This is a genomic window from Amycolatopsis sp. NPDC023774 (assembly GCF_040639695.1).
Classification (GTDB): Bacteria; Actinomycetota; Actinomycetes; order Mycobacteriales; family Pseudonocardiaceae; genus Amycolatopsis.
This window is the reverse complement of record NZ_JBFAAJ010000040.1, coordinates 1-54,391: the sequence shown is the minus strand read 5'-3', so window position 1 is coordinate 54,391 and position 54,391 is coordinate 1. Positions and strand designations below refer to the sequence as shown.

57 protein-coding genes and 4 pseudogenes are annotated in these 54,391 nt (G+C 66.6%); 40 read left to right on the top strand and 21 right to left on the bottom strand.

The window, feature by feature from the left end:
* Window positions 1-376: 376 nt before the first annotated feature.
* Together AB0F91_RS41975 and AB0F91_RS41970 are read right to left on the bottom strand one after the other, a co-directional pair.
* Window positions 377-826 carry a nitroreductase family deazaflavin-dependent oxidoreductase gene (locus AB0F91_RS41975; RefSeq protein WP_360607218.1) on the bottom strand — a complete coding sequence of 150 codons (450 nt, stop codon included), beginning with the start codon at window positions 824-826 and terminating at the stop codon, window positions 377-379.
* Window positions 827-1,345: 519 nt separating this feature from the next.
* The gene (locus tag AB0F91_RS41970; RefSeq protein WP_360607216.1) at window positions 1,346-1,717 is read right to left on the bottom strand and encodes a hypothetical protein; all 372 of its coding nucleotides are present in this window, start codon (window positions 1,715-1,717) and stop codon (window positions 1,346-1,348) included.
* On the opposite strand from AB0F91_RS41970, the gene AB0F91_RS41965 reads away from it, so the two are divergent.
* Window positions 1,706-2,038, top strand: a complete 333-nt coding sequence (locus tag AB0F91_RS41965) for a DUF418 domain-containing protein (protein WP_360607214.1) — start codon at window positions 1,706-1,708, stop codon at window positions 2,036-2,038. The genes AB0F91_RS41970 and AB0F91_RS41965 overlap by 12 nt on opposite strands.
* 1,309 nt (window positions 2,039-3,347) lie before the next feature.
* On the opposite strand, the gene AB0F91_RS41960 is transcribed toward AB0F91_RS41965, so the two are convergent.
* Complete coding sequence (locus tag AB0F91_RS41960) at window positions 3,348-3,905, bottom strand: alpha/beta fold hydrolase (protein ID WP_360607212.1); 558 nt, start codon at window positions 3,903-3,905, stop codon at window positions 3,348-3,350.
* 973 nt (window positions 3,906-4,878) lie between these two features.
* Here AB0F91_RS41960 and AB0F91_RS41955 point away from each other — a divergent pair.
* The 10 genes and pseudogenes from AB0F91_RS41955 (at window position 4,879) to AB0F91_RS41910 (ending at window position 13,515) form a co-directional block, all read left to right on the top strand.
* Window positions 4,879-5,538 (top strand): TetR family transcriptional regulator, encoded by a 660-nt coding sequence (locus AB0F91_RS41955; RefSeq protein ID WP_360607210.1) that lies wholly within the window; start codon window positions 4,879-4,881, stop codon window positions 5,536-5,538.
* 782 nt (window positions 5,539-6,320) lie between these two features.
* A pseudogene (locus tag AB0F91_RS41950) lies at window positions 6,321-6,428 on the top strand (thioredoxin-disulfide reductase); the annotation flags it as partial.
* 786 nt (window positions 6,429-7,214) lie between these two features.
* A pseudogene (locus AB0F91_RS41945) lies at window positions 7,215-7,547 on the top strand (FAD-binding protein); the annotation flags it as partial.
* 749 nt (window positions 7,548-8,296) lie between these two features.
* Entirely contained in the window at window positions 8,297-8,467 is a 171-nt protein-coding gene (locus AB0F91_RS41940; RefSeq protein ID WP_360607208.1) for a BBE domain-containing protein, read from the top strand.
* Between the two features lie 203 nt (window positions 8,468-8,670).
* Window positions 8,671-9,405, top strand: coding sequence for an ABC transporter ATP-binding protein (locus tag AB0F91_RS41935; RefSeq protein ID WP_360607206.1), 735 nt, complete (start codon window positions 8,671-8,673; stop codon window positions 9,403-9,405).
* Window positions 9,406-9,407: 2 nt separating this feature from the next.
* On the top strand, window positions 9,408-10,121 hold the full coding sequence (locus tag AB0F91_RS41930) for an ABC transporter ATP-binding protein (protein ID WP_360607204.1): 714 nt from the start codon (window positions 9,408-9,410) through the stop codon (window positions 10,119-10,121).
* Window positions 10,114-10,977 carry a branched-chain amino acid ABC transporter permease gene (locus AB0F91_RS41925; protein ID WP_360607202.1) on the top strand — a complete coding sequence of 288 codons (864 nt, stop codon included), beginning with the start codon at window positions 10,114-10,116 and terminating at the stop codon, window positions 10,975-10,977. Before AB0F91_RS41930 ends, AB0F91_RS41925 begins: the two co-directional genes overlap by 8 nt.
* Window positions 10,974-11,960: a branched-chain amino acid ABC transporter permease gene (locus AB0F91_RS41920; RefSeq protein WP_360607200.1), complete on the top strand. Its 987-nt coding sequence runs from the start codon at window positions 10,974-10,976 to the stop codon at window positions 11,958-11,960. Before AB0F91_RS41925 ends, AB0F91_RS41920 begins: the two co-directional genes overlap by 4 nt.
* Window position 11,961: 1 nt before the next feature.
* Entirely contained in the window at window positions 11,962-13,122 is a 1,161-nt protein-coding gene (locus AB0F91_RS41915; protein WP_360607198.1) for an ABC transporter substrate-binding protein, read from the top strand.
* 180 nt (window positions 13,123-13,302) lie between these two features.
* Window positions 13,303-13,515, top strand: coding sequence for a hypothetical protein (locus tag AB0F91_RS41910; protein WP_360607196.1), 213 nt, complete (start codon window positions 13,303-13,305; stop codon window positions 13,513-13,515).
* Between the two features lie 41 nt (window positions 13,516-13,556).
* Here AB0F91_RS41910 and AB0F91_RS41905 read toward each other — a convergent pair whose 3' ends face one another.
* The 6 genes from AB0F91_RS41905 to AB0F91_RS41880 form a co-directional block, all read right to left on the bottom strand.
* Window positions 13,557-15,857, bottom strand: coding sequence for a penicillin acylase family protein (locus AB0F91_RS41905; protein ID WP_360607194.1), 2,301 nt, complete (start codon window positions 15,855-15,857; stop codon window positions 13,557-13,559).
* 165 nt (window positions 15,858-16,022) lie between these two features.
* Window positions 16,023-16,301 carry a hypothetical protein gene (locus tag AB0F91_RS41900; protein ID WP_360607192.1) on the bottom strand — a complete coding sequence of 93 codons (279 nt, stop codon included), beginning with the start codon at window positions 16,299-16,301 and terminating at the stop codon, window positions 16,023-16,025.
* A gap of 640 nt (window positions 16,302-16,941) precedes the next feature.
* The gene (locus AB0F91_RS41895) at window positions 16,942-17,763 is read right to left on the bottom strand and encodes an isocitrate lyase/phosphoenolpyruvate mutase family protein (protein WP_360607190.1); all 822 of its coding nucleotides are present in this window, start codon (window positions 17,761-17,763) and stop codon (window positions 16,942-16,944) included.
* A 51-nt stretch (window positions 17,764-17,814) separates the two neighbouring features.
* A complete protein-coding gene (locus AB0F91_RS41890) occupies window positions 17,815-18,222 on the bottom strand; it encodes a hypothetical protein (RefSeq protein ID WP_360607188.1) in 408 nt (135 codons plus the stop codon).
* Between the two features lie 445 nt (window positions 18,223-18,667).
* Window positions 18,668-18,859 (bottom strand): hypothetical protein, encoded by a 192-nt coding sequence (locus tag AB0F91_RS41885; protein ID WP_360607186.1) that lies wholly within the window; start codon window positions 18,857-18,859, stop codon window positions 18,668-18,670.
* 185 nt (window positions 18,860-19,044) lie between these two features.
* A complete protein-coding gene (locus tag AB0F91_RS41880) occupies window positions 19,045-19,215 on the bottom strand; it encodes a hypothetical protein (RefSeq protein WP_360607184.1) in 171 nt (56 codons plus the stop codon).
* An 847-nt stretch (window positions 19,216-20,062) separates the two neighbouring features.
* On the opposite strand from AB0F91_RS41880, the gene AB0F91_RS41875 reads away from it, so the two are divergent.
* The 5 genes from AB0F91_RS41875 to ctaD all read left to right on the top strand — a co-directional run bounded on the left by AB0F91_RS41875 (window position 20,063) and on the right by ctaD (window position 26,482).
* The gene (locus AB0F91_RS41875; RefSeq protein ID WP_360607182.1) at window positions 20,063-21,094 is read left to right on the top strand and encodes an alpha/beta hydrolase; all 1,032 of its coding nucleotides are present in this window, start codon (window positions 20,063-20,065) and stop codon (window positions 21,092-21,094) included.
* Window positions 21,095-21,788: 694 nt separating this feature from the next.
* Complete coding sequence (locus AB0F91_RS41870; protein WP_360607180.1) at window positions 21,789-23,087, top strand: MFS transporter; 1,299 nt, start codon at window positions 21,789-21,791, stop codon at window positions 23,085-23,087.
* A 110-nt stretch (window positions 23,088-23,197) separates the two neighbouring features.
* Entirely contained in the window at window positions 23,198-23,998 is an 801-nt protein-coding gene (locus AB0F91_RS41865; protein WP_360607178.1) for a CGNR zinc finger domain-containing protein, read from the top strand.
* 105 nt (window positions 23,999-24,103) lie between these two features.
* Window positions 24,104-24,430 carry a thioredoxin gene (gene trxA / locus AB0F91_RS41860; RefSeq protein ID WP_360607176.1) on the top strand — a complete coding sequence of 109 codons (327 nt, stop codon included), beginning with the start codon at window positions 24,104-24,106 and terminating at the stop codon, window positions 24,428-24,430.
* Between the two features lie 279 nt (window positions 24,431-24,709).
* The gene (gene ctaD, locus AB0F91_RS41855; RefSeq protein ID WP_360607174.1) at window positions 24,710-26,482 is read left to right on the top strand and encodes a cytochrome c oxidase subunit I; all 1,773 of its coding nucleotides are present in this window, start codon (window positions 24,710-24,712) and stop codon (window positions 26,480-26,482) included.
* A 46-nt stretch (window positions 26,483-26,528) separates the two neighbouring features.
* Here the strand turns inward: ctaD and AB0F91_RS41850 are convergent, their stop codons facing one another.
* From AB0F91_RS41850 to nhaA, 3 genes are all read right to left on the bottom strand, one after another.
* A complete protein-coding gene (locus AB0F91_RS41850; protein WP_360607172.1) occupies window positions 26,529-27,155 on the bottom strand; it encodes a TetR family transcriptional regulator in 627 nt (208 codons plus the stop codon).
* Between the two features lie 77 nt (window positions 27,156-27,232).
* Window positions 27,233-27,823 (bottom strand): uracil-DNA glycosylase family protein, encoded by a 591-nt coding sequence (locus AB0F91_RS41845; RefSeq protein ID WP_360607170.1) that lies wholly within the window; start codon window positions 27,821-27,823, stop codon window positions 27,233-27,235.
* A gap of 116 nt (window positions 27,824-27,939) precedes the next feature.
* Complete coding sequence (nhaA, locus tag AB0F91_RS41840) at window positions 27,940-29,400, bottom strand: Na+/H+ antiporter NhaA (protein WP_360607168.1); 1,461 nt, start codon at window positions 29,398-29,400, stop codon at window positions 27,940-27,942.
* 83 nt (window positions 29,401-29,483) lie between these two features.
* Here nhaA and AB0F91_RS41835 point away from each other — a divergent pair, with 83 nt between their 5' ends.
* The 10 genes and pseudogenes from AB0F91_RS41835 to AB0F91_RS41790 all read left to right on the top strand — a co-directional run.
* Window positions 29,484-29,987: a thioredoxin domain-containing protein gene (locus tag AB0F91_RS41835; protein WP_360607166.1), complete on the top strand. Its 504-nt coding sequence runs from the start codon at window positions 29,484-29,486 to the stop codon at window positions 29,985-29,987.
* A 402-nt stretch (window positions 29,988-30,389) separates the two neighbouring features.
* Window positions 30,390-30,899, top strand: coding sequence for a hypothetical protein (locus AB0F91_RS41830; RefSeq protein ID WP_360607164.1), 510 nt, complete (start codon window positions 30,390-30,392; stop codon window positions 30,897-30,899).
* Window positions 30,900-31,013: 114 nt separating this feature from the next.
* A complete protein-coding gene (locus tag AB0F91_RS41825; RefSeq protein ID WP_360607162.1) occupies window positions 31,014-31,355 on the top strand; it encodes a GNAT family N-acetyltransferase in 342 nt (113 codons plus the stop codon).
* Between the two features lie 60 nt (window positions 31,356-31,415).
* The gene (locus AB0F91_RS41820; protein ID WP_360607160.1) at window positions 31,416-32,033 is read left to right on the top strand and encodes a GNAT family N-acetyltransferase; all 618 of its coding nucleotides are present in this window, start codon (window positions 31,416-31,418) and stop codon (window positions 32,031-32,033) included.
* Between the two features lie 48 nt (window positions 32,034-32,081).
* Window positions 32,082-32,948, top strand: coding sequence for an aldo/keto reductase (locus tag AB0F91_RS41815; protein ID WP_360607158.1), 867 nt, complete (start codon window positions 32,082-32,084; stop codon window positions 32,946-32,948).
* Between the two features lie 77 nt (window positions 32,949-33,025).
* Window positions 33,026-34,492 carry an MFS transporter gene (locus tag AB0F91_RS41810; protein ID WP_360607156.1) on the top strand — a complete coding sequence of 489 codons (1,467 nt, stop codon included), beginning with the start codon at window positions 33,026-33,028 and terminating at the stop codon, window positions 34,490-34,492.
* A gap of 66 nt (window positions 34,493-34,558) precedes the next feature.
* Window positions 34,559-35,038 carry a hypothetical protein gene (locus AB0F91_RS41805; protein ID WP_360607154.1) on the top strand — a complete coding sequence of 160 codons (480 nt, stop codon included), beginning with the start codon at window positions 34,559-34,561 and terminating at the stop codon, window positions 35,036-35,038.
* Window positions 35,039-35,150: 112 nt separating this feature from the next.
* Window positions 35,151-35,354: a hypothetical protein gene (locus AB0F91_RS41800; RefSeq protein ID WP_360607222.1), complete on the top strand. Its 204-nt coding sequence runs from the start codon at window positions 35,151-35,153 to the stop codon at window positions 35,352-35,354.
* 100 nt (window positions 35,355-35,454) lie between these two features.
* The gene (locus AB0F91_RS41795) at window positions 35,455-35,685 is read left to right on the top strand and encodes a hypothetical protein (protein WP_360607220.1); all 231 of its coding nucleotides are present in this window, start codon (window positions 35,455-35,457) and stop codon (window positions 35,683-35,685) included.
* Between the two features lie 149 nt (window positions 35,686-35,834).
* Window positions 35,835-35,897, top strand: a pseudogene (locus tag AB0F91_RS41790) (BBE domain-containing protein); the annotation flags it as partial.
* A gap of 111 nt (window positions 35,898-36,008) precedes the next feature.
* Here AB0F91_RS41790 and AB0F91_RS41785 read toward each other — a convergent pair.
* The 5 genes and pseudogenes from AB0F91_RS41785 to AB0F91_RS41765 form a co-directional block, all read right to left on the bottom strand.
* A pseudogene (locus AB0F91_RS41785) lies at window positions 36,009-36,239 on the bottom strand (WhiB family transcriptional regulator); the annotation flags it as partial.
* Window positions 36,240-36,276: 37 nt separating this feature from the next.
* A complete protein-coding gene (locus AB0F91_RS41780; RefSeq protein WP_360607152.1) occupies window positions 36,277-36,585 on the bottom strand; it encodes a DUF427 domain-containing protein in 309 nt (102 codons plus the stop codon).
* A gap of 204 nt (window positions 36,586-36,789) precedes the next feature.
* Window positions 36,790-37,119, bottom strand: a complete 330-nt coding sequence (locus AB0F91_RS41775) for a hypothetical protein (RefSeq protein WP_360607150.1) — start codon at window positions 37,117-37,119, stop codon at window positions 36,790-36,792.
* Window positions 37,120-37,165: 46 nt separating this feature from the next.
* Window positions 37,166-38,269 (bottom strand): transaldolase, encoded by a 1,104-nt coding sequence (gene tal, locus AB0F91_RS41770; RefSeq protein WP_360607148.1) that lies wholly within the window; start codon window positions 38,267-38,269, stop codon window positions 37,166-37,168.
* Window positions 38,266-39,873 (bottom strand): cytochrome bc complex cytochrome b subunit, encoded by a 1,608-nt coding sequence (locus AB0F91_RS41765; RefSeq protein WP_360607144.1) that lies wholly within the window; start codon window positions 39,871-39,873, stop codon window positions 38,266-38,268. Before AB0F91_RS41765 ends, tal begins: the two co-directional genes overlap by 4 nt.
* Before the next feature lie 399 nt (window positions 39,874-40,272).
* Between AB0F91_RS41765 and AB0F91_RS41760 the strand changes: the two genes are divergently transcribed.
* The 8 genes from AB0F91_RS41760 to AB0F91_RS41725 all read left to right on the top strand — a co-directional run bounded on the left by AB0F91_RS41760 (window position 40,273) and on the right by AB0F91_RS41725 (window position 44,887).
* Window positions 40,273-40,593 carry a hypothetical protein gene (locus AB0F91_RS41760; protein WP_360607142.1) on the top strand — a complete coding sequence of 107 codons (321 nt, stop codon included), beginning with the start codon at window positions 40,273-40,275 and terminating at the stop codon, window positions 40,591-40,593.
* A 412-nt stretch (window positions 40,594-41,005) separates the two neighbouring features.
* Window positions 41,006-41,653 (top strand): sigma-70 family RNA polymerase sigma factor, encoded by a 648-nt coding sequence (locus AB0F91_RS41755; protein ID WP_360607140.1) that lies wholly within the window; start codon window positions 41,006-41,008, stop codon window positions 41,651-41,653.
* Window positions 41,654-41,787: 134 nt separating this feature from the next.
* Window positions 41,788-42,222: a DUF5709 domain-containing protein gene (locus AB0F91_RS41750; protein ID WP_220242465.1), complete on the top strand. Its 435-nt coding sequence runs from the start codon at window positions 41,788-41,790 to the stop codon at window positions 42,220-42,222.
* A 46-nt stretch (window positions 42,223-42,268) separates the two neighbouring features.
* The gene (locus tag AB0F91_RS41745; RefSeq protein ID WP_360607138.1) at window positions 42,269-42,877 is read left to right on the top strand and encodes a sulfite oxidase-like oxidoreductase; all 609 of its coding nucleotides are present in this window, start codon (window positions 42,269-42,271) and stop codon (window positions 42,875-42,877) included.
* Entirely contained in the window at window positions 42,877-43,575 is a 699-nt protein-coding gene (locus AB0F91_RS41740) for an FAD-binding oxidoreductase (protein WP_360607136.1), read from the top strand. The genes AB0F91_RS41745 and AB0F91_RS41740 overlap by 1 nt, the downstream gene beginning before the upstream one ends.
* A 138-nt stretch (window positions 43,576-43,713) precedes the next feature.
* Entirely contained in the window at window positions 43,714-44,013 is a 300-nt protein-coding gene (locus AB0F91_RS41735) for an AAA family ATPase (RefSeq protein ID WP_360607134.1), read from the top strand.
* A 38-nt stretch (window positions 44,014-44,051) separates the two neighbouring features.
* Window positions 44,052-44,609 (top strand): hypothetical protein, encoded by a 558-nt coding sequence (locus AB0F91_RS41730; RefSeq protein ID WP_360607132.1) that lies wholly within the window; start codon window positions 44,052-44,054, stop codon window positions 44,607-44,609.
* Window positions 44,610-44,617: 8 nt separating this feature from the next.
* Window positions 44,618-44,887 (top strand): helix-turn-helix transcriptional regulator, encoded by a 270-nt coding sequence (locus AB0F91_RS41725; protein ID WP_360607130.1) that lies wholly within the window; start codon window positions 44,618-44,620, stop codon window positions 44,885-44,887.
* A gap of 131 nt (window positions 44,888-45,018) precedes the next feature.
* Here the strand turns inward: AB0F91_RS41725 and AB0F91_RS41720 are convergent, their stop codons facing one another.
* Window positions 45,019-45,963, bottom strand: coding sequence for an NADP-dependent oxidoreductase (locus tag AB0F91_RS41720; protein ID WP_360607128.1), 945 nt, complete (start codon window positions 45,961-45,963; stop codon window positions 45,019-45,021).
* Between the two features lie 223 nt (window positions 45,964-46,186).
* Between AB0F91_RS41720 and AB0F91_RS41715 the strand changes: the two genes are divergently transcribed.
* Window positions 46,187-46,804: a TetR family transcriptional regulator C-terminal domain-containing protein gene (locus AB0F91_RS41715; RefSeq protein ID WP_360607126.1), complete on the top strand. Its 618-nt coding sequence runs from the start codon at window positions 46,187-46,189 to the stop codon at window positions 46,802-46,804.
* A gap of 77 nt (window positions 46,805-46,881) precedes the next feature.
* On the opposite strand, the gene AB0F91_RS41710 is transcribed toward AB0F91_RS41715, so the two are convergent.
* Together AB0F91_RS41710 and AB0F91_RS41705 are read right to left on the bottom strand one after the other, a co-directional pair.
* Entirely contained in the window at window positions 46,882-47,232 is a 351-nt protein-coding gene (locus tag AB0F91_RS41710; protein WP_360607124.1) for an aldehyde dehydrogenase family protein, read from the bottom strand.
* A 156-nt stretch (window positions 47,233-47,388) separates the two neighbouring features.
* Window positions 47,389-47,589, bottom strand: a complete 201-nt coding sequence (locus tag AB0F91_RS41705; RefSeq protein WP_360607122.1) for a hypothetical protein — start codon at window positions 47,587-47,589, stop codon at window positions 47,389-47,391.
* Window positions 47,590-47,939: 350 nt separating this feature from the next.
* Between AB0F91_RS41705 and AB0F91_RS41700 the strand changes: the two genes are divergently transcribed.
* From AB0F91_RS41700 to AB0F91_RS41685, 4 genes are all read left to right on the top strand, one after another.
* Window positions 47,940-48,323 carry an MmcQ/YjbR family DNA-binding protein gene (locus AB0F91_RS41700; RefSeq protein ID WP_360607120.1) on the top strand — a complete coding sequence of 128 codons (384 nt, stop codon included), beginning with the start codon at window positions 47,940-47,942 and terminating at the stop codon, window positions 48,321-48,323.
* A gap of 493 nt (window positions 48,324-48,816) precedes the next feature.
* Window positions 48,817-49,506, top strand: a complete 690-nt coding sequence (locus AB0F91_RS41695) for a hypothetical protein (RefSeq protein WP_360607118.1) — start codon at window positions 48,817-48,819, stop codon at window positions 49,504-49,506.
* A 163-nt stretch (window positions 49,507-49,669) separates the two neighbouring features.
* Window positions 49,670-51,028: an FAD-dependent oxidoreductase gene (locus AB0F91_RS41690; protein ID WP_360607116.1), complete on the top strand. Its 1,359-nt coding sequence runs from the start codon at window positions 49,670-49,672 to the stop codon at window positions 51,026-51,028.
* A gap of 131 nt (window positions 51,029-51,159) precedes the next feature.
* Window positions 51,160-52,530 (top strand): NAD(P)/FAD-dependent oxidoreductase, encoded by a 1,371-nt coding sequence (locus tag AB0F91_RS41685; protein WP_360607114.1) that lies wholly within the window; start codon window positions 51,160-51,162, stop codon window positions 52,528-52,530.
* 64 nt (window positions 52,531-52,594) lie between these two features.
* On the opposite strand, the gene AB0F91_RS41680 is transcribed toward AB0F91_RS41685, so the two are convergent.
* Complete coding sequence (locus AB0F91_RS41680; RefSeq protein WP_360607112.1) at window positions 52,595-53,341, bottom strand: SDR family oxidoreductase; 747 nt, start codon at window positions 53,339-53,341, stop codon at window positions 52,595-52,597.
* Window positions 53,342-53,632: 291 nt separating this feature from the next.
* Between AB0F91_RS41680 and AB0F91_RS41675 the strand changes: the two genes are divergently transcribed.
* Window positions 53,633-54,301 (top strand): hypothetical protein, encoded by a 669-nt coding sequence (locus tag AB0F91_RS41675; RefSeq protein ID WP_360607110.1) that lies wholly within the window; start codon window positions 53,633-53,635, stop codon window positions 54,299-54,301.
* Window positions 54,302-54,391 lie beyond the last annotated feature (90 nt).

The following is a 54,391-nucleotide window of genomic DNA, read 5'->3' as shown; positions in this document are numbered from 1 at the left end:
CAAAGCCAGCCACTTCCTCGCCTTCCTCACCCTCGGAGCCGCCCTGACCTGCTACAAGAAACTCCGAAAACTCACCACATGAGACGCGCTCTAAGTGCTCTCCAGGAACTCGCGCAGCACCTGGTCGGAGTGGACGGCCGTAAAACCGCCGAGGAGGTCAGCCCGCGCGGACTTCCGGAGGCATGAGCAGGGTGTCGCGGGTCGCGCCCCAGCACGCCTCCGCAACGCCGGCCGCCGGCGGTCGCTTCACGCCAAGGTCGAGCCTCGGTGCCCGCGAGTCGACCGCTCCAACGAAGTTCGCACAAACCAAACGAGGACAATCTCTGGAAGGATCCGTCACGGCGACTGTTCCGGAAATCACCGTGCGGAGACTTGGTCAGCTGCCGTCAATCGGTTCCAGGACAAACACGGGGATCTCCCGGTCGGTCTTGCTCTGATACTCCGCGTACGACGGATACACCGCGACCGCTCGCTCCCACCACTCGGCCTTCTCCGCTCCGGTGACCTCACGTGCCCGCATGTCCCGCCGGACCGGGCCGTCCTGGAGTTCAACGTGGGGGTCGGCCTTGACATTGAAATACCACACCGGATGCTTCGGCGCGCCACCCTGCGAGGCAACCGCCATGTACGTCCCCTCGTGCGCCACCCGCATCAGCGGCGTCTTGCGGATTTTTCCACTTTTCGCGCCCCGTGTCGTCAGGATGATGACCGGCAACCCGACGTCGGGCGAGACGGTCCCCTTCGTCCCACCGGAACTCTCATACAACTCCACCTGATCACGCACATACTTCACCGGGCTCGGCTCGTACTCGCCCTCGAGAGGCACCGTTCCATCCCTTCGCCGTCGTCACACAACTTCAGACCCTGGGTAACAGCGGCAGCGGAACGCCTTGTCCTTACCGGCCTTGGCGCAACATCGTGCTCCCGGCCCTGTCTCGGCGCAGAGTAGGCACTCCCTTCCGTGGTGGACGAGTTCTACCCCGCGATTTCTGCCCCGCGATGCCGGACGTGACCCTTCTCGCCTGTCCTGGTATTGGGCTTCGCGCCGCCGGAAACGAGCATCTGGATGCATCGCCGGATAACCAGGGACGGGACGTGGAACAACGTGCTGCGGCGCCTGCTGACCGCCGCGATTCGACTGTGAGAATGATCAGGTGCCGCCCGATGCTCGGGGTCTGGCCCGCGATACGACCGGCGCTCTTCCTGCAGATACTTGATGTCTAAGGGCGGCGGGCGTGCACGGCCACTAGGCCGAGCGAGGCGAACCACCGCCCGGGCTGCGTCAGCTTGTCCTTCCAGCGCTCGATCGTCTTCGCGTCCAGGATGTGCCCGCCCGCGCGCTCGTTCAGCTGGTCGAACGTGAGCGCCAGCCATTCCGTCCCGAGTGAACCGCCTCGGCGTACGGGAGTTCGCACTCGACGCCGATTTCGGTCAGCCCGCGCGAAACCACCAGTCGCGGCAGTTTCCGGCCGAAGTCGACGTCGGCGACGGTCGCGAGGACGTCGCACCAGGCGCGCATCGCGAGGGCGTGGTCGGTGTCCTCGTCGATCGCGCCGACGGAGAACGTGTCGCCCTCCTCCAGCAGGAGCCAGCGACCCGGGCGCAGCGCCGCGACGAGCCGGTCGAGCACGACCTCGCGCTCGGGCAGGTGGTTGAGCAGCAGCCGCGCGTACTTCTTTGCGTGCCAATCTGGCTGATCCAGCTGGTGTTCAGTCACGTGGTGGTGCGGACGCTGTTCGTGGCCACGGCCGTCGGCACGGTCGCGTTGTGGGCCTGGACGTTGCCGCTGACCGACGGGAACCTGGCACACGTGCTCGAGGGGAACCTCGCCCTCGTGCCGGCCGTCGCGTACCTGAGCGGTCTGGTGCTGCTGCTGCTGCGCTCGGCCCGGCTGCGCGCGGCGCTGCTGCCGTTGCAGCGCTACGGCCGCATGGCGCTCACCAGCTACCTGACCCACGCGATCCTCGGTCTCGTCGTGGTGGGAGCGCTCATTTCCGCGTGGCCGATCCCCAGCTCGGTGCGAAAGGGCCGTAGGTGAAGCGGGACAGCCGCACGGCAGGCGTCGTTCGTCGGTCAGGAGGCCGGCGCGCAGGGCCCAGCAGCCCAGCACCGTGTGGCCGAACGACTGGACAGCGACCGCCGACGCCAGCCACGACATCTGGCCAATGCCGGCCCCCGCGTAGTGGTCCGTCAACGCGACCGCGGTAGTGCCAAGGTCGCCACCGAACCCGACTACCAGGCCGATGGTGAGCAGAACCCTGCGGAGCTCGGAACAACAGCGCGAGCAGGGCACCGTTGATCGCGTAGGAAGTGAGTACGTCCGGCGCGTGCAGCAGAAACGCGTTGGCCAGGCGGAACACGAGAAGGATGGCCATCCGGCGCAGATACGGCGCCCAGAACTTCCCGCGCCGAGACATGTTCCCGAACTGGATCGCCGCACTCACTTCGAAAAGGAAGGCCAACATGAGGTGGAACTTGTCGAGCACCAGCAGGTCCACGAGCCGGCCGGACCACGTGTCCACCGCTGAGGTCTCGGGTGCGGGATGGTGGCCGGGGCTGGTCTTCGTGTAGTACTCGCCGATGTTGACCAGTAGGATCGTCATCACGGAGATCGCGCGGATGTTGTCAATCGATTCGATCCGCCGACGGATCACCGGGGTCGCGAGCCCCCCGGGTTGGCGAAGTCGTATTCACGGATATTTCCCTTTAGAGTGCCCGGTTTGGCGTGCCGGGGCCAGCATGCAACTGTCCTTAATGGGCAGACATCATGCTCAGGGAAATGCGGGGTTGTACATTCGGCTGCCCTGGCGCAATCCATGTGCATATTGGCATCGATGTGGCTGGCGTGCAGGAAATTCAGGGCACGTTCGCGAAGGAATCGATATTCTCCGCGGCGGCGGGCACGGTTGACCGGGCGAGGACCGCGGAGAGGTTTGGCCAGCTTGAATGAAGCTGGGGAACGCGGGTTCTGCCGCGAGCCCGTACCGAGTCGAACGAGCACGCTACCGCGACGGAGCACGCAGCCGTGACCGCGAAATTATGGTGACCGCTCCTTCAACGACACCCTCGTGGCCGGGCTTGCCGGATCGGACTCGATGCATGCTGCGCCCGCGTTTGGTCTGCGGCGGAATATGTCACGCAACGTCGTCTACGACAACGGCTCGCCTGGCTGTGGTACGGCAACGTGCGTTGGCACCCCCGTTGAGGTGAATACGTCCTTGCGGATGAGGTCCGCGATCTTCTTCGGTTGCTCCATCTGCACCCAGTGCCCGGCGTGCTCGACGCGATGGAAGGTCACGTCTGGTCGCACTGCGTGAAATTGGCTTCGGTGATTGGCCGGGAGGACCTCACGTAGAATATTCGCGATGGGCTTCGGCGGATCTCATCAGGCGCGTCGAAGTCGAAGCCACGGCGTCGCGCAAGAGCGCGGCACCGACTTCGGGATCAGTGTCTTTGACGGCTTGCTCGACCTCTTCGGCGATCGTTGCCTCGGCCTCGTCGCCGAGATTGGCACGAAGAAGGCCGTTCACAGTCTTGTGAAAGCCGTCGCGATCGAGTGAGCTCGCCAGGCGATCTGCCCAGTCTTTGACGGCGTCACTGACAATGAGCGAGGAATCGAGCAGGAAGGCAGCCTCGATCTCCTGCACCTCGTTCGTCATGCGCAATGCTGTCGTTCCGCCCGCGCTGTGGCCGACAAGTGCTACGCGTGCCAGCGAGAGATCTTCAATGAGCCGACGGAGCTCCTCGATCTGTGCCGTCATGCCACGAGCGCCTTCCCCTGCAGGCGAGGAGCCGTGTCCGAGGAGGTCGACCGAGACGACGTGTGAGTCGCGACTCAGCTCGTCTGCCAGAGCGGCGTTTTGTGCCCGCCGTCCGCCGAGGCCGTGCACGAGGACGATCGTCATTTCTGTCTCGGGTCCTTGCGCGGTGAAGCTCAACAGAGTCCGTCGTGCCACCGAGAACTGCTCCGTTCAATGTTCATCTGTTAGGAGGTTCTTGGCGAGCTTGTACCGCTGATCTGCGTTGTCCGAGGCCTGTCCTAGACGCTTCGCAAGCACGCCCGTCCCCATGGTCGGCGTGGTCAGTGAGCTCATGCAATGTTCGAGGCAGCGATCGGCCGCGTCTTACCCCCACGGATGGACCCAAAAGAGTGGCTGCCACCACACCCGACGAGCCGAACCGGTTTACGCGTCGCAACTCGTCTCGGCCGTCGACGCACCTATCTCGACCAGACGTGTGCTGCTCACTGTCCGTGTGCCCTTCCGAGCGCTCACCAAGTGGCCCGCCTGAGCTGTACGACATATCGCAGGGTCGGGGATCGCCATTGTTGGCATGACGGACCGCGCCGGGCTTGGCGTCGAGCCGGCACGAGTTCGCCATCGGCACTACGACACGGGTCGCGGCTCAGAGCATCGATCTGTGGTGCGAGCCGGCGCATGGCTCGCCCCAATCACAGGCCGCGGCTTGCTGCCGTCTCCTGCCATCGTCACTTCGATTGGCGTAAAGGCATCGGTCTTCTTTCAGGGTCGGCGAAAACTTGCCCCGAAGTTCCCTTGAGCCTCTGCTTCTGCTTCAAACCGGTGCGTTGGCGTCAGCCGGCGGTAAGAACCGATCGTCGGCTGACGCTGACAACAAGGTGAGCATAGAGGAGAGGGTCGTAGTTGGCTTCTTCGTCGCGATCGGCCGCGACCCAGGCGCCGTTCTGGAGCACGGCCGGGTCGAGATCGACGAGGGCGGCTGTTCGAGTTGGAATTTGGCTTGCCTGCTCATGCCCGAAGCCGAGAGCTCAGGTATTTGTTAGTAAGGCTGGTCGACGCCCATGGGGAAGCCGGAGTCAATGGCCGGACCACACGCGAGCAAGCAGGAGCGCCCCGTCGTATGACGAACTCCGCCGGCGAACCAGAACGTACTGGCCCTGTCGGCCGCCCTCGTGACACGGCCTTGGACGAGGCAATCATCCTCGCGACCCGCAGGCGGCTGGTCAAGGACGGCTTCTCCAAGATGACCATCAAAGACATCGTGTCCGATGCCAAGGTCGGCCGCTCCACGCTGCGTCGACGGTGGCGAAACAAGTTCGACCTGGTTGTGGACGCCCTCGACTACGGTTTTCGCAAGCAAGGTGACTTGTACACCGTTGATCTGAACGCCCTCGAACCACGCGACGCGCTCGTAGAAGCCGTCCGCCATGTCGACCCCGCTCGCTACAGCCCCGACGCCATGGTGCTGATGGGAAACTTCGCCGCCGAGGCCATCCGCACGCCGGAGCTGATGGAGATCTTGCGCGAGCACGCGGTCCGGCCCCGCGTGGGATTCATCGAGAGCGCGTTGACACAGCTGCAGGGGCGTCGTGCGGTCCGAGCCGGTATCGACGTCCACACCATCTCGACGTTGTGCTTTGGAGCGTACTTCGCGAACTACTACCGCGGCGAGAGGTACAAAGACATCCCTCAAGACGTAGTGGCTGTGCTGTGGCCAACGATCGCTGCTCGCACAACCATGAACCGGCGGTCGACCTCGCCGATGCGACGTGGCAGGTAATCAGGCGCGGTGAAGAATTTTCGTTCTCTGCGACTTTCCTGACGGACCTTCAGCCATTGCATACGGAAAATGAGGTGTCGCGAGGGGGTGTGTCTGCTGGTGCTGCGAGGCAGGGGCGCCGGTTGGGCAGATCGATGAGATCCGGTTTGTCAGCTGGGGGTTGGGTGCGGCGGTTGACTTGGGCGGGGGTCTGTGTCCTCGAGCCAGCCGGCTTCGGACAGGTGGTAGCCCGCTTGGAACCGGTAACGCGCCGAGGAACCGGTACGTCAGCATCATCCGGCGGTAAGAACCGATCGTCGACTGACGCCAGTATGAAGCCGGGCAACAGAGGTAGGAGCGTATGGTCGAGTCAACAGTGCGGCTGATCGAAAGGCCGAGTGGGCGTGGTCGATCCGCTCCGCAGGACTTGGACCTCAGAGATAATACCCCGTCTGCCACGATGATTGCGAAGGCTGCGATTGCGCGTTCGTTCGACGCGTTCGAGTCACGCCGCTGCGAGCATGCTCTCGGAACCCATGCAACGACGCGCGACCGAGACTCTGTGCTGTCGCGATTGAAGACGGAGGCTCCTCGACGGTTCTTCTGGTTGAAGAATCTGGTCGCGACGTTGCGTTGGGTGCTGTGAGGCGCCGCGAACGCGCGGCAGGAAACATTCGTCGACGGTGATCGACCGACCGGCAGAGGAGCGCGGCAACGGAGTGCCTCGGAACCGCGCTCTGGAGCGTGAGGGCGCACATCACCGCGATGGCCGGCTGATGCACACTACGAGCGGAGGTTCACGAGTGGCTGCCGAGGAAATCAGGAACCTGTTCATCGTTGGATCGGACCACCGCGGTTACACGGCCGCGGTGCACAGGACGCGCGGGCGGCTTGAACCGTTGGTCCTTGAGGTCGGCGCGGAACCTCTGCTCGCTACCCAGGACGGGACCGGACTCGACGGGTGCGGCGTGGCCACCGGTAGCGTCGACAGTGAGTTGCTCACCGGCGAAGTCGACGGCCGAGGGGGCGGCGCCAAGATCGGTGAGCAGGCGTCTCGCCGCCAGTCCGCGGCGCTGGTGTTCGAACTAATCGGCGGTTACGTCGAGGACGATGTCGACCGGGTCACGCAGGTCATTCGTCAGGTTGGCACAAGCGGGCGGGTGGGTGAGGTGCTCGCCGAGGCGACCCGGTTCACCGCTTACCTCGCCGCCGAGGCTCGGGCCGCGGGCGTCCGACTTAGGGCCGAGCAGATCCGCAAAGGGGTGCTGTCGCGGCTGGGGGCGACGGTGCCACCGCACCATGAGCTCGCAGTGTCGACTGCGTTGGACGCGCTCTTCGAGGGGCGGTTCTACGCGGCGACCACCGCGTTCGGCGACGGTTCGGCAGGAGACCTGATCGCGCTACACGCTTTGACCGCGTTCACCGCGGTGCTCGGCCTCCACGTGTCCGCAGCCGGCGAATTCACGTCTGCCAACCTGGTGGCCTTCGCGTCGGTCATGCGCCCCCGTGACTGACTGCTCACTGCCGGTGGTGCCCGATGTGAATCGTGAGAATCGTTGACGAGAATCCGGTCGCGATGGTCATCATCAGCCATCCTTCGCAGCGAAGTCATCGGTGCGGTTCTCGTCCCGGGGCAGCCTCGCTATGCGGACGAATGCCGGCAGTACAACTTGTTGGCCACCCTGGAGCCCGAGGTTGTGGTCAGCGCGGCCCGCGCGGCGGATGTCGCGGCCGCGGTCAGGTTCGCCGGGGCCCGGGGATTGCCTGTTGCGGTGAAGAACTCGGGCCATCAGATGATTTCCTCTGCGCGTAGCGCTGTGCTCGTCACGACGCGACAGATGAAAGGCATCTCGATCGACGTAGCGCGCCGAAAGGCTCGCGTGGCAGCCGGTGTGATCTGGCAGGAGGTCATCGACGAGGCGGCGCGGCACGGTCTGGCTCCGCTGAGCGGTTCAGCGCCGGACGTGGGGGTGACCGGGTACACGCTGGGCGGCGGGCAAAGCCCCGTCCTCGGCCGGAGCCTGGGCTACGCGGCCGACCACGTGCTTTCCCTCGACGTAGTGACGGCCGGCGGGCAGCTGCGCACGGTGACTGCCGATACCGAACCCGACCTGTTCTGGGCGCTGCGTGGTTGCAAGGGCAATTTCGGGGTGGTCACGGCGCTGGAGTTCGAGCTGTTCCCCGTCACCCGTTTCTACAAGGGCTCCCTGTATTTCGCGGGCGCGCACCTGGCCGAAATCCTGCACGCTTGGCGCGTGTGGGTCACCGGCTTGCCCGTCGAGGCGACCTCGTCGATCGCCGCGCAGCGATTGCCCCTGCTTCCCGAGCTGCCGGAGCCGCTGAGGGGAGCGAACGTGGTCCACCTCCGTTACGCGCACCTCGGGTCCGAACAGGACGCCGAGCGTCTGCTCGCCCCGATGCGCGCTGTCGCACCGGCGATCCTCGACGCGATGTCAGAGCTGCCCTACACGGCTTCGCGGCGGATTCACAACGACCCCGAAGACCCGATGCCGTACTGGGACAGGACGACCTCACTGCGGGAGTTGTCCGCCGAGGCTGTCGAGGCCTTTGTGGGGGTCCTCGGTCCTGAGTCTGGTTCGCAACTGGTCAATGTCGAAATCCGGCACCTGGGGGGTGCCTTCGATCGGGAGCCGGCCGTCGCCAACAGCGTCTCCACGCGGGGTGTGCCGTTCGTCGTGTTCGGCTTCGGCGTCGGCGCGCCCGACCAGGCCGAACTGATGCGCGGCAGCCTGGGCGCGGTGATCGACGCGCTGGCCCCGTGGTCAGCGGAGCGCCGGATGGCCAACTTCCTTTCGCCAGACGAGGCCACCAGTCCGGCCGAAATGGAAAGGCGTTCGGTCCCGAACGCTACGCCCGCTTGGTCGAGATCAAAAAGGCCCACGACCCGGCCAACGTGTTCCGGTTGAACCACAACATCCCGGCCGCCTGACCAAGGTGTTGGTCGACGTACCACCGGTGGGCATCCAGGGAGACGAGAGCCGAACGACCTTGTCGGAGGGTGTGATCGGGCAATCGGGTCCGGTCCCACCTGTGACGCATGCCCGGTTGTCCACGCTGTCCCGGCCGGTTGATCAATCATGGTGCGAATCGATTAAGCACCGACGATCGTGGTGCGCCCGAGAGAGGAGAGCGGTGGAGTTCGAGGTGGTGGACGCCACAGTCCAGTTCGGTGGCGTGTACGCGCTCGATCACGTGACGCTGCACCATGACTCAGACGGCGTACTTGGCCTCATCGGGCCGAACGGGGCGGGTAAGACGACGCTCCTCAACGCGCTATCGGGTGTCACCCGCCTCAAGTCGGGGCACATCCGGCTGGGCGGCACGGACATCACGCACCGCGCCTCCGAGCAGATCTCGCGGCTGGGTGTCGCACGCACCTTCCAGAACCTCCAGGTGTTCGGTTCGCTCACGGTGCTGGACAACGTGCTCGTGCCGCGCTGGGTGCGCCGTCGTATGCACAGGTCCGGACCCGCGGGGCGCGCCGCCGAACGCCGGGCCGCGCTGGGCGTGCTCGACCGCGTCGGTATCGCCGATCACGCCGATCGGCTCGCCGGCACCCTCGCCTACGGGCTGCAGCGGCGCGTCGAACTCGCGCGGGCCCTCGCGGCCGAGCCCCAGCTGCTGCTCCTGGACGAACCACTCGCCGGACTGTCCCGCGTGGAGGGTAACCGGGCGGCGCAGCTGTTCGCGGACCTCGCCGAAGACGGGATCACCGTGGTGCTCGTGGAGCACGACGTCGGCAGTGTGCTCGCAGTCTCGCACCGGATCGTCGTGCTCGATCGCGGCGGCGTGCTCGCCATCGGGACACCCGGCGAGGTCGTCGCGGATCCCGCTGTGCGCCGCGCCTACCTGGGGGAGGGGGACTGAGCGTGCTGCGGGTGGAAGGGCTGGTCGCCGGATATGGCGCGATCGAGGCCCTGCACGGCGTCGATCTCGAGGTTGCTGGTGAGGAGACGGTCGCCCTGGTCGGGCCGAACGGCGCGGGCAAGAGCACCCTGTTCGGCGTCGTGTCCGGGCTGCTGCGGCCGTGGCGGGGCAGGGTCGAGTTCGATGGCCAGGACGTCACGCGCTGGTCCGCCGAACGTCGCGCACTGGCCGGACTCGTGCTGGTACCGGAGGGCCGGCGCGTGTTCGCCGGGCTGTCTGTGGAGGAGAACCTGCGGCTGGGTGCCTATCGCCGTGCCCGCGGCCGCTGCGTCACGGACCGCGCGACGGAGGTGTTCGATCTGTTCCCGCGCTTATTGGAGCGCCGCGGCCAGCGCGCCGGGACGCTGTCGGGAGGCGAACAGCAGATGCTCGCGATCGGCCGGGCGCTGATGGGCGGGCCCCGCCTGCTGCTGCTGGACGAGCCATCACTCGGCTTGGCTCCACTGGCTGTGCGGGAGGTGGCTGACGCGCTCGCCCGTCTCATCCACGGCGGAGTGGCGGTGGCGCTGGTGGAGCAGAACGCGGCCGTCGCGTTTGGCCTCGCCTCGCGCGGCTATTTGCTCGACCGTGGTGAGGTCGTCACGTCGGGCCCGGTCGAGCAGCTCCGCGACGACAAGCGCGTGCAAGCTGCCTACCTCGGAGACACTCGTGGCTGAACTGTTCACCGGACTGGCAACCGGTACCACGTACGCGCTCGTGGGCCTTGGCATTGCGCTGATCTTCCAGGTCACCGGCGTGATCAACTTCGCGCAGGGTGACTTCGTGGCCGTCGGCGGGCTGTTGTTCGCGGTGCTGCGTGAGGACGGCTTCGACACTCCGGTCGCCGCAGTGCTGTCGATCGTGCTCTCTACGGCGATCGGGATCCTGACCTACGCCCTGGTGATCCTGCCTGCGCGACGCGCGGGGCACGACCGGCTGATGATCCTCACGATTGGTGTCTCCATCGTCCTGCAGGGCGCGGCGCTGCTGGTGTTCGGGGCGGACTCACACTTCGCGCCGCCGTTCGGGCCTGGCCGGCCGCTACGTTTCGCCGGGATCACGCTGCCCTCGCAGTATGCGTGGTGCGCGGGCGTGACGGCCGTCGTGATGGTGCTGCTGTGGTTGTTCCTCACGCGGACCCCGACCGGCACGGCGATGCGGGCGAGCGCGATGGACCCGGACGCTGCCCGGCTCACGGGGATTTCGCCGGAGCGCATGGGCTTGTTGGTCTTCGCGCTGGCCGCCGGGCTGGCGGCGATCGCCGGTACCGTGCTGGCCCCGCTGCAACCGCCGGACGCGACGATCGGCGTGGCGCTCGGGCTCAAGGGCTTCACGGCGGCGGTGATCGGCGGGCTGGTGTCGCCGATCGGCGCGGTCGCGGGTGGGCTCGTGATCGGCTTGGTCGAGACGTACGCGACAGGCTATCTGTCGAGCGAGTACAAGGACACGCTGACATTCGGCCTGCTTCTCATGGTGCTGCTGATCCGGCCTGGTGGGCTCGTGCGACGGGGTGCGGGGGTGGACCGCGTATGAAGCTGCTGCGGAATCGCTGGACCGGGTACGCGGTGTTCCTCGTCGCGCTGCTGCTGGTGCCCGCGATCTTCACTCGGGTGCCGTTCTACACAATGTCGGTCGCCGTCGTGATGGGACTGCAGGCGATCACCGCGCTCGGGTTGGTGCCACTGACCGGCCGCGGCCGCCAGATCTCCATCGGACAAGCGGGCTTCTACGGCATCGGCGGCTACACGTCGGCTCTGCTGAGCACACGGCTCGGGGTGTCGCCGTTGCTCGGCATCGCCACCGGCGCGGTGCTGGCTGCGATCGTGGCGTGGGTGCTGGGGCGGTTCTTGTTCCGCGTGCAGGGCCATTACCTCGCGCTGGCAACGTTGTCGTTCGGACTGACGCTTAACTTCCTGTTCGCGCAGCTGCCGCTCACGGGTGCGACGAGCGGGATCACCGCAGTGCCGTCGATCAGCCTGTTCGGATCGGACGTATCGAGCGACCTGTCCGTGTACTACCTCGTGGCCGCGATGCTGCTCGCGGCCACCGTGGTCGTCGACTCGTTGCTGAGGTCGCCACTCGGGCGCGCCGTGACGGCCGTGGGGGATAGCCCCGTTGCCGCCGCCGCCAGCGGCGTGTCGATCTCCGCGCTGCGGCGAGGAATGTTCGCGCTCTCGGCCGTGCTCGCAGCGATCAGCGGTGGGCTGTACGTACACTGGTCGTCGTTCGCGGATCCCAGCATGCTCGGCATCCTCGTGTCGATCCAATTCCTCGTGGTAGCAACGGTCGGCGGACTGCGGACGGTGTGGGGCGCGCCACTGGGGGCGTTCGTCGTGATCACGCTATCCGAGGTGGCCAAGTCGACGATCCCGGATTTGGTACCGGGCGCGTCGGGCGACTACGAGATCGTCGTCTACGGCGTGGCGCTGATTCTCGTGCTGATCTTCCTCCCGGATGGTGTGGCAGGCCTGTTCCGGAGGCGAACATCCATCGTGCACAACCTGAAGGGAGATTGACGTGCGCACATTCCGGTGGCCGGCGTTGCTCTGCGCGGCGGCCTTGACACTGACGGCCTGCGCGGCCCAGGAGACCTCGTCCAGTTCGGACAGTGGTGAACTCAAGATCGGCGCCAGCCTCGAGCTGTCGGGCGCAACCGCGAGCATCGGCACCGCGTACCGCAACGCGTTGCAGCTGAAGGTCAAGCAGCTCAACGACGCGAACGCGCTCGGCGGCCGCAAGATCTCGCTGGTCATCCGTGACAACCAGACCAAGCCGGACGAGGCCATCCAGGTCGTCAACGGCCTGATCAACAACGACAAGGTCAACGCCCTCATCGAAGGTGGCTGCAGTGCCTGCGCGGTCGCCGCGGCGAAGACGGTCGAGAGCAAGAAGATGCCGACCATCGCGCTGGCGTCCGCGAGCGCGATCACCACACCAGCCTCAGCGCACCCGTACACGTTCAAGATCTCGCCGAACCCAGGTGAGGATGCCGTGGTTCTGATGAACGAGCTCAAGAGCAAGAGTATCTCACGCATCGGCCTGCTGAACGTGAACAATGTCTACGGTCAGGAGGGCCGCGCCGCGGTCACCGCCGAGGCGGCCAAGCAGGGCATCACGGTGGTCCAGGCCGAGCAATTCGGCGAGACGGACAAAGACATGACCGTGCAGCTGCGCAATATCGTAGCGAAGAAACCGCAGGCTGTCGTGGTCTGGGCTGTGTCGCCGGCTGCCGGCATCATCGCGACCAACGCCAAGGACATCGGCTACACCGGTGGTCTATATCAAGACGCCGGTGCGGGCGCGGAGCTTTATGTGCAGGGCGCCAAGGCCGCGGCGGAGGGCACACATATGGTTTTCGTGCGGACGCTGGCCGCTCCGGATTTGCCCGGGACCGACCCGGTGTCAGCGGCGGAAAAGAAGTGGTACTCGGACTACACCAAGGCGTACGGGCCGTACTCGGGGTTCACGTCGTTCGCATCCGACGCGCTGCAGATGATCGTGAACGCCGTCAAATCGGTCGGCACTGAGCCGGTGGCGCTGCGGGACGCGCTGGAGAAAATGGGCATCGACGGCGATTCAGGGCGTATTCAGAACAGTGCCGAGAACCACTCGGGGCTGCAGCCTTCAGCGCTGGCGGTGCTGGAAGTCCGAGGCGGACAGTGGCACCTGGCGAAGTGACAGTATGAAGCAAGTGCGACGACCACTCCGGCGTTCCAACAAACGCGACACCTTCAACGACTGACAGACGTATACCTGTTGCGACGTGCGCGGGCACAGTTCAGCGGGACGCACTCACGGACCCGGTTCTCACGGTACGCAGGAGAACCGGGTCCGGGCCGGTCGGTTGTCGGACGGCAGTTGGAGCTCGACTCATACCCGCTGCTGAAGTCCGGCGGCTTCAACTGGGTGCTGTTGCTGGCCGGCCGCAGCAACAATCTCGGTGATCAGCCGATGGCGGGGCACCACAATCACCGCACGTCTGACGTCGGACGCCGCTTCCCCGAGATCTACGACGTCTGGCGACGGTTGCTGGCGTACATCGGATTATCGGTTCGGCGCACGCAGCGGTGAGCAAGGGGTGGACGTCGAGTGGCGCACTTCGCGCAGGGTTTTCAGGCGGGCGGGTTCAGCTCGATGACGGTTTCGGCCTCGGCGTCGATCCGCTCCCGGGTGTAGAGCAGGGGAAAGGCTTCGCCGCGTGCCCACCGGGCGAACAGGTCGGTGAGGTGCGGGTCGTCGAGGCGGCCTGACTGGCCCGGCGCGTTCATCGCAAGCGACGAGTCCCACTTGCCGACATCGACGACGATCCGGAACGTCGCGCCGGCCGACTGCACAAAGTTCGGCCCGTACTCGGTGCTGCCGACGGTGTCGCCGCTGCCACCGCGCGGAAGAGGTTCAGTGGTGAGCCGGTCTTCGGGCAGGCTGGGGAGCAATGCCTTCAGTGGGTGCTGCGCGCGGGCGACGTGCAGCCGGCCCCACGCCCACGCACTCCGGTCGGAGCCCAGCAGTTCTTCGAGGTCGGCGACGGCGGCGGGCAGGGTTTTCGCGACGACGGCGGCGAAGGCGTCGGAGTTCTCGACCAGTTCGAGGGCGATGCGGGTGTCGGCGAGCAGGTCCTCCGCGGGTGAGATGCGGGTGGCCGTCGTGTTGGCGGCTTCCGCGCCCACCAGCGGTTCCAGGGCCTGTGCCAGCAACGCGGGCCGCAGGTGCCGCCGGTTCCAGACCTCGAACAGCGCGGCGGCCGCGCTGTCGGGGGCGAGCACGGCGTCCCAGCTCGTCAGCAGGTCCAGCCCGTCGACGTCCGCCCGCAGTTCCCGCAGCCGCGCCACGATCCGCCGCGCGGGCACGGACAGGAAGTCGCTCTGCAGCGCGACCATGCTCTGCGGGGTGGCGTCGGTGGTCTGCGCGAGCACCTCATCGATGCGGAGCTTGCGGTACGGCGCGGACCAGTCGTAGGTGATGTGCCGGTCGGGCGGGTAGCCCGGCGGCAGGTTCATCTCGTTGGCGGTGGCCAGGAATCCCGCTTCCGGGTCGACGGCGCCCGGCAGCTGGTCGGTGTCGTAGTAACCGGCCCACTCGTAGCGGCCGTCGCCGGGCACGGGCAGCGTGCCGTCCCAATTGGGCCGGATCGGTGTGAGACCACCGGTCTGCCACGCGATGCGGCCCGAAGGGTCGGCGTAGACCTGGTTCTCCGGCGGGGCGCCCCAGCGGTTCATCGCGGCCGAGAACTCGTCCCAGTTCCGTGCGCGCATGTAGTCCATGCTGCCGAGGTAGGGCGCCATGCCGGCCTCGAGCCAGGCGGCGCGGACCGCGTACGCCGTGTTCCGCTCGGGATCCTGGTACACGACCGGGCCGTGGCGGGTGAAGAGCAGCTCGACCTCGACCGGGTCGCCGTCGCGCACGACGATCGTGTCGGTGACGCGCCGCATCGGTTCCCAGCGGCCGTCGTAGCGGTAGCTGGTCGGGCCGGCCGGATCGGTTTCGTAGACGTACAGGTCTTCCTGGTCGATCGCGAAGATGGTGAGGCCGAAGGCGATCTGCCCGTTGTGGCCGATGGAGATGCCGGGCAGCGCAGGCTCGCCGCCGCCGATGACGTTGAAACCCGGCGCGTTGAGGTGCGCGATGTAGCGCAGGCCGGGCAACGCGGCGGACGCGCGGTGGGGGTCGTTGGCCAGCAGCGGCCGGCCCGAGCGGGTGCGCGAGCCGGCGAGGACCCAGTTGTTGCTGCCTTCCGGGAGCACGTCGCCCTGTGGGTCGTCGGGCGCGGGCGGCGCGAAGACCGGCGCGGTCGTGGCCAGGTCGTACACGCGCAGCACGTCGTCGGGGATCGCGGCGAGGTCGAGACCGTCCGGGACCTCGACGGGCCGCCAGGGCTCGCGTCGGCGCCGCAGCTCTTCGACGTCCGCGGGCAAGTCGCGCAGCGTGCGAGCGCGGGCGACCTCCTCGCGGACGTTGTAGAACAGGCCGTGGCTGCGGATGCGCGCCACGTCTTCGGGCGCCCACAACGCCGGCTCGTAACCGAGCTCGCGGAACTCCGCGGGCAGCAGCTCTGGGTTGCGGTGCGTGAGTTCCACGAACGCGTTGACGCCTTCGACGAACGCCGTCGTCGCGCGTTTCGTGTCCGAGCCGTACGCGAGCCACTCGCGGTGCATGTCGCCGCGGTAGAGGAACAGCCGCGCCGCGCGGTCTCGCTCCACCTGCTCAGCACCGAAGACCTCGGCCAGCCGGCCGAGCCCGCGTCGGCGCCAGAAGTCGATCTGCCACAACCGGTCGCGGGCAGCGTTGAAGCCCTGCACCCGGAACGCGTCGTACGTACTCGCCGCGTAGATGTGGGGCACGCCCCAGCGGTCGACAACGATCTCGGCTGGCGCCGTCAGCCCAGGCAGCGTGTGGGAAATTCGTTCAGGTGCCATGACTGTCTCTCATCAAGGGGTTTACGGCATTGTCGGGGAAGGTGTGCCAGTGGACTGTGTGCAACGGATGGTCTCCTACTTGCTCGGCGGATCCGCCGGGTGTTACGAGCCGCCGGGGCGACACCCCCGTAGAGCCTGCTGATCGTGCAAGACGTCGTCGAGACATCACGCGAACTCGGGGTGCAGCAGGGTATAGAGGGGCTCGAGCCCGGCGATCCGGTAGGCGGTGCGCAAGCACCGCTCAGGTGGGCTGGCGGGCCGTCGGGGCGTGGTGATGGGCGAAGAGCAGGCGCCGGTCGGCGGCGCGGGGGCGCGCAGCGCCTGATCGAGTGCGCAGCGGAGGCCGGCGTACGACGGTGTCCGCGCGATGATGTGGTCCGAGCCGAAGACGCGGCGCTCGTAGTGGTACGGGCCGGAGTAGTTGCGGGCCACCGCCGGCGGCATCGGCAGCGCGTCGCGGCAGGCCGTGACCAGGCGCGGGCACCCGCCTCGGCACGGGCGGTGGCCGCACGCTCGGCCACGGTGGGCAGATAGCCCGGCGCGGGCGGCCGGGGCGTCGTGGGTGGTTCGAGCTCGGCCCGCGTGGCGAGGTCGAGCAGCACCAGCTCGTGAGCCGTCATCGCCCGCAGGCTGAACGGTTTGCCGGTGATCGCTTCTGCCCACTTCGGCCGGCCGGCCACGAACTTCCGGACCCGGGTCAGCTGGGCGGGATCGGCGAACGGCGACGAGACGCGCGCGGCGTCCCGGTGCGGCTCGGCGAGCTGGGTGTCCGCGAGGCGGGGCCCTGCCTGCTGCCGGGCTCGGCACCAGTGGCAGGTGCGCGGGCGGCTGCAGGCTGGGTTGGTACGGCCGAAGCGCACGACGTTGCCATGGCCGCACGCGCCTGCTGTGCGCTGTGCGCGGTGTGTCGGCATCCCCGCACCGGTTTCGGTCATGTGTTTCCCCACTTGTCGAACGCGCCTGACCGGCCTCTGCCCTCCAATCGCCCGGATGTATCCGCGCGAGTCACGCGGGCAGTCAGACGGCTCACGTCTCGATCCAACTGCATGAGGCAAGTGCCCAGGTGCCCGGTTGCGTGGCCGTGTTAACCCTTGATGAGGTCGATGATGTGGCCGAAGTTGAGATCCGATGCAAGCGCCGTCAGGTCCCCCTCCGCCAGCTTCGCCGCGGCCGCCTGGGTAGCTCCGAGGGCGTGTGTGTAGGGGTCGACCCCGAGGCTGATCCGGCGGACACCGATCGTCTGGAGTTCTGCGAGGGTAGCCGTGTCCTGGGGGCTGACGAGGAGGTTGACCGGCTTGGGCGCGACTGCCTTGATGACTGCGGTGATGGCGGCCCGGTCCGGCAGGTTCGGTGCGTAGAGAACGTCCGCTCCCGCCTCCGCGAAGGCGGAGAGCCGGCGGATGGTGTCACCTAGGTCGGAAATGCCCCACAAGAAGTTGTCCGTACGGCCGGTCAGAACGATCCGTCCGCGCGCAGCTGCGGCTGCAGCCTCGATGCGGCGAACCGCGTCGTCGAATTCGCGAATCGCCTGGGAGGGGTCGCCGGTGGTGTCTTCGATTCCGATGCCGGCCAGGCCGTGGGCGATAGCGGCATCGACGGTGGCCCGGACGTCCTCGGGCGTCTCGCCGTAGCCGTCCTCGAAGTCACCGTTGATCGGCAGACCGCTCACCGACGTGAGGAGCGCGGCGTGAGCCAGGTGCTTGTCGCGGCTGACGGCGTGGATACCGTCGAGCCGACCCAGTGTCGCCGCGAAGGCCGCCGAGGAAGTTGCGACGGAGGTGAATCCGGCTTCCTTGAAGAGCAGCGCCGACGGGGCGTCCCAGGCGTTGGGCATGATGAACGCTTCGGGGCCGCCATGGAGTTCAAGGAACTGTTCGTAACGGGCGTGTTGCGGCGTGTCAGGCATGGTGATGCTCTTTCTTCGGTTTGACGATCATTCGATGTCCGGTCTCGGCCGCTACTGGCCGTCGGGGTCTTCCCCGGCGGTGTTCTGCTTGAGCTCGGAGACCTGATAAAAGGCGATGGCCCAGCCGGTTGCGGTCCGTTTCAGCAGGATGCTGAGGTAGACGTTGACCGTCGGGCGAGCGGTGAAGGAGAAGTCGACGTTGAGGTATCCGAGGACGAGGTCGTCGGAGAGACGCCTGCTCTCCAGGACCCGGTACTCGGCGGTCAAGCCGGGCGGTTGGGAGTCGTAGTAGGCAGCAATGCCGGGACGTCCGACGCTGTAGGGGTGCAGGCCCTGGAAGATGGCGTCGTCGGTGAAGTGGGCCGCCACCTGGTCGGGCTGGTGCTTGTCGACGGCGGCCTTCCAGCCGTCGAGGACGCCGCGCAGGATCGTCACGTTGTTCGCGGTGTTCTGGTTCATGGTGGTGCTCCCCGGAAGGAGAAGGATGCGGCTGACCGGGCGCAGGCCGTCGAGGAACCGGTGGGGCGGTGTACTGCAAGCCGCCCTTGGGCAGCGAGGCGAGAAGGGCAGGGACTCGGGAATGGGGTTGTTGATCTCGGTGACGGTGGTGTAATCCTCGGCGGTATAACCGAGGAACGGTTAGGAGACGTATACGCCCGCGTTGTTGACCAGGGCGTCGACGCGGCTGACCCGCTCGGCGGCAGCGGCGGCCAAAACCCTCAGCACGAGGGCATCAGTGTCGAGCCGGTTCCGCGGAGCCGTTCAGCCAGGTCGGTTCCGTTGTTCGGGCCGCTCGGCGTCTTCAAAGATGCTGTGCATGAGCAACGGTGCCCGGCCGGCGCCGGCAGTCCTCGCTCCGAGTTCCGAGCCGGGTTTCCGCGTGACGGCTGGTCCTCCGACCTGATCATTGCCGGGCCGGGCCTGGATTCGCTCGGTTTTCATCCAGGGACACGCCGTCGTCAGCCGGGATGCCGGCGTCGTCCGACTCGGCCCGCGGCGAGGCTGCTTCAGCAGGCGCGGCCTCGTGGTCGCGAGCGAGCTGGGCGATGAAGTATTCCGGGTCGTCGGGGCCGAAGTGTCGTTCGATGCTCTCCACCGGCTTAGCACGCTCCAATCACCAAGGGGCCGTGGCTTGTCCCGTCGGCCGCCGTCGTCACCTCGATTGGTGTCACCCCACGGGAGAATCTTTCGGCGCTCGGCGAATACTCGACCTGGAATTTTGCCGCCGGGCACCGGCGAGTCTTCCGCCCCGGGCCGGGTCGCCGAGGGGTTGCAGGTAGATCACGTGGCGCGGTCGGTGTCCCACGCTATTGCGAACATCGTGCGCCGGCCGCACCCGGTGATGTTGACGGTGACGACGCGACGCTCCAGCTCGACCGCGGGTTCGGTCGCGGCCGGCGCCGAGAAGAGCCAGCGAGTCGTCGGCAGGCGCGGCCGATGTGCGCAGACCACGCGTCGATGGTGCTCGGCCTTCGGAGATCCCGGCTCGGCAGGCGAGCTGAGCCAGGTGTGCGGATGGTTCCGAGCCGGTGCTGAATGCGGCATCATCTTCCTGGCCTGTGCTCATGGCCGGGCGCGTGCTGCGGTGGCGATGTGCGGTGCCGTGATCCCCGCGGTGGCGGGCAGTTGGGGCCGGGCCCGTGTCGTCGTTGCGCGGGCGTGGCGTCGTGAGCACCGCGAGCAGGTCTGCCGCAGTGCTGGTGCTGGACCGGATCGAGTCGGAACGCAGCCGCGCGGCCTGCCACCGGCGGCTCGCATCCCCGGCTCTGATTGCAGATCGCCTCCGTGACCGAGATGCGCCGGACTGTGGCGATGGTCTGTCCGGGTCATTTCGGGTGGTACCTCGATGAGGCCGGAGCGTGGCAGGCGTTCCGCTCGCACGTCACGAAGTAGTTCGTCGAAGACGCGCTGGCGGACGGCGAGGTGGTGCGCCAGTGCGTCTTCGACGTCGTACTTCAGGTTCTACTTGCGGTGACGGGCCTGAGCCTCGGATGGAGGCTGGGGCGGGCCGGCTCGGCTGCCCGAGGTCCGAGGGTAAGAAGTCGCTACCTCCAGGCGCTCACTGTCTGAAGCGATCTGCTGAGCCATAACTCGATGGGGTTGCAGTCTTGTAGCTCAATCGGGTTGAAGTGGGGCATCGGCCGGCTCCAGCCTTCAGTCGAACGAAGGGGAGGGGGCGGATGGTCCAACGGCACGTTTCCATCCGGCCGATTCCGAACCGAACGTGCATGGCCGACTGGGTCGCTTCATCGTCCCGTGCGTCTGGTGACGCGTAACGATACCGACTCCAAGTAGGAGAATGATGGGCATCAAAATAGGAAAGGTCAACAGACCCTTCGCGTTCATTGCGGCTTTGGCAGCTTTGCTGCTCGTGATTTTCGCTACTTCGAGCTCCGCGGCACGGGGCGGCAACGATGAGCATGCCTCCGCGGCAGCACAGTCACTTTCGCCATACCCGCAATCTCAACCGCCTGCTGGTTTTCAGTCCAAGTACGCGGAAGTAAATGGCTTTCGTATGCACTATGTGCGGGGCGGCAAGGGTTCGCCTGTGGTAATGATCCACGGGTTCCCTGAGGATTGGTCCGAGTGGCGGCAGCAGATGGTCGTGCTTTCCGAGACCCACACTGTGATCGCAGTCGACATGCGTGGTGCTGGCGAGTCCGAGGTCACCAAGAGTGGTTATGATACCGCGCAGTTGGCGAAGGACGTGCATCAGCTGCTGACGCAGCTCAAGCTCAACAAGGGCGTCCAGGTAATCGCCCACGATCTTGGTGAGTGGGTCGCCTACGCCTACGGGGCGCAATTTCGGTCGGAAGTGCGGAGCATGGCCGTGATGGAAGCCACCATCCCGGATGATAGCTGGTACAACTACCCCGTGCTCAACGCCGACCCGGTCCAGCCCGCGGCGTGGCACTTCGGCTTGTTCCAGCTCCCCCTCGCGGAAAAGCTCATCGCCGGTAACGAGCGCGACCTCGTCCACGACATGATGCTTGAGTACGTGGCGGGCGACAAGTCGCCGTTCACGGCGTCGGACTTTGACTACTACGCCCACTTCCTGAAGGAGCCCGGCCGCACGACGGCCTTCATGAGTATCTACCGTGGAATCCGCACAGATGTTCAGCAGAACAAGGAATTCCTGGCTCAGGGCAAGTTGAAGATGCCCATCCTCGCGATCGGTGGTGAGCTTTCCTTCGGTTCACTCATCCCCGATCAGTGGCGCGAGTACGCCGTGAACGTCGAGGGACACGTCCTGAATGGTTCGGGCCACTTCGTGACACAGGAAAGGCCGGAGGAAGTGACGGCTATGCTGCAGTCCTTCCTGCAGAAGTAACTTTCCCCGCCAAGGGACGAACGACAACAACCCCGGCAACCTGCGAGAATCATCTACGTCGGTAGGTTCGCGCTGGTGGTGGCTGCAGCTCCGCCAGCGCGAACCAGCGGGTGGTGCCTTGAACAACGGCGTCGAGAAGCGGTAGCTCTGCTTCGGCGTGTTCCAGGTACCGCCTGCCGAGACGAAGGCCGAGGTGAAGACCGCACTGGGCGCCGACTACCGCAGCATCGACACCGCCACGGCCTACTGCAAAAAGCCGCCGTCTGCGGGGCGCTCGCCGAATCCGGCGGCACGCCGGGCGAACCCACGACGGCCGCGGTATTCAACGCCGCGAGGGGCACTCTCCTTCGAAGTGGTAAGAACCCACTTGGGCTCGACGCTGATCGCCTGTGCAGCAACGTCGACAACGAACGTGCATGACGTGTGTGGACCACGGCGGCCCTCGGCGATCCTACAATCTTGGGCGACGGGCGTGGCCAAGGCTTGTGCACGGGGTCTCCGTAGGTCCAGGCAACGGCTCCCGCGCTCCGGCGTCGAGTCAGGACGACGGCTCTCCTTTTCCTTCATGGGCTGCGGCGCGGTCGCGGCCCGTGATCGCGGCACAGGCGCGGCTCCAGAGTTGTGTTGATCCTCCGCCGGTGGGATTGCCAATGGCGAGTCGAGCTGCGATGTGCTGGGGAGTAAGGAGAACATCATGACGACGGATGCCGAAGGGGAGACGCCGGCGCGGCACGCAAGGCAGGTGCGTGTGGTCTCGACATCGTCGTGTGCCGCAGCCGTCCCGATTCAGCCTGCGGCCGCTCGCGCTGCCGTCACCGTTGTAGAGCCAGGGAGCAAACGAGGCTGGGCCGCAGTCGGCGCCATTGCGCTCGGCGCGTTCATCGTTGTGATGACGGAAACGATGCCGGTGGGGCTGCTGCCGCGGATCGGCGACGGATTACATGTTTCCCTGGGCCTCGCGGGGTTGATGGTGCTCGTGCCGGGTTTCAGTGCCGCAGTGTCGGCGCCACTGTTCTTTCTCAGCTCCGGCCGATTCGACCGGCGCTCGGTCATCCTCGTCCTGGGTGTGACGGTGCTGGTGTCGAACGCGATCGTCGCGGTGGCGCCGAACTTCGTCGTGGTGCTGATCGCCCGCATGTTCTTCGGCGCCACCCTCGGAGCTTTCTGGACTGTGGTCTCACCGGTCGGCCCCAAGCTGGTGGGCCCCGCCGGCGGCACTCGCGCCATCACCATTGTCGCGGCAGGTATTTCCGGTGGGACAGTGGTGGGGCTGCCGGCGGGACAGTTCCTCGGCGACCTCGTGGGCTGGCGTCTCACCTTCGCCACCGCTGCGGCAGCGACACTGCTTGTCGTGGTCGCGCAGGCGTTCGTCTTGCCGGGTATTCCGCCGGACGGGCGGACGCACCTGCGTGATCTCGTGGGAGTCGTGACGCGGCGTGCCGCCCGGTTGGGGATGGCGGCGGGGGCGGTGGTGTTCATCGGACAGTTCACCGCCTGGACGTACATCACCCCGTTCCTGCTGGACCACACACATCTGTCCGGCGGTGTGATCTCCCTGCTGTACGTCATCTACGGCTGCGGCGGCATCGTTGGCTCACTTGTCGCCGGGTCGCTGTTCAAGCGCGGAGTGATCGGCAGCTTCGCCGGGGCAGCGACGATAGTGGCCGCACTGCTCATCGGGCTGGCGAGCGCGGGCACCTTATCCTGGCTGGCCGGCCTGTTGTTCGTGCTGTGGGGCCTGTTCTGGGGAATCGTGAACCCGGGAACGCTCGTCTGGATACTCGACGCGGCCCCGGAAACTCCGGAGGCGGCGTCGGCGGTGAACGTGACGAACCTTCAGATTGCCCTGGCGGTGGGATCCGGCGCCGGCGCGATCCTCGTTTCATCGACAACCCTGCCGACGGTGTTCCTCACCGCGGGTTTGATCGTCCTCGCCTCTGCCGTGCTCGCCGGGGTCTCCGCACGGTTCCTGACACTCGCCCGGAGGGAATGAGGACATCAGGGCGAGGCCGGGGCACGGTCGGCTCCCGGTGTGTCGGTGTCGGCCGGCGGTAAGAGCCGGCCATCGGCTGACGCCGACAACAAGGCCAGCGCAAAGGAGAGGTGTATGGCGGAATCGAACACGCGACTGCACTCCGCCGGCAAGGCTTTGCTCGCAGCGAGTGCAGCGGGTCTCCGTCAAAGCCCGCTGCTGTCGCGGTGGACGGTGGAGGCCTCACAGCTGTTCTTCCGGTCGAACACTCCGACCACAGCGTTGCGCGGGGCGCTGTGACGCGCCGCGCACGCGTCGCCGGCCAGGAACCGCCGATCGACTTGATGAACACCGTGTGGGAGAGCGGCAGGGGTACCGACGACGCGCTCGCCACCGCGGATGGTGCACTCGAGTGGATTCGTGAGATCGTTCCCCGTCTCGAACAACGTCCGAGGTCGCTCGACCACTGGTTGTCTTGCGCAAGCCCGTTGAGCGTGAAGGTGACGGCATTCGACCTGCGTCGGCTCCGCGATGCGCTGAGACGGCTCGCTGCCGACGCAACAGCGGACGAGCGACCGGCCGGGGTGGTGTCCGACTTGCCAGGCCGGCAGGCCGCGGTGGACCTGCTCAACAACACCGCAGCCCATGCGGCCGCGTCATCTGCCCTCGTGTGGCCCGGTGCGGGCGTGCCGACGATAGCGCTCCAGGGCGACCTGCCCGGCGGCATCGCGGTGCGTTCGCTCGTGGCGCTCCAAGCCGTGCGGTTTTTCGGCGGCGAAGAGCGGAACCGCCTGCGGGCCTGCCTCGCACCGGGTTGCGCGAACTACTACCTGTCCGGCCACGGACGGCGAAGGTGGTGTTCGCAGGCTTGTGGAAACAGGGCGCGCGTCGCGCGGTTCAACAACAAGCAGTCGTCGAACGTGATCGGCTGATCGGTACGGGACCGCGACAACGGAACGTCTCGGAACCGCTCTCGGCGGCGGCTACGGCGCCGGCACCCACTGACTTTCCGATACCGACCACCCGAAGGAGAAACCATGGGCAACAACACCGTCAAGGTGACTGACAAGTCGTTCGTGGACGACGTCCTGACCAGCGAGAAGCCGGTCCTGGTCGACTTCTGGGCGACCTGGTACGGGCCTTGTAAGATGGTCGCCCCGGTGCTCGAGGAGATCGCGGCCGAGAACGGCGAGAAGCTGACCGTCGCGAAGCTCGACATCGACGAGAACCCGAACACGGCGCGTGACTACCAGGTGATGTCGATCCCGACCCTGATCCTGTTCCAGGGTGGCAAGCCGGTGAAGCAGATCGTCGGCGCGAAGCCGAAGGCGGCTCTGCTGTCCGACCTGAAGGACGTCCTCTGACCGAGCCCGCGCTGTCCAGCTGGCCGAGACCCGAGCCTGCGGGAATCGCCTCACTGACTTGATTAGGACTATCTAGTCCACGTAAGGTCTCACCGAGGTCGTGGTGACCCCGGTGACGAAGCAGGTCCGCCTGAGTGGACCCGGGGCTCACGGACTGCCCGATTTCGACAAAGGTGAGTTCTCCCGGGAGATCCGGCGGGCGGGCGCCGTCAAACGGTGCCCGACCCCGGGCCCCAGGATCGAAAAGCCAGCCAGTGCAGCATTCAGCCGGAGGAAACCATGAGGACCGTCGCGCCCAAGCCCATCGCGACGCGGCCGTATCCCGCTCGCGTCGCCCCGAAGGGCACGGCGCTGCTTCGGCTGATGCGGACGACGGACCACAAGCAGATCGGCGTGATGTACCTGGTCACGGCGTTCGCCTTCTTTATGGCCGGCGGTGCGATGGCCATGCTGATCCGCACGGAGCTGGCCCGGCCCGGGCTGCAGTTCCTGTCGCAGGAGCAGTACAACCAGCTGTTCACGATGCACGGCACGGTCATGTTGCTGATGTATGCGACCCCGGTCCTGTTCGGGTTCGCGAACTTCGTGCTGCCGCTGCAGATCGGTGCGCCCGACGTCGCTTTCCCGCGGCTCAACGCGTTCTCATACTGGCTCTACCTCTTCGGCAGTCTGATCGTCGTATCCGGCTTCCTGACACCGGGCGGTGCCGCCGAGTTCGGCTGGACTGCCTACACGCCGCTGTCGGAGGCCGTCCACACTCCAGGCCCCGGCACCGACATGTGGATCGTCGGCCTCATCGTGTCCGGTCTGGGCACGATCCTCGGCGCCGTCAACATGGTCACCACCGTGGTCTGCCTGCGCGCACCGGGCATGACGATGTACCGGATGCCGATCTTCACCTGGAACATCCTGGTCACGAGCATCCTGATCCTCATCGCGTTCCCGATCCTCACGGCCGCGCTCTTCGGCCTGGAGGCGGATCGTCGTCTGGGCGCGCACGTGTTCGACCCGGCCAACGGCGGGGTGATCCTGTGGCAGCACCTGTTCTGGTTCTTCGGTCACCCAGAGGTGTACATCATCGCCCTGCCGTTCTTCGGGATCGTGTCGGAGATCTTCCCAGTCTTCAGCCGCAAACCTCTTTACGGCTACAAGGGGCTGATCTTCGCTACCCTGGCGATCGCCGCGCTCAGTGTCTCCGTGTGGGCGCACCACCTCTACGCCACCGGCGCTGTGCTGCTGCCGTTCTTCTCCTTCATGACCTTCCTCATCGCTGTGCCCACGGGCGTGAAGTTCTTCAACTGGATCGGCACGATGTGGAAGGGCCAGCTGTCCTTCGAGACGCCGATGATCTTCTCGATGGGCTTCATCGTCACATTCCTCTTAGGCGGCCTGACCGGCATCCTGCTCGCCGCGCCCCCCATCGACTTCCACGTGTCCGACAGCTACTTCGTGGTGGCGCACTTCCACTACGTCCTCTACGGCACGATCGCGTTCGCCACCTTCGCCGGCATCTACTTCTGGTTCCCGAAAATCACCGGTCGGATGCTGGACGAAAGGCTCGGCAAGTGGCACTTCTGGACCACGTTCATCGGCTTCCACGGCACGTTCCTGGTGCAGCACTGGCTGGGTGCCGAGGGCATGCCCCGCCGCTACGCCGACTACCTGAGCTCCGACGGGTTCACCACCCTGAACACGATCTCCACGATCGGCGCGTACATCCTCGGTGCGTCCACGCTGCCGTTCATCTGGAACGTGTTCAAGAGCTACCGCTACGGCGAGATCGTCACCGTCGACGACCCCTGGGGCTACGGCAACTCCCTCGAATGGGCCACGTCCTGCCCGCCGCCGCGACACAACTTCACCGAACTGCCGCGCATCCGCTCCGAACGTCCCGCGTTCGAGCTGCACTACCCGCACATGATCGAGCGCATGCACGCCGAAGGTGAGATCGGCTTCTTCGGCAAGTCGCGCCACCAGGCCGCGCCGTCGCAGAAGCTGGTCAACGCGACCATGCCGGGTGACCACAGCAAGGACAACTCGGGCGAGCAATAGTCGCGCCCGGTGCGGCGGTCCACTTTGGTCTTCCGCTACCCACGACTCACGCCTGGAAAGTACGGATGTAGTCGATGGCCATGTCGAGCGCGATGCGCATCGGCTTGATGTCGTGCCCCGTCTGCGCGAGCAGGTACCCGCCTTCGAGGGCGCCCATCAAGCCGATGGCGAGCCGTTCGGGGTCGGCGTCACGGCGAAGTTTGCCCGCGTCACGCATCCGCCGCAGACCGTCCGCGATCAGGGCGAGCCAGGTTTCGAAGTGGCCGGCCAGGGCGGAGCGTGCCCGCTCGTTCTGGTCCGAGAGCTCGCTCGCGAGGGAGCCGAGCTGGCATCCGTAAGCCCCGTTGCGGAGAGCGTTCCTCTGGATGATCGCGTCACGCCAACGCTCGAGTCCACGGATCGAGTTCAGCCGGCGCAGCTGTTGCCCCTGCGCGGTCAGCAGGTCTTCGGCCTGGTATTCGATCACGTCTTGGACGAGCGCGTCCTTGTCCGCGTAGTGATGGTAGAGCTGTGACTTGCTGGTGCCGCTCGCCGCACGAACGTCGTCGAGCGTGGTGGCGGCCACCCCTTTGACCGTCATCAGGTCTACGGCAGCATGCAGAATCCGGGCCCGGGTCGCTTCACCGCGCACCGTCAGCCGGACGGGCTTTTCTGTGCTCTCCGGTTCCACCACCGCGACAGATTATCGTACCTGCGTGCGCGGAGGTGTCACGCGATGCGACGCGGCGGGCCGAGCCCACCCCATCACCTTCATCCGCGTCCCAGTGCGATCGACACTCGGCGCGCCAGCTCAGGGACGACCTCGGCGGTGAACCAGGAGTTTTTCACGTGCCACCGGTAATTCAGTGGAGACGGGTGCACCAGCGGGAACTCGGCGGGGAGGTAGTCACAGTAGGACCGCACGGTCTGGGTGAGGTTGGTCTTGGACCGGCCCTTGAGGTAGTACCGCTGGGCGTGCGTGCCGATGAGCACCCGGAGAGTGATGTGCGGCATCCTCGACAAGATCTGCGGATGCCACCGCGGCGCGAATTCCTTGCGGGGAGGCAAGTCACCCGTCTTGCCCTTGCCCGGGAAGTAGAAATCCATCGGCACGATGGCGAACAGCGACGGGTTGTAGAATTCCTCGTCGCGGACGCCGAGCCAAGAGCGCAGCCGGACGCCGCTGGCGTCGTCCCACGGGATCCCGCTCTCCTGGGCGCGCCGGCCCGGCGCCTGGCCGATGATCGCGATCCGCGAGGCCGGCGATCCGGCCCACACGGGACGGTAGCCGAGATCGCGTGCCCACGCGTTCGACGGATCGGACGTCAGCTCGTCCACGACCGCACGCAAGTCGTCGATCAACCGCACTCCAGGTTCGTTGCCGGGAAAGCCGGGCCGCCGGCTTTGGGGAACCACAGTCTAGATGGACTATTCGGTCCAACAAGCTGGGGGTCGACGAAACCGAGGTGTGCTTCGTCTCAGGCCAAGCTCGGGTCCAGCCACGGGCCTTCGGGTAACTCCGGGAGTGAGAACCGCTCGTCGAAGGAGCACAGGGGGAGACGTTCGCCGAGGACTCGCAAGACAATGGACCCGAGAACCGCCGAACAGAGTGATCCGCCGAGAACCCCCACCTTGGCCTGCTGCTGGAGGCCGGGGTCGGCGAACGCGAGATCGGTGATGAACAACGCGATCGTGAAACCGATGCCGGCGAGCATGGCTCCGCCGATGAGGTGGCTGTAGCGGACGCGGCCGGGCAGAGTGCCGATTCCGGTGTGCAGCGCGATTCCGGCCGCGAGCGAGATGCCCAAGGTGTTGCCCGCGATCAGGCCGACCGCGACACCAAGGGTCACGGTGGAAGACGACGCGGCCCGCAGCGCGCCGGCGTCGAGCTGCACGCCGGCGTTCGCCAGGCCGAAGGCGGGGATGATGACGAACGCGCTCATCGGGTGCAGAATTCCCTGCAGTCGCTCGTTCGCCGACAGTGTCGCCTTCATCGCGGTGGTGGCGAGTCGCACGCGCACGGTATCCGCGCGCTCGATCACAGCGCGCCCATAGAGGCGGAGTCGCTCGCGGGCGTGACTGTCGACCTCGCCGGCCGGCACGATCAAGCCGATGAGCACGCCGGCGAGCGTCGGGTGCACCCCGGACGCGTCGACGGCCGCCCACAGCCCGGCACCGACCAAGAGGTACGGCGTCAATCGCCACACTCCCAGCCTCCGCAGGCCCAATAGCACGAGAACCAGTGCTGTCGCCACCGCGATCGCCACCACGGAAACGTGGTGTGTGTAGAACACCGCCATCACCGTGATCGCGCCGATGTCGTCGCCGATCGCGAGGGTGAGCAGGAAGAGCCGCAATTGATCAGGGCAGCGGGGACCGAACAGAGCCAGTACGCCGATCAGGAAGGCGGTGTCACTCGACATCGGAATGCCCCAGCCCGCTGCAGCCGCGCCGGAACTGTTGAACACGAAGTAGAGGACCGCGGGCAACGCCAGGCCGCCGAGCGCACCGCAGGCCGGAACGACGATCGAACGCACGTCGTGCAGCTCGCCGACGGACACCTCGCGGCTGATCTCCAGCCCCACCACAGTGAAGAACACGACCATGGCGACGTCGTTCACCCACTCACGAAGGTCCAGTGAGAAGTGCGCGCCGCCGGCTTCCACGCCTGCGTGCAGTCCCCAGAACGCGTCGTAGTCCGCGCCCGCCACGTTAGCCCACACCAGCGCGGCCACCGTGGCGGCGAGGAGCAGGACCGCGCTGCCGGCTTCGGTGAGCAGGAACCGGCGGAAGCCGGCGGTCACGTACGGCAGCGGCATGCTCACCTGACGGGTCGTCGACGGCAGGTGCGGGAGGAGCCCGTCGTTGAATCGGCTCGAGTCGGACTTCACGGCCCGAGTATGCCTGACGTGCAGTCGATCCGGTTGTGTACCGTCCATCGGATCGGGCGTTGGCCTGGAGGCATCCTCGGTTCGCGGTGCCACTGTCCGGAGTGGACCGTTCTGTCACGGAGGGATCGCAGGTGGCGAAGCGCAGTGAGTTCGATCTGGACCGGCACGTGTACGGCGATCCATCGGCTTCGGTGACGGTGGTGGAATACGGGGACTTCGAGTGCCCGTACTGTGCTGCGGCGGCGCCCGAGCTGCGCAGGTTGATCGACAGCTCGGCCGGCACGATCCGCCTGGTGTTCCGTCATTTTCCGGTCTTCACGATCCACCCGTACGCACTCACCGCAGCTCTTGCCGCCGAGGCGTCGGGGGACCTGTTCTGGGAGATGCACGACTTGCTGCTGACCCACCAGAGCGAGCTGACGGATGCCCACTTGCGGGCATACGCGGCTCGCATCGGCGCCGGCGACGTCACCGGTGAGGTCGCGCAGCAGTTCCGCCCCGCCGTCGTGGCCGACTACACCTCCGGTGCCGAGTTGGCTGTCCGAGGCACGCCGACGTTGTTCATCGACGGACGTGCCTACCGAGGCCGAGTCAGCTACCAGGCGCTCCGATCGGCTGTGCGGCCGAGCTCCTGAGCCGGCGCCTCAGCCGCGGCGGTTCGCGCCGTGAACGTCGGGCGAAGTTCACCTCACCAGGAGTGGACCGTCCGGTTCCGTGCTGGGCTTGATCGCCCACCGTGATCGACAACACGATCACTGTCGTCGCTGAGATGTCGTTCGGGTGAGCAGCCAGAAACCGGTTCCAATTCTTGCGGTTCGTACGGCAACTCGGCCTCCGGGTAACACGCACGGACCGGTTCCGACGCGCGCGCCGGCCTGGACGGAGGCGGCCATCCTGAAATTCTTCTCGCCTCCCTGACTGGACTAAATAGTTCTCTTTGGTGCATGATGAGTGCACCGGAGGACGGAGCTGCGTCGAGTGCTCAACGCTGCCGAATGTGCGGACTTCGTCGTAAGAATGCGAAAGGTACAGCTACGGTGAGTGAGCAGCTGGGCTTCATGCCGGGGTCGCCGGTTGCCGGCCTCCCGCTGAGGCTGTCCTCCGCCACCGTCACGGGTGACGGCAGCCGATCCCGCGACCACGAGTCCGACGGCCTGTTGCGGTTGGAGCTCTCGATCAGTGCGCACGTGCTGGGTGAGATCGAAGTCATGCTCGCCACGACCCACGGGCCTGGGGAACGCGCTGCCGACCGTGTGGCGGAATACTCGGCGGCACAGGGGCGCGAGCTCCGCATCAACGCCATCCTGCTGAGTTCGATGCCGGACGTCCTTCACCTCGCCGGCCGCGGTGGCGGCACCCATCACAATGGAGCCGACGCGCAGTCGTACACGCTGACGTTGACCTTCTCCGATGGGGGCACTGCCGAGAGTTCGTGGAGCACGACGTTCGACGTTCCGTGCTCGCCACTCGCAGACTCCACCTGGCGCCTGACCGTGCCGTTCAGTCACGCCTTGACGCCGTCCACGCCCCCTCGTCACGTGTCGTGACACCCTCCGCGCGTCGCACCTCAACTGGCCGCGTCTTGCTCTGACGCTGCGAAAACGGTCTTCCTGCACCGAGGGTGCAGACCGTGCTGCTCGAGAAACATCAGGAGAATAGAAGTGAGTTCGGAGATGGATGTACAGCGCAACGTCGACAGCGGATCGTATGAGGCCGTGGTCGACGGGCAGGTCGTCGGCATGATCGTCTACCACGCCCCGCGCGGTGACCGGCGAGTGACGTTCAGCCACACGATCGTCGATCCTGGACATCGTGGTCAAGGTGTCGCGACGCGGCTGGTGAAACACGCTTTGGACGACCTGCGAGCCCGAGATCTGAAGCTCACGAATTATTGCACCTTCGTGGCCGACTACATTGCCGACCACCCCGAATACAAAGAGCTTGTCGACACCCGATTCCCCGGCCGGGCGGCCGTGCCGGATCGCGGGCCACGCGAACACTGATCAACGGAAGCCCGAACTGCCCCGGAACCGGGGAAATCGCTGAGGAAGAGGAGTGCAGAGTTGATTCCGAGGTCGCATTCGGTCGACATCGACGGAGAATTGATCCGGACCACCCGGCTGGATCTTGCTCCGTGGGCGATGCCCGACGTCGAAGCGGCTCTCGGCATCTTCGGCGATGAAGGGGTTTCTCGGTGGCTGGCGCCGGCCATGGATCGAGTCGTGGACATCTCCGCCATGCAGGATCTGGTTGCCGGTTGGGTCACGGATGGCTTGGGAACCGAGCCTCCGGTCGGTCGGTGGAAGGTCACCGATCTCGCGAGCGGACGCGTCGTGGGTGCGGTCTCGTTGCTGCCCTTGCCGCCGGACGGCATCGATTTCGAGATCGGTGTCCAGATCGCTCGTGGCTGGTGGGGGAACGGTTATGCCGGTGAAGTCGGTGACGCGGTCGCTCACTATGCCTTCGCTGCCGGTACGGACGAGATCTTCGCTGTGTCGCGCCCGGCGAACCAACGCGCCGCGGCCGCCGCGCGGCGGATGGGGATGGAGTGGGTCGGCCAAACCGACAAGTACTACGACACGAGGCTCGACGTGTTCCGGTTGCGGCGTTACGACCTCGACGTGCCGGCGGGGGTGGCACCGCCGGAAGGAGAGCAGCCGGGTGAGCTCACGGACATCTGACCAATTCATGCCGGCACAAATCCACAAGACAGTGAAAGAGACGAGACCATGCCTGGAACCCTTCCTGATCGATGCGGTACCTTCACGATCGGAGGACACGCGATCACCCGGCTCGGTCTCGGGACCGCTCAGATAAGTGAGTCCGGTGTCTGGAGTCATCCCAACGACGCCACTGAAGCGGCACGAGTGCTCCGAGCAGCGGTCGATCTCGGGGTGAATCTCATCGACATCGCCGAATCGTCGGGACCCTTCGACTACGAGGAACTCATTGTGCGGGCACTCAGCCCGTTCCCGGAAGACTTGCTGCTGATGATCAAAGGCGGACTTCTTCGATCGCCCAACGGGCAGTGGGAACCGGTACCTCGGCCCTCGTTCCTTCGTAAGCAGATCGAGACTCGGCTGTGGTACCTGAAGCTCGATCGCGTTCCGTTGTTCCAGCTGCACGGGTTCAGCACGCAAGCTCCGATTGCCGACCAACTCGGGCTGCTCACGGAAATGCAGCGTGAAGGAAAGATCGGACAGATCGGGCTGGCGGAGGTGACACTGGCGGAGCTGAAAGAAGCAAGGAAGTTTGCGGAGATCGCCACGGTCCAAGCTGAATACAACCTCATCGATCGCGCGGCCGAGCCGTTGCTCGACTACGCGGAAACGGCGAGCATCGGGTTCGTCCCGTGGCTTCCGCTGGCGACCGGCACGCTGGCCAGTGAGGATGGGCCGTTGGCGGAGATGGCGCGACGGCGAGATGTCTCGCCGGCGCAGCTCGCTCTGGCCTGGCTCTTGAATCGCTCACCCGCGATCCTCCCTACTCCCGGCACGCTGAGCATCCAGCACCTGAACGACAACGTGTCTGCAGTCGACATTTCCCTGACGGCACACGAAGTCGATGATCTCGACCGGCTGGCGGCCAGGTCGTAAGCGGGATCTCTTCCGGAAAAGGCACTGGGTGAACTGGTTCGGAAATTCTGGCTGTCAGGACAAGGAGGTTGCCCACCGTGCGCGGTTCAGACGTCGCTCTACCGCCACCGGTGAGCTTTCCGGTTCGGTCTGCGCAGGGTCGACGAATCCTGGTTGCGACGGTCCTCGGCGCGAGTATCGCGGGTATCGACTCGAGCGTCGTGGCAGTCGCTCTCCCCGACATCGGCCGGAACTTGGGTGCGAGCTTCGCGTCCCTTCAGTGGACCGTGACCGGCTACACCCTCAGCCTCGCCTCGCTCATCCTGCTGGCGGGCGGACTCGGAGACCGGTACGGCCGCAAGCGGATCTTCCTCGTCGGCGTCGCCGGGTTCACGTTCGCCTCGGTCCTGTGCGCGGCCGTCCCCGACGTGGGGACGCTCATTGGTGCGCGAATCCTGCAGGGCATCGGTGGAGCGTTGATGGCACCGGCGAGCATGGCCATCCTGCAGTCGACGATCGCACCTGGTGATCGCCCGCGGGCGATCGGAACCTGGTCCGGGTTCGCCGGCATCGCGGGAGTTCTCGCCCCGTTCGTCGGCGGATGGCTGCTGTCGCTGGGTTCGTGGCGGTGGATCTTCCTGATCAACGTGCCCGTGGCGGTCGTCGTGGTGGTGGTGACCGTGCGCCACATTCCGGAGACCCGCGACGACGAGTCGTCCGGCATGGACTGGGGTGGCTCGGCGCTGGCCCTCGTGACCCTAGCCGCGGCGACCTACGCGTTGACCGCGATACCGGCGAACCCGGGCGGGCCGGGGGCGCTGGCGAGTGCGCTGCTGGCTGTCGCGGCGGGGATCGGGTTCGTGTGCTACGAACGGCGAACCACATCGCCGATGTTGCCGAAGCTGCTGAGGAAGTCCAGATCGTTCGTCTCGATCAACGTGATCACGTTCATCGTCTACGGTGCGTTCGGCGTGTTCTCGCTGATCTTCACGATCGCCCTGGAGACTGTCGCCGGGTACAGCCCGGCCGAGGCCGGCAGCGCTTTTGTGCCGATCACGATCATCAGCCTCGCACTGTCTCCCTCCAGCGGTAAACTCGCTGCGCGGGTCGGTCCCGGTTGGCAACTGACCGTCGGTCCCGTGTTGTGCGGCGTAGCGGCGCTGATGGCCTTGCAGATCGAACCCGAGACGGGTTACTGGAGTTGGGTGATCCCGCTCGAGTGCCTGTTCGGCCTCGGAACCGCCACGATGGTGGCACCTCTGACGTCCGTCGCGCTGTCGTCGCTACCGGGCGGCCACGTCGGCGTCGCGTCCGCGGTCAACAACGCTGTCGCGCGCGGTTCCGCCTTGCTGTGGATCGCGGCGCTTCCGCCGCTCGTCGGTCTCACCGGCGCTTCGTACGCGCAATCCGAGGCGTTCCAGCCCGGCTATCGCCTGGCTTGTGTGATCTGCGCTGCGGCGCTGTTTGTCGCCGGCGCGATTGCCGCCGCGGTGTTCCGCAACCACACCCCCTGCGACCGGCACCCTCTGGTCGCCCGTTCGTTGCCGCACCCGCTGTCCCGATAGCTGCCGGCACAAAAGTTGTTTCAATCGTCTCGATCCCTCACCGTCCGAACTCTTGGAGGAGAACCTGTGACTGACGCAGTCAACGGCAAGGCGGTGCTTCGCCTGCCACGGCTGGTCGCGAGAGACGACCGGGCCATGGCGGCCGTGGCCGCTGTGCAGGCGGCGCTCGTGCTGATGGACTTCGTACTGCTGGGGTTGCTCGCCGGAGGCGTGCCTCTCCTGGAGCCGTTGTTCCTCGTCGTGTTCGGCATCATCGGCACCGCGATCGGTATCGCGCGTCACCTCCGGTTTGCCGCGCGAGACGGGGCAGCCCTCGTCATCGTCTCGGCCGCCGGTGCGCTCATCTTGGGTGTCCTGTGGCATTTCGTGCTCGGTGGGCCCGGCAATATCCGGATTGCGCTGCGTTCGGGCGTACCCGTCTTGGCGCGGGTCTTCGAAGCCTCCGTGACGCTCCACTTGGTTGCCGCCGCAGCCACTGTCCTGCTGGGCGTACTCGCGTTCCGCCGCCGCACGTCGATTCTGTCGATCGGCCGAATATCCGGGTAGGCCCGCGACGGTGTCGCCACCGATTACTTCGCCGACGCAATGTATACGCGTTCAGTTACCTGCTGATTTCCGAGCGGAGAATCGGTGTCCGAAACTAGTTCGACTCGAGGACGTGAGCGTCCTCCGCCAAGAGGTTGCCGGTCCGGTTCTCGATGCCGGGCAGCCCGACTACGTGGTTGAATACCAGCCCTACAACCTCTCGGGCCGCTCTGGCGGCGGGGTGACCGGGTTCGTCCTCGGGGGAGGGCAAAGCCCGATCTACAGTGGCCTGTATTTCGCGGGCGCCCACCTGACCGAAGTCTTGCACGCCTGGTGAGCATGGGTCGTCGGCCTGCCGGAAGAAGCGACCTCGTCGATCGCTGTGCAACGGTTGCCACCTCGGTCTCGAGCCGGAGGCTGAGCGCCTGCTGGCCGCGATGCGTGCCGTCGCCCTCGCCGTCGTCGGCGCGATGGCGGATCTGCCCTGCACAGCCTCCGGCCGGATCCACGATGACCCCGAAGACCCGATGCCGTGCTGGGAGAGGACGACCTCCCTGTGGGAGTTCCCGGCGGAAGCTGCGGACGCCTTCATCGGGGCACTCGGCCCCGAGTCTCGTTCACCCCTGGCCAACGTCGAGACTGGACACCTGGCGAGCCCGAGCAGTTGATGCGCAGGAGCCTCGTCGCAGTGACCGAAGCGCTGGTCCCCTTGTCCGCCGAGCGCAGGATGACCAACTTCCCGTCGGCGGAGGAAGCGACTCGGCCGGTCGAGGTGGAACGAGTGTTGGGCACTGAGCGCTACACGCGCTTGGTCTAGGTCAAGAAGGCCTACGATCCGACCAACCTGTTTCGGCTGAACCACAACGTCGCTGCCGGCTGACCGGGTCCGTGACGCGAGTTCAGGGATGGCGGGGCCGTCGCCCCGACGGCCGGCGATGCACGAGGAAGTGGCTCGCGCCGCCAGGGACTTGTTCGCTGTAATGGCGGCAGTGCGCCGGAGGAGACTGTTGCGTTCCTGTTCGGTGAACCCGCCGAAGATGCCGTGGTCGAGCCCGTTGCCGAGGGCGAGGCACAGGCATTTCAATCGGACCGGGCACGCTGCGCAGATGGCCTTGGCGTGCTGGACTTGCGGTGTCGCGGTGGGGGAGGGGAAGAACACCTCGGGATCTTCCGATCGGCAGGCCGCGGTGGCCTGCCAATCGGTCAGGTTGTTCAGCTGCAGCCAGGTGTTTCGAAGACGGATTGCGGCGAGGGTCGGATCAGTCAAGGATGTCCGCCTCTCGCGAGTCGAACGCCACGTAGCCGGAGAAATCCGTACCGACGCGGTCGACGGCGGACTGGTGTGGGTGGGGGTAGCACCAGGCCGCGTCGTGGGCCTGTGATCCGTCGGTGATGACGTCGTAGTAGCGGGCCGCGCCCTTCCACGGACAGGTGTACTGAGTCGAGCTCGGTTGGAGGCTTCCCTGCCGGATCGCCGCAGGGGGGAAGTAGAGGTTTCCTTCAAGGGAGATCAGGTCGTTCCGTTCGGCCTCGGCGATCACGGTTCCCCCGATGACGGCTTTCACCATTGCGCACACCTCTCGTTGTCGAGGACTGAAGTGAACTACACCCGCCACCATGAATGCACCCGTGGAAATCCCGTGTGAGCGACACCCGTAGATCGTGGTGGGCAGGGAACCGGGCAGCACGATGAACACCAGCGCGCAGACGGCAACTTGGATTGCTTTCCGCGCGCTGGTGCTCGGCGGTTGAGATCATGACGATAGGCTGGTTCAGACGTATCGCCCAGTGAACTGTGCGCCGTCTCCGCAATGCGTGAAGCTCAGGCCGACGATCGAGCCGGCCTCGACAACCCAGTGAAGGTCGTACGAGGCACGGTAGGTGGGCGGCCAGAAGGAGGCGAAACGGCCGTCGGCGTCGATGTACCACTCTCCGCGTGTCGGGTGGCCCCGGTCGGTGTACGTGGTCGCACCGTCGTGGTCGAAGACCTGTTCGGCACCGTCGTCGTAGACGATCCGTCCGGCAGTCAGTGCGGCCACCAGATTCTGGTTGGCCACCTGCTCGCCATCGGCCGGGCTGAGCGACTCCAGCGATCGAGGCATGAGATTCCCTTCGAGACAGTGTGGGTGTGAGCGAGAACGGTGGCCCTCAGCCGAGGAACGCACTTGCTGACGCGTGGAGGGCTCGCCAGCTGGCCGCGAACTTGGCGACACCCTCTCTCTCGAGTGTGTGGTACACGTCGTCGAGATCGATGCCGGCGGCGGCGATGGTGGCGAGGTCGGCCGCCGCCTCTTTGCCGAGCCCGACGACTCGGCCTCCGGCAAGCTCGCCGTGATCGGCGAACGCCGAGAGGGTCGTGGACGGCATCGTGGACACGGTGCCCTGCGTGACGAGGCCGGTCACATACTTGGTGTCGGGAAAGGACGGATCCTTGACACCGGTCGAAGCCCACAGCAACCGCTGGGGGCGTGCTCCGTCGGCGGCAAGGCTCTGCCACCGTGGGGATTCCCACACCGCAGCCAGGGCTTCATGAGCGAGCCGCGCGTTGGCCAGGGCAGCCCGGCCGCGCATTTCGGGGACGCCCATGACGTCGAGCCGTCTGTCCACTTCGGTATCCACCCTGGACACGAACAGCGAAGAGACCGAGTGGGCTGCCGCGAGGTCGTGGCCATTCTCACGAGCTCGCTCGAGCCCGTCGACGAATGCCTCACCGACCTCAGCACACCGCTGCGGCGAGAAGACCAGAGTGACATTCACATTGACGCCTGCCGCCAAGGCACCGGAAACAGCTCGGACGCCCGCTCGGGTGGCGGGGATCTTCACCATGAGGTTGGGCCGGTCGACGAGCTCCCACAGCTGGATCGCGTCCGCGATGGTCGCGTCGGTGTCGTCGGCGAGCTCGGGACTCACCTCGAGCGACACCCTGCCATCAACGCCGTCGGTCTTCTCCCAGATCGGACGGAGTACGTCCGCCGCTTGCTGAACGTCCCAGATCGTCAACGCCCGGACGGACTCTGTTACGTCGATTCCGTTCCTGGCCAGGCGTTTCAGCTGTGGGCCGTAGCGGCTGCTGCGGGCGATGGCGTTGGCGAAGATCGTCGGGTTCGTGGTGACGCCCACCACTGAACTGCTTCGCACCAGGCGTTCGAATTCGCCGTTCTCCAGGATGTCGCGGGAGAGCTCGTCCAGCCAGATCGACACGCCGGCCTCGGTGAGGGCGCGAAGCCGGTCATTGTCGTCGCCTTCGGTCACGTCGTTTTCTCCTGTTCGGCGGCCCGATCCAGGGCGGCGGTCTCTTCGGGCGGGTCCGGCGTCCAGAGCGAGCCGGGGACGGCGCGCCCCGCGGCGCCGAGCTTGTTCATCTTCTTCGGCACCGCGGCGCCCTGGTACTCGAGCGGGATCGCGTGGCCGTGGCTGTCCACGCCGCCCAGCGGCTGGTGGACCTCGATGAACCCGCCGGTCGGCAGGCGCTTGATGATGCCCGTCTCCACGCCGTGCTCCAGCACCTCGCGGTCGGCCCGCTGCAGACCCAGGCAGATCCGGTAGGTGAGGTAGTACGCGATCGGCGGCACGATCAGCACGCCGATTCGGCCGGCCCACGTGCTGGCGTTCAGCGAGATGTCGAACTGGTCGGCGATGATGTCGTTGAAGCCCGACAGCTCGATGACGAGAAAGAACCCGAGCGCCATCATGCCCAGCGCGGTGCGGACCGGTGCGTCGCGCGGGCGCTGAAGCAGGTTGTGGTGTTGCACCTTGTCCTTCGTCAGCTTGCTCTCGATCCAGGGGTAGAGGGTCAGCATGCTGATCAGCAGCCCCATGCCCATCGCGCCGGAGAAGAACACCGCCGGGATCGTGTAGTTCCCGAGGTAGACCTCCCACGCGGGCCAGATGCGCAGCATGCCGTCGGCCCAGGCCATGTACCAGTCCGGCTGCGAACCGGCCGACACCATCGACGGGTTGTACGGCCCGTAGTTCCACACTGGGTTGATCTGGAAAAGACCGGCCATCAACGCGATGACACCCGTGGTGAGCACGGCGAGCGACCCGCCGTGAAGCGCGAACTCGGGCACGATCCGGATGCCGACGACGTTGTCTTCCTTCGCCCGGACCCCCGGGAACTGTGTGTGCTTCTGGAACCACACCAGCACCAGGTGCACGCCGATCAGGGCGAACAGGACCCCCGGCAGCACGAGGATGTGCAGTGTGTAGAGGCGCGGGATGATCTGGTCGCCCGGGAACTCGCCGCCGAACAGCGCCCAGTGGATCCAGGTGCCGATGACCGGCACCGACAAGACGATGCCCGACAAGGTCGCGCGGACACCTGTGCCCGAAAGCAGGTCGTCCGGCAGCGAGTAACCGAAGAACCCCTCGAACATGCTGACCAGGAGCAGGATCACGCCGATCACCCAGTTCGCCTCACGCGGCTTGCGGAACGCGCCGGTGAAGAAGATCCGCAGCATGTGCAGGAGCGTCGCGGCGATGAAGATCAGCGCCCCCCAGTGGTGCAGCTGCCGCACGAACAGCCCGCCACGCACGTCGAACGAGAGGTCCAGGGTCGTCTTGAAGGCCTGCGACATCTCGACGCCCTGCAGGTTCTGGAAGCTGCCGTGGTAGGTGACTTCCTGCATCGAGGGATCGAAGAACAGCGTCAGGTACACGCCTGTCGCGATCACGACGAGGAAGCTGTACAGCGAGACTTCGCCGATCAGGTAGGACCAATGGGTCGGGAACACCTTGTTCATCTGGTGCCGCAGGCCCTTGGCGAGCTTGTACCGCTGATCTGCGTTGTCCGCGGCCTGTCCTAGACGCTTCGCAAGCACGCCCGTCCCCATGGTCGGCGTGGTCAGTGAGCTCATGCAGTGTTCGAGGCAGCGATCGGCCGCGTCTTACCCCCACGGATGGACCCAAGAGAGTGGCTGCCACTACGCGCGTGGCTCCGAACCGGTTTCGCGGCCGAACCCCATGGGGTCGGCCGCCGTGAGACCGCCCCCGACTCGGGTGGCCGGTCTCCTTGCGGGGCGTTCGACCGGACGTGATCCCAGGGCCGCGGTAAGGGGAGATCAGGGGTCGCCGCCAACAGGTGACGACCCAGAGGGAGGGACCTCGTGTTCGCAAGCCAGCGCAGCATTCCGGAGGGAACGGTATTGGAGAAGCCTTCACTGATGACGGGGCACGCGATCGCGGTTCATCATCCGAAGGAGCTTCTGAGGACCGTGGTCTCCGACGGCTCGATAACCCTCTTCGTCAGAGGCGGCGTGATCGAACGAGCGGCCGTCGAGGCACTCTGCGCGGAGCTCGACGTCGCGACCGCGTTGTGCCGCGGGATCGTCACCGTCGACCTGACCGACTGCACCGGACTCGGCACGGCGGCGACGCAACTCCTTCGGGGACATTTCGACACGGCGGGAACCCCGGAATCCCGGTACCGGTTCCGGCTCAACGCCGGCCGTTCGTCGGTGCTCCGCGCGCTCGCCGCCGCCGGCATCCTCACGAAGCGCGAAGCCCGACGGCGCCGTGTCCGCGGTGTCCCGCGTCGCTGGGACACCGACAGCCAGTCGTCGCTTCGAACGGCGTGAGGCCCAACGCGCGGTTCTCAATGGACATTCGGCACGGGGTCGGAGATCTTCTGGACTTAATGGTCCTGTTTTGCTATGAAGGTAGCGACAGTCCCGACAGCTCGCGGGTAGGTGGAGCGGCCCTTGCTGCGCCTCGAAACACGAGCTGCCCGAACGCTCATGGCGTCGGCCCGGTTTGACGGCATCGCGCCAAGCTGTTCGAACACCGAGGCCCAGGGCTCGGTCTCCCGACTCTCCGTGCGTGGTGTGCGAGTCGGTTTCGGTGCTGTCGACAAGTAGCGGCGACGGCGTGGCAGGGGTTTTGCAGATGCTGATGACGGTCATGAGAGAGGGGGTGGGGCGGCATGACGCCGGCCGTATTCCATGTGCAGACGACATACACCGCTGACACCGGACTGAAACCCCGGTTCACGTGACCACCTCGGAGGTCGACGAGCGAGTCCTGGTCGATGGACGGAGCTTCGATCCCGCGTCCGCCGTCTGGGTCCGGGAGTTGAGTCCTGGAAGCCCGGCATTCGAAGACGCCTGTCGCCGGCTGCACGCGATGCTCATCAAGATCGCCAGGAGGGAGACCGTGCGCAGGTCGCCGGTCCTCCGGCTCACCGGCCCCGAACTCGAAGACCTGGCCCACCAGGCCGCGGCTGACGCCCTCATGCGGATCACCCGCAAGATCGGTGAGTTCCGCGGCGACGCGCAATTCAAGACCTGGGCCTTCAAATTCGTCATCCTCGAGGTCTCGACGAAAGTCGGCCGGCACTTCTGGCGGGATCACCGAGTGTCTCTCGACCACTACGAGGCCGAGCGCGCCCGGGCCGCCGTCGGTGACGAACCGCCCCACCAGGTGCAGGCCGTCGAACTCCGGGCCGCCCTCGCCCATGCCATCGAGAACGCACTGACCGAACGCCAACGCCGCGTCTTTGTCGCCGTGGCCATCGACAACATCCCGATGGACGCCCTCGCCGCAAAACTGGAAACCAACCGCAACGCCATCTACAAGGCGATGTTCGACGCCCGGCGCAACATTCGCGCCTACCTGGTGGACAACGACTTCATCTGCTGACCGCCGTGGTTGACGCGGCCACACGCTGTCGGACAACCCACAACGGTAGGTTGGCCTTTTCGCCAATATGGACTATATAGTCCGCCTCAGTGAGGGCCGCGCGACCAGCGCGGGTGATCGGATGGGAGAACTCCATGAGCGACGACACTGACGAGTACGACGGTGGTGTCGACCTGGATGACGGTGTTCTGGATCCCGAGGACAGCCTCGTGGACCGTGGTGTGTCCGACGTCCTGGACGAGGGGTACACGCCGCCGGAACGGCCCTCCGCGGTCTTCGACTGGGGGCTCACGGCACGGGAGGCCGCGGGCCACGAGGAGCTCGGCAAGCGGCTCCGGCGTGAAGTGCCGGATGTCTTTCCCGTCGCGGATGAGGGTGACGGGCTCGGGGACGCGTCCGACACGGACGGGGAGCTGTACGACGACCAGGTCGGAGAGGCGCGCGCGGGCCGGCTGGTCGAAGACCCGGACGCCGACGAGGTGTATCCCTACCTCTTCGCCTCCGACGTGGGGGTGGACGGCGCCGCGGCGTCCGCCGAAGAAGCGGCCATTCACATCGTCCCGGAATGAGTGCCGGAGCTCTCCGGCACTGAACGAATGAGAAAGGTGGACAGACATGGTAGCGACGAGAGGCTTCGTCGGGCGTCAACCCTCCAGCCGAGACCCTCGGCTGCCACCCGGTCAATACGACGCGGGTGACGAATGGCCGGTGCTGCACGCGGAGGCGACTCCGTCGATCGACACCGCGAACTGGACTTTCACGATCGACGGCCTCGTCGACACACCGACCAGCTGGACCTGGGACGAGATCCACGCACTCGAACCGGACCGGTACGAAGGCGCCATCCACTGCGTCACGACGTGGTCCAAGTTCGGGATGACCTTCGACGGGGTCTCCATCGACACCCTGCTCGAAATCACCGGGGTGCGTGACGACGCGGCGTACGTGATGGCGCGCTCGCACACCGGGTACACCACCAATCTGCCGATCGAGGACGTCGTCGACGGTCGAGCCTGGGTGGTGTGGGACGTCAACGGCGCGCCACTGGACGACATCCACGGTGGCCCGGCCCGGCTCCTCGTGCCGCACCTGTACTTCTGGAAGAGCGCCAAATGGGTGTCGGGACTGAAGTTCATGGCCGAGGACGAGCAGGGCTTCTGGGAACGAAACGGCTACCACGACCACGGTGACCCGTGGCTCGAGCAGCGTTACCAGGGGGACTGATGGCCTCCCGTTCGTCCTGGCAGACCGCCGTGGTGGCCGCCATCGGTCCGGAGACTTCCCACGCGAAGACCTTCCGGTTGCGGCTCACCGAACCGCGGACACACCGGCCCGGCCAGTTCTACGTCGTCCGGCTGACCGCGCCGGACGGCTACCACGCCCAGCGCGATTACTCCGTGGCGAGCTCGCCCGGTGGGGACGACATCGAGCTCACGGTCGAGATGCTGCCCGACGGTGAGGTATCGGGATTTCTGCACAACGTCGTCGAAGTCGGGGACGTGCTGGAGGTCCGCGGTCCGGTCGGCAGGTTCTTCTCGTGGGACGGTGCCACGCCGATCCTGGGCCTCGCCGGGGGCTCGGGTGTGGTCCCGCTCATGTCCATGTTGCGGCTTGCGCGACGTGCGAACCGCCCCGACCTGATGCGGCTTGTCGTGTCCGTCCGATCGCCCGCCGATCTGTACTACGCGGACGAGATCTCCGGTCCGGAGACCACGGTCGTCTACACCCGCGACGCGCCCGCGGGCAGCGCCCGTCCCGTGGGTCGCCTCACGGCCGAGGACGTGCGCCCTCTCGTGGAGTCCGACCGCGAGGTGTATGTGTGCGGCTCGGCGGGCTTTTGCGACGGAGCCACCAAGCTGCTTCTCGAGGTCGGAGTCGACGTCCAGCGAATCCGCATCAGCCGGTGGGGTCCGACCAGCTGAGCCGGCCGTTGCCGACACGTCACGGTGCCAGGGGCCGTGGCGTAGCGATCGCTGACGAGGCGTGGTTGTGCACCGATATCTACCGGAGTGCGTGACTACACCGAAATGCTGAGTCGAAGCAGACGTTGGGGAGACGCGGTGAGCGGCGACGACCCGGCTCCGACGCTGTTCGGCCGGCGTCGCGAGCTCGAGGTGATCGGCGAGATCCTCGGCGAAGTCAGGCGGGGACGCAGCGCCGTGCTCGTGGTTTGCGGCGAGGCGGGGGTCGGCAAGTCCACGTTGCTGGATCACGCGGTCGCGGTGGTCGCCGATCTGCAGGTCATCCACGTGGCCCGGGCCGAATCGGAGGCAGAGTTCGCCTTCTCCGGGCTGCACCAGGTGTGTGCGCCGCATCTGGACGGCTCGATCACCTGCCGGCTCCGCAACGCGCGGCCCTGACCACTGTGTACGGTCTGACGAAGGGGAACCCGCCGGACTTGTTCGTGGTGGGCCTGGCTGTGCTGACGTTTTTGGCAGAGGTCGTTGCGGAGCAGCCGCTGGTGTGTGTGGTCGACGACGCACAGTGGCTCGACAGCGCCTCGATACGGACGCTGTCGATCCTCGCACGCCGACTGCGGGTCGATCCGGTGGCGATGATCTTCGCCATCCGTGACGGGCAGAATCGGGACATGGCGGGCCTCGTGCGACTGCCCGGCCTGGCGCTCACCGGGCTCGCCGACCGGGATGCGCGGGCACTGTTGGCAGCGACGGTGCCCGGTCCGATGGACGAGCGGGTGCGCGAGCGCATCCTCGCGCAGGCGCGGGGCAACCCGTTGGCGCTGCGGGAATTGCCGCGCTCGGCAAACGCGCCCACGTTCGCCGGAATTCGTTCGCGGCGCGTGCGTTCGGCGAACCCGTCGGCGCGCACGCGCCGGAAGGCCGGTAGTACGGACACCCGAGCGGCGAAGCTGCGTTCGATGCGTCGCGACATCGGTCGCTCTTCGCCCACCGATCCGAACGGGAACGCCGGCGTGACGAAGCAGCCGACCAGCTGAGGCAGGCCTTGCCCACCGCCGCTGCCGGCGCCATCGTGGAAGCGCGGGTGGCGTCGCCGGCGGAACAGCTGAGCGGCCGGGAAGTCACCATCGCGCGGCTGGCGGCCGAAGGGTGCACCAATTCCGAAATCGCCGCGCAGCTGTTCCTCAGCGCCCGCACGGTCGAGTGGCACATGGGCAAGATCTTCGGGAAGCTCGGCATCGCGTCGAGAAGGAAGCTCAAGGCCGCACTCAGTGGTGCGCTCGCGGGCAGCGGGGCACGCCAGGGCTCGTGGTGAAGCTCGGCGGATCCGCGAGTCTCACCACGAGCCGTCGCCGGGACGTCCTGCGGAACGCTGGGGCCATACCGTCGAGGTCGCATCGCTGACGGTGCCGACCGGGAAGTCGGAACCGATTTCGTCCGCGCTTGTTACGGGCGAACGCGGATGATCGTCTTGCCCTTTTTCCGCTCGGTCGGGTTGAACGCGGCCACGGCGTCGTCGAGGCTCGCCACGGTGCCGATGTTCGTGCGCACCCGGCCGTCGCGCACCCGCTGCGCGATTTCACCCAGCTGAGCACGGTCGGCCTCGACGACGAAGTCGACCGCCAGGCCCTCGGCGGGCCGGGACTCCGGCGGGCCGGCGATCGTCACCAGCGTCCCACCGGCCCGAACCAAACCCGCCGACCGCGACCCGATGTCACCACCGAAAACATCGAACACCAGATCCACACCGCCGACGTCCTCCAACGCGTCGTTCTCCAGATCGACGAACTCCTGCACCCCGAAATCGTGGGCCGTCGCACGATCGGCCGCACGCCCCGTGCCCACCACGTAAGCACCGGCCTCACGCGCGAGTTGCGTCGCCATCGACCCGACCGTTCCGGCTGCGCCGTGTACGAGGATCCGCTGTCCCGCCTCGAGCCGGCCGTGCACGAACAACCCCTGCCACGCGGTGAGGCCCGCCATGACAAGGCCCGCGCCGGTCGTGAAGTCGACGTCGCCCGGCAGCGGCGCGAGATTGCGCGCTTCAACGACCGCGTACTCCGCCAGCGTGCCGTCGCGGGTCCAGTCCGTGAGACCGAACACCCGTTGACCGACCGACAATCCCGCGGCGCCGTAGCTGAGGGCGGTGACCACGCCGGCTACCTCGTGTCCGGGGATCGACGGCGTCCGGTCCCGGCCACGGCGATCGACCCAGGTCGAGGGCCACGACAGCTCATCCCAGGTGAAGCCTGAGGCGTGAACCTCGACGACGACATCGCCGTAGTTCGCCCCGGCGAGGTCGGCGAGCATCGCCACGTCGGGGTCGGGCCGCTCCGCCAGCGTCATCCCGGCCCTTCCCGCGGCCTCGTCCGTCACCACAATCGCCTTCATCCGGAACCTCTTCTCTGCTGTGCGCGGTGATCACGTCCACGTTTTGTGAACTGAAAAGTCCATTATGGGGAACTCAACCTCGGCAGCGGTGGGCCGGTCCGCGCCGCCGAGGTTGAGTTCGAATCTACTGTCTTGCCCTCAGCGGATAAGAAGTGGACCATATGGACCCTGATTGCTCAGGGGGAAGTCCCCCGCTGGAAGGAGTGCGGCTACTGTTGCCACCATGACGGCCGACTGGTATGACAGGCCCTGCCCGAGTCGCGACAAATCCGAGCCGGGACCCCGTGCGCGCGTCGTGGCAGCGGCGACCACGCTCCTGCTGCGCGAAGGCGTTTGCTCGCTCACCGCGGCGCGTGTTCATGCTGCCGCTCGCGTGACTCAGGCTGAGCTCAACCAGCTGTTTCCCGACTCCGGCGGGATCGTGGAGGCGATCGTCGAGGCCCAGCTCGAGGTCGTCTTGCGGGCGCAGCGACCCAGCCTGAACGCAGTCGAACGCCTCACGGACCTCGAACAGTGGCAGTCGCGACTGCTCGATTCGTGCGCGGCGCAAGGCGGTTGCCCTCTCGGCTCGCTCATCTACCACCTCGCTCACCGCCACGATCGTGGCCGGCTCGCGCTCGCCACAGCGTTTTCCCGGTGGCAGGGCTTGCTCACCTCGGCCTTGTCGCGCATCCAGGCCGCGGGGGATCTCGATTCCAATGTGGCGCCGGATGTCCTTGCCATCGGCGTCATCGCTGCCCTGCAAGGAGGGTATCTGCTGGCGCAGACCACTCAGGATGCCGATCAATTGCGCGCCTCGCTCGACATGGCCCTCGGCCAGGTCCGCTTCCACGCGACGTGAGCGGCGGTACAACCCGAGAGGTCGGGCAGTACCGTCCTGCTCGCAGCCCTGTCGCTGGTCAGTGGCGGTAGCCACTGTCAGTCCTCGATCCGCCGTTCACCTGCTCTGTCTTTGCTTGTGCGGCGCAGCCTGCCGGTAAACCCCGGACTATATAGTCCAGGTGATGAGGGTTCAACCTGCTGTTTTTCAGCGCCATCGACGCCGGATTCCTTGGCCCCGTCGAACGGGAGGCCCCAGTAGTGCCGCGAGCTTCCGTTGATCCACACGTAACCGGCCTCCAGCTCACGGGCGATCCGATGAGCACGGGTGACGTCACTGGTGAAGATACCCGCGGTCAGTCCGTGTTCGCTGCTGTTGGCGATGGCGACGGCCTCGGTTTCGTCTCGAAAGGTCAGCACCGTCAGGACCGGGCCGAAGATTTCGGCCACCGCCGCCGCGTTGTCGCGCGAGACACCCGCCAGGGTGGCCGGTGCGAATCGACCGGACCTGGTTGACGACCGCGTCGATGACCTGATCGGCAACCGATTCGTGGAGCAGCAGCCGGCTGGCCGAACCGTAAGACGGGCCGGCGGTGGCCGTGTAGTTCATCCCGAACACCGCGTGACCAGCTGCAAACCGCCTTCGGCGAACCCCGATCCCTTGCCGTAGAGGCGTTCGTAGAGGTCACCGAACGAAACTGAGATGTCCTCCAGCCCGGCGCCGTCGACCGCGCCGGCCGGCAAGGACGTCAGAACCTCAGCCAGCTGCATCGTGTACCGGAAGTCGGCTTCGTTGCGGTAGGTCACGTTGCCGAACTCCAGCTTCTGCGAGCTGAGCCGGTCGTCCAGTTCCGCGTGAAGGTGGAGAGGTCGCGGTTCAGCTCGTCCAGGAACGGACGGAGAATCTCGCGAACGGCCGTGAAGAGTCAGTGCGAGTCGCTGTCCTGCACCCAGACCAAGGCGGTCACCGTCGTGACGGAGTGACTCGGACACCACCCCGGCGCCCGAGTCGCAGGTGAGCGCATCCGCCCCCTCCGACTCGGGCCGATCTAGTTCGCGGTGCTGCCCGGTTGACGGCCTCCGCCGTAAGAACCTCCGCTGTCGCGGTAGCTGAGTACTTGGCGATCGAAGCCGAATCGACAGAGGAGTTGGTCACCTTGGACGGCGACAAGCTGCAGAAGATCGCGGGTGACTGCGGTGTGGCACTGCCCGGCGCCGACCTCGAGCACCGTTTCGGCCCCGATTGGGACCTCTACAAGGTGCGCGGCAAGGTCTTCATGCTCATGACCGACCTGCCGGGGCACCCGGTGGTGGTCGTGAAAGCAGATCCGGACAACGCCACCGCGCTGCGTGAGCGGCACGCGGACATCACCCTCGGCTACCACATGAACAAGAAGCACTGGATCACGATGGAAGGCGGGGGCACCATCGGCGCGAAGCTGGTGAAGGAGCTCGTGATCGATTCCTACCGTCTCGTGGTCGGCGGGCTTCCGAAGTCCGAGCGGCCCGTGGATCCTCAGATCTACGGCCGCCGCGCCTGAGCTGCTGCCGCTGATTCCTGCGGATCAACGAGCATCGACTCGCGGCATGCGACGGGGAGCTATGACCGACAGTTTCACCGGCCGAGAAACGGCCGCGATCGGTGGCTGCGGCGACACGGGGGAGGAGCCCGTGACCGACGCCGCGCACCGTGCTGCCGAGGATGACGGGTTCGAGATGTTCATCCGGGCGTGGTTGGAGCTTCTGGACACCGTTCGGAGCCAGCCCGGCGACGACGGGTTGATCAGCGCGGCGCCGGATCCGGCGTGCGCGGAACCGGGCGCGCGGTGTCGACGCCGGCGTACTGGTGTCCTATGTGGACCTGGCTGAGCCCTCCGCGCCTCGCGTGACACACGGGTTCCGCGCGGCACGGGGACGGTACGGTCCGTTCTGCGCGCTCGTGCGGCTGACTGGAACGCAGAGCTCGGCATGCCCAGGTGTGGGACAACGCCACGTCCGCCGGCTACGGACTGAACAGTGAGCAGGAGGCGCCCGATGAAGATCGGTTTGCACGCGCGGGATATTCCTGTCTTGGTCGGTGCCGCTGTCACGGAGTCGGAACTCGCTTATGACCACCTGGTGGGGCGCGACCCGGTCATGCGCTGCCTTGTTCGCCGGTTCGGCCGGCCGGAGCCGTTCAGCCGCCGGGAGGAAGCCGGTCTCGGCGGCCATTTCCCGGCGCTGGTTCGCTACTTCGGTGCGAGGCAGTTCCGCGCGCCGTCGACTTCCACGGTGTACACGCAGATCTGCCGTGCGTCGGGCGGCCACCCGTCTCCGGCGATGGTCGCCGACCTCGGTGCCGCCCGGCTGACCGCACTGGGTGTGCCGCGGGCGGACGCCGACCGGCTGGTGCGGCTTTCGCAGGCACAACTGGCCGGCGACATCGACCTGGACCTCCTCGTCGGGCGCAACGACAGCCAAGTCCGGCAGATTTTTGCGCGGTACGGGATTCCCCGTGATGTGACGGACCTGTTCCTGATCCGCCGCCTGCACCGGCCGGACGTGCTGCCGGTCGACGACCCGGTGCTCGCCCGGGTTGTCCGGCGGATCTGGGCGTGTGGCAGCGCCGACGAAGGGTTCGGCCGGCAGTGGGCGCCGTTCCGCACCTATGCCGCGGCTCTGCTGTGGGAGGTGTCGCAGGCGGTGCCGCCGCAGGGCGGCTGGAAGATCCAAGACCCAGGGTAAGAACTGTCGCCGGCACGGCGCAGAGGATCGGGCTACACGATTGAGAGCCCGGACAGAGCGGTGTGCGCACGATGCCCGGCCCGGGTGCGATGGCTCGATTCCGTGCCGGGCAGCGAGTTCGACTAGGGCATCTTCGGCCGCGGACTTGAGAAACAGAGGCCTCATGCGCAAGATTTTGATCGTCGGCGGCGGATACGCGGGCTTCTACGCCGCATGGAAACTCGAAAAGAAGCTGCGCCGGGACGAGGCCGAAGTGACGGTGGTCGACCCGCGGCCGTACATGACCTATCAGCCGTTCTTGCCCGAGGTGGTGGCCGGGTCGATCGAGGCGCGGCACGCCGCGGTGTCGCTGCGCCGCCACCTCCACCGCACACGGATCATCACCGGGATGGTCGACGCGATCGACCACAAACGCCGTTCGGTGACGATCCGGCGTGCCGGCGGGGACCCGTTGGAACAGGGTTACGACGTCGTCGTGGTCACCGCCGGCGCGGTCACCCGCAAGTTCCCGGTGCCGGGCATCACCGAACAGGCCATCGGCCTCAAGCACGTGGAGGAAGCGGTCGCGATCCGCGACCGGCTGCTGACGTCGTTCGACCGAGCGGCCGCGCTGCCGCCGGGACCGTACCGGCAGAAGCTGCTCACCGCCACTTTCGTCGGGGGTGGGTTCTCCGGCGTCGAGGGCTTCGCCGAGTTGCTGTCGCTCGCGACCGCGCTGCTGAAGCGCTATCCCGAACTGCATCGCGACGAGCTTCGGTTCCACCTCGTCGAAGCGTCGGGCCGGATCTTGCCCGAGGTCACCGAGGCGCCAGGACGGTGGGTCGTGCGTTTTCTGCGACGACGTGGTGCGCAGGTGCACCTGGACACGCAGATCAGGTCGATGACCGGTGGGCACGTGCTGCTCTCCACCGGCGAGGAGTTCGATTCGGAGCTCATCGTGTGGACGGCCGGCAACGCGGCGAACCCGGTTGTGGAAAAGCACACCGACCTCCCGGTGGACGAGCGCGGATTCGTCGTCGCCCGGCCGGACCTGCGGGTCGGTACCGAGGCCGAACCAGTACCCGACGCATGGGCCGCCGGCGACGACGCCGCGATCGAAGATCTCACCTCGCCGATCCCTGGCACCCGCACGGTGCCCAACGCCCAACACGCCGTGCGCCAGGGCAAGCTGCTCGCCCGCAACATCGTCGCGACCATGCGCGGCGGAAAGCCGAAGAACTACCGTCACCACAGCCTCGGCTCCATCGCGGAGCTCGGCATCGGTCACGGGATCTTCCAGTATCGGCGACTCGTGATCAAGGGACCCCTCGCCTGGCTGATGCATCGTGGCTATCACGTGCTGGCCGTGCCCAGCTGGGAACGCAAGGTCCGAGTGCTCGTGATCTGGCTGACCGCCGGGTTGTTCGGCCGGGACATCCTCTCGCTGGCGTCGGTGCAGCACCCTCGCGACGCTTTCCTCGACGGCGGTGAACCCGCGGCGCTGCCCGACCGGACTTCTCCGGACCGAACCTCGCCGCGTTGACGGTTTCCCGTTCGTCGGAGAATCGCGCGTTCGCCGCAGCGCGAGTCTTTTCGGGCCTGGTCCGTGCGACGGGGGAGCCGACCTCGACCACGACCGGAATGACAGGACAGACCCATCGGATGGTGGTCTTGATGAGTGAACACTTCGACGCGATCGTGATCGGCATGGGCACCGGCGGTGAAGCCGCCGCTTACCGGCTCGTGGCCAGCGGAAAACGGGTCGCGGTCATCGAAAAGGAGCTGATCGGCGGGGAATGTGCCTACTGGGCCTGCATCCCGTCCAAGACCCTGCTGCGTTCCACCGAAGCTCGCGTCGAAGCCGAGCGCACCGCCGGGCTCACGCGGCCGGGTCTGGAGTGGACGACGTTGCGTGACTACCGCGACTTCATGGTCCGGCACCTCGACGACTCCGGCCAGGTCGACAGTTTGCGCAAGCTCGGGGCCACCGTGATCAAGGCGACCGCGCGCCTGGCCGGGCCCGGGCAGGTCGAGGTCCAGGGCCGCACGCTGACCGCCGACCACGTCGTCATCGCCACTGGCGCGGCTCCGAGCCACCTGTCGATCGCCGGTCTGGCCGATGTGCCGGTGTGGACCAACCGCCAGACAACCACCCTCACCCGGATCCCGGAACGGGTGACCTTCCTCGGCGGCGGCGCCACCGGCATCGAACTCGGCCATTTCCTGACTCGCATGGGCAGCCAGGTCACCATCGTGCAGCGTGGCGCACGCTTGCTGGACCGCGAAGATCCAGCACTGGGCGACTTGATCGCCGAGCTGTTGACTGCGGACGGAATCGACGTGCGGCCCGGCGTCCGAGCGCACACCGTCCGGCGCGCTTCCGGCCGGCGTGGCGAAGAGATCGTCGTCGAGCTGGATGACGGCACCACTGTGGACACGGATGTCCTCGTCAACGCCACCGGTCGCACTCCCTGCACCGCCTCCCTGAACCTGGAGGCCGTCGGCGTGCGGCCCGGGTCGCGGGGGCACATCGAAGTAGACGAAAACTGCCGGGCCGGCGACGGGCTGTGGGCCGTCGGAGACGTGACCGGAGTCGCACTGTTCACCCACGTGGCCACCTACCAGGGCCGCGTGGTGGCCGACAACATTTTGGGCCGCCCGCGCGTGGCCAACTACACCGCGGTCCCCCGCATGGTCTTCACCCAGCCCGAGATCGCCGCCGTGGGCCTCACCCCCGCGTTGGCCCGCGGCCAGGGGATCGACATCGTGGCCTCCACCCTGCAGCTGGCCGACGACATCGCGCGCCCCTACACCTACGAGACGGACCCCTACGGCACCTTCACACTGATCGCGGACCGCCGGCGGCGCACACTCGTCGGTGCCTGGGCCGTCGCTCCGCTGGCCGGCGAGTGGATCAACACCGCCGCCTTCGCCATCCGGCACCACCTCACCATCGACGATCTCGCCGACGCCATCGTCCAGTTCCCCAGCTACACCGAAGCCCTCACCCTCGCCGCCGACAAACTCGTCAGTCAGCTGCAGTGATGAACGGCCGGCAGGATGCGGAACCCCTGCCGGCCGTTGAAGGTTCGTCCTCTCGTGCGCTCGGTCAGATGGCCAACCCGGCGCCGCCGGACACCACGATCTCCTGCCCGGTGATGTAGGCGGCCCCGTCCGAAGCCAGGAACGCGGCGGTCCCGGCGATGTCCTCAGGCGTGCCCAGGCGACCGAACGGGTTCTTCTCCGCCATCTCCGCCATCGTCGCGGGGACGTCGTCAGATCCCGTGCCGAGCGCGGTCCGCGTCATGGGGGTGTCGGTGAATCCCGGGCTCACGGCGTTGACCCGGATGCGGCGCGGGGCGAGCGCCAAGGCCAGCGTCGGGATCATGGCCAGCAACGCGCCGTGCGACCCGGCCGCGATGCTGTTGCCGGTCAGGCTTCGCGTCGCTCCGATTCCCACTGTGACAATGACAGAAGCGCCGTCGGTCAGCAGCGGCAGTGCCTTGACCAGGGTGAAGAACTGCCCTTTGGTGTTGACGGCGAACACCTCGTCGAAGGCCGCTTCGTCGCAGACGTCCAGGGTCACCGGCCGGCTGACGCCGGCGTTCAGGTACAGCGTGGTCAGACTCCCGAATCGTTCGCCGACTTCGGACACGACCTTGTCGGTGTCCGCGAGCGAGCGCGCGTCGGCTTGCAAGACCAGGACGTCTTCGGGGAGCTCCTCGCGCGCCCGGGCGACGCTTTCCGGACGTTGTCCGGTGACCGCGACGCGATAGCCACGGCGGTGCAGAACCTGCGCGGTCGCCTTCCCGATCCCGCTGGTGCCGCCGGTGATCAGGGCTGCACGTGCCGACATGGTGATCACTCCACAGTAGTTGGTGTCTTGACACGACAACTCGACGACATGGCGCCGAGCCCGGCCGGTGTCGCGAGGTGCCAGAGGACGGCTACCCCGCGTATCCATCATGCACCGAAGAGAACCATATAGTCCACTCGTGTGGCCGATCAGCGGCGGATACCATCACGGATCGGCTGAAGAGATACGCGAGATGAGTGCGCGTTCCGGGGTGTCCGTCTGGATCGACGTGACCTGTTCCTGGACTATATCGGCCATATTTGGGACCCTGGTGACGTGACCATGACTCGCATGGGGAAGCGCGCAACCAAGGAACAGCGCGCCGCATACGAGTACTTGGGCTCGCGCGGCGACTCGCTCGCCCTGTGGGTGCGGTCGACAGGACCGATCGACGCCTACGAGTCACACCTTCCGGTCGAGGTCCACGGTCCGCTCGAATGGTTGTCGTTCGCGATCGCCTCGCGGCAGCTCAGCACGGCAACCGCCTTGGCGATCTACAACCGGCTTGTCACGCAACTGGGCGGCGCCATCACCACGGAACGGGTCGTCACGGCCGACGAACGGACTCTGCGCGGAGCCGGCTTGTCCCACCAGAAAGCCAGGGCAATCCGCGAGGTTGCCGAACGTGCCGATGACGGCCTGCTGGATCCGGACAAGCTCGCGGCGATGTCGGATGCCGAAATTCAAACCAAACTCGTGGCCGTGGCGGGTATCGGTCCTTCGACCGCGCAGATGTTCATGATGCGGTACCTGCGCCGACCGGACATCTTTCCGGCCGGAGACCTCGCTGTGCGCTCGGCGATCACGACATTCGATCGACTGGACAGGCGGATCACGCTGAAGGCCGCGGAGCAACGCAGTGGGCCATGGCGGCCGTATCGGTCGTATGCGACGTCGTACCTGTGGGGCTACGTGTGGGAGCTGCACCGTACAGGTGAAGGACCCGGCACAGCACCTTAGAGCGCGTCTCATGTGGTGAGTTTTCGGAGTTTCTTGTAGCAGGTCAGGGCGGCTCCGAGGGTGAGGAAGGCGAGGAAGTGGCTGGCTTTG

Bases quoted from the DNA above. Each gene is read 5' to 3' on its own strand.
- AB0F91_RS41960 (WP_360607212.1), bottom strand. From the start codon at position 3,905: ATGACGATCGTCCTCGTGCACGGCCTCGGCGGACGGCGGGCACAAAAC.
- AB0F91_RS41955 (WP_360607210.1), top strand. From the start codon at position 4,879: ATGACGAACTCCGCCGGCGAACCAGAACGTACTGGCCCTGTCGGCCGC.
- AB0F91_RS41920 (WP_360607200.1), top strand. From the start codon at position 10,974: ATGAAGCTGCTGCGGAATCGCTGGACCGGGTACGCGGTGTTCCTCGTC.
- AB0F91_RS41905 (WP_360607194.1), bottom strand. From the start codon at position 15,857: ATGGCACCTGAACGAATTTCCCACACGCTGCCTGGGCTGACGGCGCCA.
- AB0F91_RS41900 (WP_360607192.1), bottom strand. From the start codon at position 16,301: ATGCCGCCGGCGGTGGCCCGCAACTACTCCGGCCCGTACCACTACGAG.
- AB0F91_RS41895 (WP_360607190.1), bottom strand. From the start codon at position 17,763: ATGCCTGACACGCCGCAACACGCCCGTTACGAACAGTTCCTTGAACTC.
- AB0F91_RS41890 (WP_360607188.1), bottom strand. From the start codon at position 18,222: ATGAACCAGAACACCGCGAACAACGTGACGATCCTGCGCGGCGTCCTC.
- AB0F91_RS41875 (WP_360607182.1), top strand. From the start codon at position 20,063: ATGATGGGCATCAAAATAGGAAAGGTCAACAGACCCTTCGCGTTCATT.
- AB0F91_RS41870 (WP_360607180.1), top strand. From the start codon at position 21,789: ATGACGACGGATGCCGAAGGGGAGACGCCGGCGCGGCACGCAAGGCAG.
- trxA (WP_360607176.1), top strand. From the start codon at position 24,104: ATGGGCAACAACACCGTCAAGGTGACTGACAAGTCGTTCGTGGACGAC.
- ctaD (WP_360607174.1), top strand. From the start codon at position 24,710: ATGAGGACCGTCGCGCCCAAGCCCATCGCGACGCGGCCGTATCCCGCT.
- nhaA (WP_360607168.1), bottom strand. From the start codon at position 29,400: ATGGACGGTACACAACCGGATCGACTGCACGTCAGGCATACTCGGGCC.
- AB0F91_RS41815 (WP_360607158.1), top strand. From the start codon at position 32,082: ATGCCTGGAACCCTTCCTGATCGATGCGGTACCTTCACGATCGGAGGA.
- AB0F91_RS41795 (WP_360607220.1), top strand. From the start codon at position 35,455: ATGCGTGCCGTCGCCCTCGCCGTCGTCGGCGCGATGGCGGATCTGCCC.
- AB0F91_RS41780 (WP_360607152.1), bottom strand. From the start codon at position 36,585: ATGGTGAAAGCCGTCATCGGGGGAACCGTGATCGCCGAGGCCGAACGG.
- AB0F91_RS41775 (WP_360607150.1), bottom strand. From the start codon at position 37,119: ATGCCTCGATCGCTGGAGTCGCTCAGCCCGGCCGATGGCGAGCAGGTG.
- AB0F91_RS41765 (WP_360607144.1), bottom strand. From the start codon at position 39,873: ATGAGCTCACTGACCACGCCGACCATGGGGACGGGCGTGCTTGCGAAG.
- AB0F91_RS41750 (WP_220242465.1), top strand. From the start codon at position 41,788: ATGAGCGACGACACTGACGAGTACGACGGTGGTGTCGACCTGGATGAC.
- AB0F91_RS41745 (WP_360607138.1), top strand. From the start codon at position 42,269: ATGGTAGCGACGAGAGGCTTCGTCGGGCGTCAACCCTCCAGCCGAGAC.
- AB0F91_RS41740 (WP_360607136.1), top strand. From the start codon at position 42,877: ATGGCCTCCCGTTCGTCCTGGCAGACCGCCGTGGTGGCCGCCATCGGT.
- AB0F91_RS41720 (WP_360607128.1), bottom strand. From the start codon at position 45,963: ATGAAGGCGATTGTGGTGACGGACGAGGCCGCGGGAAGGGCCGGGATG.
- AB0F91_RS41715 (WP_360607126.1), top strand. From the start codon at position 46,187: ATGACGGCCGACTGGTATGACAGGCCCTGCCCGAGTCGCGACAAATCC.
- AB0F91_RS41695 (WP_360607118.1), top strand. From the start codon at position 48,817: ATGAAGATCGGTTTGCACGCGCGGGATATTCCTGTCTTGGTCGGTGCC.
- AB0F91_RS41690 (WP_360607116.1), top strand. From the start codon at position 49,670: ATGCGCAAGATTTTGATCGTCGGCGGCGGATACGCGGGCTTCTACGCC.
- AB0F91_RS41685 (WP_360607114.1), top strand. From the start codon at position 51,160: ATGAGTGAACACTTCGACGCGATCGTGATCGGCATGGGCACCGGCGGT.
- AB0F91_RS41680 (WP_360607112.1), bottom strand. From the start codon at position 53,341: ATGTCGGCACGTGCAGCCCTGATCACCGGCGGCACCAGCGGGATCGGG.
- AB0F91_RS41675 (WP_360607110.1), top strand. From the start codon at position 53,633: ATGGGGAAGCGCGCAACCAAGGAACAGCGCGCCGCATACGAGTACTTG.